We start from the raw sequence: 57671 nt of genomic DNA, 5'->3' as shown, positions 1-57671 counted from the left end.
AGCCAATTCTTCTTCGGTATATTCTGTAACTCCCCACCCCGGATCACCAATGATAAATTTACCATTAGCAAAGCCGTAACAAACCACAAAGTGCTCCAGTTTTTCTTCTTTTAAGATGTGCAAAATTACCGGTTCACCTTGTTCTTTCAGGTTCTTTATATCTGCCTCATAACCACCCGCCTCAAAACCCAGCTTAACAGCCGCCTGATACAACCCCAGCATAGACGTACCATTTAGCGTAGTTCCGCTTTCCTCGCGCAGTTTTTCCTGGGTGGTTTCGCCACCATAATATTTAACAAGCGATGCTAAGCAGGCAAGTCCGCAGTAAAACTGGCTATGTTGTTTAATGAAGGATTTTGTGATGTATTTAATCTGATGTTTGGGTCTCATAATTTTTAATCAGTTCTCTTTTTTGAATACTTTGCTCAACAGGAACTTCTTCTTGCTTGCTTCTGTCTTTGGTTTTTGTATTATTTATTAGAACTAAATTTGCCAACAACAAGCCCAAATAGAAGAATATTTTTGCTATGTTTTTCATTTATTCTCTAAAAAATAGTGTATCTGAATCACTCCCAATTTCTGCAGTAATAGCTTCGGGCTTGGTTTCACCCAAAAATTGTTTTTTCAGCTTTTGCCCTTTATCGTAAATATATACCGACGGCAAAACCGCTTTCCCAAATGATCGTTCAAACTTACTATCCCTGTCAAGCAATACCTCCAAATTATCGATCTCCTGTAAATGGTATTGTTCGCAGAATTTTTCGATACGTACTAATGAATCATCAGGAGTTATCATTACTAACTGGCAATTATTAAATTCATCAGCTCGCAGCCCAATTTCTTTGGCTTCGTATTGACAATGTTCACATTCGGGGTGGAAATAGATTAAAATCAATGACTGGTCTGAATCAAAATCCTGTAAGTTTATTGAATCGCCAAAAACAGAAGCAAAAGCAGCATCCGGCAATGTTTGTATTCTTATTTCTGCTTCTTTCTTTTCGTTGTATTTACTGATAACCTGAACAATAAGATAAGCAACTACAATTCCTATTATTACAATTACAAGGTATTTTATTATTTTTCGCATTTAGCTTAAGTTTAGTGTTAAAAACATACCCAGCACTACCCACAACAAAAGGCCACTGCCATACGATGTAACTACCAGCTTTAGAGCTCCTCCGAAATTTTGTGTTGGTTTTTCTTTTTCCTCGTTAATAAGATCTTTTAACAGCCACGCCAGTACCAGAAAATAAACAAGATTGAAAATATTAAGCATACCCAATGGATGAACAAACAAAGGATCAATTGCATTTTTATCGAAAATATTAAGAAGGGAAAAGGGTATAAACTGTAAATCGTTTAGAGTTGATAGTTCTTTGAAGAATATGAAAACAACCAATTTTGTAATACCGGATAAAACATATACAAACTCGGCTAGCAGGGCTATTTTAAATAACTTGCTGAATTTTAGATCAATTTGTACAAAAAAAATTCCGATATAAAGACATAAACTGGTAAAAACCACTCGTATAAAAAGAATTATCGGGATGAAAACATAGCCCAACCATTCCCATTTTTTCGAAAGCTCCAGCATTTTATCAATTCGGCTTAAGGCCAATTGCTCTCCGTAGGTTTGGTAATACAGTATATCACTCACAAATAAGTAATTAAACGAGAATGCCAATAATGCATTAACAAAACACAACACTAAAAACAATATCCATCCATTATAATAAGTATTCTTCATTGCAATTTGAGGAAATTAAAAATGATTAACACAATAAGACAATCACCAAGACAACTGATTGACTAACTTTTACACGCATCGGATTTTATCGCAATAACACATTGCCCATAAAATGGTATGCCCACAACAATTCAGTGAAAAATAATTAAACTTTATTGTGGTGAACTAATGAATAAATACCACCATTATTGTGTAAAAAATTACACAATAATGGTTGATTCAATTCTTATAGAAGAGAATCAAAGTATCCATATGCTAACACAGTAATCACATATAGCAATCACAAGAGACACTGACCAGGTTCTCCTTTTTTATAAACCAAAAATGCTCTTTAAATGACAATGTTTGTTTACTAAGAATTAATTAGAATAATCTCAGTTGAGATTTGTAATGAAATTCCCTCAAGTAGAACAGTTAGATACCCATGTGCTAGTTATTACAACACACCCATGCAACAATAAATCCATAGGTACTAATTAGCTGAATTACTTTTATTTCTCTTGCTCACATATGAATTTAGAAAAAAAACAATTGCTAAAACAACAAGAGCAACAACAAATGCGGTATGTAAATAATCATTCGATGTTCCAAAAATAAAAATAGAACCAAGTACTAGCACAACTGAAGAAATCAGATACATTAAAATTTTCAGCGTTCTCATTTTATTCGATTTTTTTATCTTAAACAGCCTTCCCATACAATAAAGGAAGGCCATTTGAAAGAAATTATACAATTAGCAAGAACTATATACATTCGCGATATTCCCGGCAGCAAGTGTTGCCGCACCATACCAAGTAGCTGGAACGGCCCAGATGCCTGGATTAACTATTGTTGCTCCAACAACACATACTGCAGAAAAAGCAGCCACTCCAATGGCCCAGCCACAAGAGGAACCTCCATTAACAACTTCCATTCTCTCAAAACTCAATTCTTTCATAACTATAGAATTTAAGTATTAAGGCGTTGTGCCCCACTTTAACAATTGCCAATTTGCAAAAGTGCGTCCCGGATGGTAGTTTTGTATGGGCGGTTTATCAAAACTGCCTGCCTCCCCGGGCCGGGAACAAATATTGCGAGTACTTGCCCCCGGGGAGGCTTACCCAATAAATTTGTTTTTCCCTATTAATGAGAGTTGTTGCATTTTAGTTTGTCTTGAATCCTGAATCCGGGGTATGAAATCAGGGAGTTTTCATTTCTTCAAATTTTAAAAAAAAAATGATAAAATAAAGCCGATAATTGAACTTTCACTTTCACAAATCCCAAAACAGCTGTCTTAATGACATCTACAGAGCATAATTTCAAACACATGTTTCATAACACTCAGTTTCAGGTATTACCTTTTAATCATAAAAGGAATATACATAGTTAGTCCCCAATCTCATATTGACCCAATTTTCACCCTTTATCATGTTAATTGTGAGAATGGAAAGATTTACTCCTTATCCGATGAGCTTCAAAATTGTCATCCCGAAGTCGGTACTCCTTTTTCAGTTTATCGGCATTAACCATTGTAAAATGTAAAATTTGCCATACGGCATTTTACATTACAATTGGTATTATTTTATACAGACCAAATTTCTATATATATTGCATCTTAAATTCAAAAAAATTGTGCCGTACAAAAAGCCCAAAATAGAAAAGATGTTGTACTCCATTGGCGAGGTGGCCGATATGTTTGGCGTAAACGTATCGCACATTCGTTATTGGGAGAACCAGTTTGAGGCGCTGAAACCGGTAAAAAACAAAAAGGGCAACCGCCAGTTTACGCCAAAGGATCTGGAAACCATCCGAATGATAAACCATTTGGTAAAAGAACGCGGACTTACCATTGACGGCGCCCGGAAGAAGTTGAAAGAAAACCCGGAAGACACACTAAACAATTTCGAGGTAGTGAAACGTTTACAGGACATCAGACAAGAACTAATCGCGATAAAAGAAGGACTCGGGGAAAATGAAAATTAAAGCTATTACCAATTTTTTGGAAGATCTTGCACCGTTAAAATTGCAGGAATCATACGACAATGCCGGGCTAATTCTTGGCGACAAAAACGCTGAAGTAGCGGCAGCTTTGATTACACTCGATGTCACCGAAGCCATTGTTGATGAAGCGATAAAAAGAAAGGCAGGATTAATTATTGCCCACCACCCCATTGTTTTTTCGGGATTGAAAAAAATTACGGGCAAAAACTACGTTGAACGCACGCTTATAAAAGCCATAAAACACGACATTGCCATTTACGCCGCACACACCAATCTCGACAGTGTTACAGGTGGAGTAAATGGCAAAATCTGCGAAAAACTGGGATTGGAGAACTGTAAAATTCTTCAACCCGCCGGCGGAATGCTGAAAAAACTGGTGACTTTTGTTCCGGTTGATCATGCCAACCAGGTTCGCGAAGCTGTTTTTGCGGCCGGTGCCGGACAAATCGGGAATTACGACTCGTGCAGTTTTAATGCGCACGGCCAGGGCACTTTCCGCGGAAGCGACACCACCAACCCTTTTGTTGGAAAAAAAGGCGAGCAGCATTACGAAAACGAAATCCGCATTGAAACCATCTTCCCCGATTACCTTCAGGGGAAAGTTATAAATGCCCTCGTTCAGGCGCATCCGTACGAAGAAGTAGCCTACGATATTTATTCGCTCGACAATAAATTCGACCAGATTGGCGCGGGTATGATCGGGACCTTGCCCAAAGAAAAAAGTGAAACTGCATTTCTTCGCCAGTTAAAGAAAACTTTTGAGGTAAAAATGATCAGGCACACCGCTTTACAAGATAAAAAAGTAAAGAAAATAGCCGTTTGCGGAGGCGCCGGTTCGTTCCTTCTAAACCAGGCAATTGCTTCGGGTGCCGACTTCTTTGTTACCGGCGATTTTAAATATCACCAGTTTTTTGATGCCGAAAATAAAATAGTTATCGCCGATATCGGACATTTTGAGAGCGAACAGTTCACTAAAGAACTTTTTTATGAGTTACTTACGAAAAAATTCCCTAAATTTGCAATCCATTTATCAGAGGTGAATACCAACCCGGTTTTTTACTTCTGATTTTTATGTATAAAAAAATATTACGAGCATGAATGCACCATATTCAAGGCAAGAAGACAAAGACATTTCAGTAGAAGAGAAATTACGCGCGTTGCATGAATTGCAGAGTGTTGTATCTGAAGTTGATAAAATAAAAACCCTAAGGGGTGAGCTTCCTTTGGAAGTTCAAGACTTGGAAGACGAAATTACCGGTTTAAAAACCAGGTTAGTAAACCTTGATGACGAGGTTAAAAATCTGGATACTTCAATCAACAACAAAAAAATTGCGATTAAAGATTCGCAGGCGTTGATTGTAAAATACACCGAGCAGCAAAACAACGTTCGTAACAACCGCGAATTCGACTCGCTTTCGAAAGAAATTGAATTCCAAAACCTGGAAATCGAACTTTCTGAAAAACGAATTAAGGAGTTCACTGCCGAAATGGCTCAGAAAAAAGAAGCTATTACAGCATCAAAAGAACAGTTGAAAGAGCGCGAGGAAGATCTGGACAGAAAGAAAAACGAACTTTCGGAAATTACGGAAGAAACCAAGATTGAAGAAGAAAAGCTAAGAGCGAAATCAGAAAAGATCGAGTCGTTTATCGAGCCTCGTTTGCTGGGTGCTTTTAAGCGTATTCGTAAAAATGCACGCAACGGTTTGGCCGTGGTTACTATTCAGCGTGATGCTTGTGGTGGTTGCTTTAACAAAATTCCACCTCAGCGCCAGATGGACATTGCCAGCCGCAAAAAAATTATTGTTTGCGAATATTGCGGTCGTATTTTGGTTGACCAGAATATTAACGTAATTGATGATATTGCCGAGTAAGCATTAAAATATTGATTAAAAAAAGCCGGTTCAAGATTTTTGAACCGGCTTTTTTTTTTTGACGGACGTTTTAAAAAGAATACTTTAAAATTCCGCGCATAAAAAAATCCCGGCGTCCACTCCGGGATTTTTTTTCATTGCATCTATCCTTCTTTTGATTGACTCTGTTATTAAGAGTTTGTATAAATCGGGTTTGTACAATACAAATGTAGCGGATATGATTGAGCCACAGCATTAATTTTTGCCTAATTGAAGTAAACAAAAGCAGCATTTAGGTATGATGTTTTTCGAAATTGGTTGTGCAAGCATGCTTAAAAGGAGGGTTATAAAACCCGAGTACCGACAGTGAAAAACCTTAAAAAGAAAAAAGCCGCTCCTTCCGAAACGACTTCCTCAAATTTGAACATTGTTGTTTATGTAACGAAAAATAAACTTCTTTTACCAGCTACCACCGGCGCCTCCGCCACCAAAGCTTCCGCCGCCAAAACCACCGAAGCCTCCACCTCCGAAACTTCCGCTACCCGACGAAAAGTTTCCAAACGAACCTGATGAACGCTGACTTCCCGATAGCATTCCCATGGCTAACCAAAATGGTAAACTTCTGCCCGGTGAATAAAACCGGCCTCTCCGGCTCTTACCGAACAGGGTGATCAGCAACACAAAAAAGATGATTACAAACGGAATTCCGGCACTGCCGCCGGCGTTAACCTTTTCCTGGTAATTCGCCGCGGTATATTCGCCGCGGGTGATATCCATGATTACGTTTAATCCTGCCGCCAGTCCGCCGTAATAATCATTCTGTTTGAAGCGCGGAATCATTTCTTCGTTAACGATTGTGGTATTTAAAATGGCATCAGGCAAAACACCTTCCAGCCCGTAGCCCGTGGCGATAAAAACCTCACCTCTGCTGTTGCCTGTTTTTGGCTTTACCACTACCACCAAACCATTATCATTGCCTTTTTGGCCTACACCCCAATTTTCGCCAAGGCGTTGTGCATAATCAGCGCGATCATATCCTTCCAGATCAGGAACGGTTACCACAACAATTTGTGTGGAAGTTTTTCGTGCAAACTGTGCCAGTGCACTTTCCATATTTTGCTTTTCGCCATCGCTTAAAACATGGGCAAAATCGTTTACTAAACGTTCCGGTTGCGGACGTTCGGGAATTTGTGCCAAAATGCTTGTGGCGCTTACGATCAGTGCAATTAGTAATATTATTGATTTTTTCATCATATCTGTTTATTTACCCCTCTGCCTTCGCGAGGGAAGAACGTTTCTTAGGAAGCTTTGACATCAACATGTTTTCCCTAAAAAACGAGAAAAGTTCGATTCCTATTTCCCGAACGAAATTTCGTCCGATAATTCATTCACATCATCATCCTGGTAGGGAAAATGCGTTTTTAACTGTTCGCCTGCCATTACTATTCCATCGGCCAGAGCTTCAGCGTATTTCCCTTCTTTTAATTTGGCAATCACCACTTCCTTGGTACTTTCCCAAAAATCGTCGGGCACTTTTTGGTTGATTCCGCCATCGCCCAAAATCGCAAACCGTTTATCCTCAACCGCCAGGTAAAAAAGAACACCATTACGTAATTCAGTTTTGTGCATTTCCAGTTTTTCGAAAATATACGCTGCCCGGTCTAACACATCGCCGGCACAATGTTTTTCAATATGCACCCGTATCTCGCCCGAGGTATTGGTTTCGGCCACCCGAATGGCATTGGTAATTTGCAGTTTTCCTGCTTCGTTAAAGTATTTTTGAACTCTCATAATCTCCTTCATTTTATTATTACTGCATCCCAACAGAATGCTTCTCCTCTTCCCTTGTCAGATGCTGAATCCATCAGCTGACGAACAGCATGACATCCTTTTCAAAACTATTAAAACTGTACTTCAGGAGCCTGTTCTGCACCTTGCTGCGCTTCGAAATAGGTTTTCTTTTCGAAACCAAACCAACCGGCATAGATTACCCGCGGAAATTTCCGGATATAGGCGTTGTACGATTGTGTTGTTTGATTGAATTTACGTCGTTCCACGGCAATACGGTTCTCTGTTCCTTCCAGCTGCGCCTGCAATTCCAGAAAATTCTGGTTGGCTTTTAAATCAGGGTAACGCTCAACCACCACCATTAACTTGCTTAAAGCAGAAGAAAGTCCTTCCTGTGCCTGGTTAAATTGTTGAAGCGACTGCGCATTTAATTTTGTAGGATCCACATTCACAGAGGTAGCTTTCGAGCGCGCTTCAATAACGCCGGTTAGCGTTTCCTGCTCGTGCTCGGCATAGCCTTTTACGGTGTTCACCAGGTTTGGGATCAGATCGGCACGACGCTGATACACGTTTTCAACCTGTGCCCACGATGCAGTTACCTGCTCATCCATTTCCACCATTTTGTTGTAACCACAACTCGAAAATAAAACTACACTTACTAACGCTATTAATACAATTCTAAATCTTTTCATCTATTCAATTATTAATTGTTTTCCCTTTAATTTATACAATAAGCACAAATATTTCCAAAAGGTGTGAAATATCAGAAGTAAATTCGGGGAAAGGCGATAATTTGCCGTTGTATTTCGAAATAATTAAGATTAAAGTAGAGGAACCATGGATTTAGCAGCATTTAAAACCGCCATTTTACAAGGGATACCGAACGAACTTCCAATGCCGAAACCGTATGAAACCAACATTAACCATGCCCCCAAAAGAAAGGACATATTATCGGCGAATGAAAAAAAACTGGCGTTAAAAAATGCTTTGCGTTATTTCCCTACGAAATTCCATGAAGTACTTGCCCCCGAGTTTTTGAACGAACTGGAAACTTTCGGGCGTATTTACATGTACCGCTTTCGCCCCGATTACAAAATGTATGCGCGCCCCATTGATGAATACCCGGCCAAATCGAAACAGGCAGCATCGATTATGCTGATGATTCAGAACAACCTGGATTACGCGGTGGCACAACATCCGCACGAACTGATCACCTACGGTGGAAACGGTGCGGTTTTTCAGAACTGGGCGCAGTACCTACTTACCATGAAATACCTGGCCGAAATGACCGACGAACAAACGCTGGTGATGTATTCGGGGCACCCGATGGGTTTATTCCCGTCGCATAAAAATGCACCGCGTGTTGTAGTTACCAACGGCATGGTAATTCCGAACTATTCGGGCCGCGACGATTACGAACGAATGAATGCACTTGGCGTTTCGCAATACGGACAAATGACTGCCGGATCGTACATGTACATTGGCCCGCAAGGCATTGTGCACGGCACTACCATTACGGTTATGAATGCCGCCCGCCTACACTCGCCCGGCGATTTTGGAGGCAAAATATTCGTAACCAGTGGCCTGGGAGGCATGTCGGGAGCACAACCCAAAGCAACAGTAATTGCCGGAATGGTTTGTATTGTTGCCGAAGTGAATCCGAAAGCGGTAGAAGTTCGCCACAGCCAAGGTTGGGTTGATGAAGTTTATACCGACCTGAATGAATTGATGGCTCGTGCACTAAAAGCCCGCGAAAACAAAGAAGCTGTTTCAATCGCATACCAGGGTAATATTGTTGATTTGTGGGAAAAACTGGCTGAAGAAAATATTCCAGTAGAGTTGGGCTCCGATCAAACGTCGTTACATAATCCGTTTGCAGGAGGTTACTACCCCGCCGGATTGAGTTTCGAGGAAGCGAATAAAATAATGGCCGAAAATCCGGAACAGTTTCAAGAAGAAGTTTATAAAACCCTGCGCCGACATGTAGCTGCCGTGAATAAACTTACACAAAATGGCATGTATTTTTGGGATTACGGCAATGCCTTTTTACTGGAAGCCAGTAGAGCCGGCGCCGATATTACCAAAGCCGATGGTAAGTTTAAATACCCGTCGTACGTTCAGGATATTATGGGACCGCTGTTTTTTGATTATGGTTTTGGGCCATTCCGCTGGGTGTGTACCTCAGGAAAAGCAGAGGATTTGGAAACTACGGATAAAATTGCAGCCGAAGTACTGACTGAAATAGCAGCCTCAGCACCGGAAGAAATTACCCGCCAAATGGAAGACAATATTCACTGGATAAACGAAGCCGGTAAAAACAAACTGGTTGTGGGTTCGCAAGCTCGAATTTTATATGCCGATTGCAACGGACGTACAAAAATTGCGAAAGCCTTTAACGATGCTATTGCCGACGGACGCATTTCTGCTCCCATTGTTTTGGGGCGCGATCACCACGATGTGTCGGGTACTGATTCACCTTACCGCGAAACGTCTAATATTTACGATGGTTCGTCGTTTACAGCCGACATGGCTGTGCAGAATTTCGTGGGCGACGGTTTCCGTGGCGCTACCTGGATTTCGTTGCACAACGGCGGTGGTGTTGGTTGGGGAGAAGTAATTAACGGCGGTTTTGGGATGACCATCGACGGCTCGCCCGAAGCAGAAGAACGCCTGAAAATGATGTTGCACTGGGATGTAAACAACGGCATTTCGCGCCGCAGCTGGGCACGCAATAAACCGGCACGTTTTGCCATTGAGCAGGCCATGAAAGAAAATCCGGATTTGAAAGTTACTTTACCAGAAGAAGCTGATGACGAACTGCTGGATGGGCTCTTTAAATAGGCTCACTTTATAAACAAGCATGTTCCGTAATTCATTATGAATTGGAGTAACGTACTGAGTACGATCGGTGAAAACAGTGGTAGTGATGAAACGTACTGAGTACGATCAGTGAAAACTGTGGTAGTAATGAAACGTACTGAGTACGATTGAGAAAAACTCTGAGAATGGCCCATCGTACTGAGTACGATTAGAGAAAACCGCATAACTGAAGCATCGTACTAAGTACAATAGCTAAAGATTAAAGTGGCAGAGCATCGTAGTCAGTACATTTAGAGAATTATACTTCACCGCTGAAGCTAATCAAAAAGCATGGAATAATAGCGCCCAATTTCATCCTGAAGTTCTCCAACACTAAAGGCGCGACTTTTTCGAATGGTTTCGCGGCCATCGAAAAACACCACGATTGTTGGCGCGGTAAATACGCTGTTTTGTGCAGCTATTTCAGCCAGCACATCTGATTTTACGTAAAGCAACTGCATTTTCGGAAACGCCGTTGTTACCATTTCCTCTACTTTTGGTTTTAACACTTTACACACCGAACAAGCTTCGTTTGAGAAATACGCCAATACTGCAGCATTTTCTTCCTTCTGCACTAAAAACTCGTCGAGTGATTTTATTTCCTTGAACATGGTAGATACTGGATGCTGGTTACTGTATACTAGATGCTGGATGCTGGATGCTGGATACTTCGTTCTGGTTAATGAAAAGGATCCGATCCGTATAATTTTCAGTTAAAACGGATCGGATCCCTTTGTTTTGTTAATACGCCCCGATACTTAGCAACACCAAAGTACAAGCTTCTTCGGCTTCAATTCCGTTGTTTTTCAGTTTTTCGGCAAACTCCGGATTTTCTGTTCCCGGGTTAAAAATAACACGTTGCGGTTTCATTCTTATAATATCCGAATAATACCCGGGCTGATGTTGTGGCCCCACATAAAGTGTTACAGTATGCACTCGTTCGTTTTGCGGAAAAGTTGTTTCAATGGCAACATCATCAACCTGTCCGTTGCGTTTAGCCAGCGCCACAACCTCGTGTTCGTTCCGCCGAAGTGCCAGAATTGCTTTATTGGAGTAGCGTGCCGGATTTTCGCTGGCCCCGATAACAAGTGTGCGTTTGCTCATTTACATACGTTTTAAAAGTACCACCGCATTAACCGACATGCCTTCTTCGCGGCCTTCAAAACCCAACGTTTCGGTAGTTGTTGCCTTCACCGACACGCGATCGACATCGATTTCCAAAACATCGGCCATACATTGTTCCATCGCCGGAATATGTGGTTTTAGCTTTGGTTGCTGCGCCTGAACGGTTGAGTCGATATTTACAATTTCGTAGCCCTTTTGCTTTACCAGCTCATACGACTTTTTAAGCAAAATTTTACTGTCGATATTCTTGAACTCAGCGGCAGTATCAGGGAAATGAGTCCCGATATCGCGCAATTTCAGTGCACCCAGCATGGCATCGCAAATGGCGTGTATCAGCACATCGCCGTCAGAATGTGCCACCGTTCCCTTACTGTGGGGAATAAGAATACCGCCTAACCACAAGGTTTCTCCTTCGGCCAGACGGTGCACATCATATCCTTGTCCGATTCTGAAATCCATTAGCGCTGGCTACTAAATGCGTCAATATCAAACGCTAGCGAGAAACGCAGCGTATTTTCCAATGGGTGGTTACGTTGTGTTGGCAACAGGTAGGAAAAATCGAGCGCAAAAACGTTCATTTTTAAACCGGCACCTGCAGTAATAAACTGGCGGTTACCTTTGTTTTCGTTCTCGTAGAAATAACCGGCGCGCAAAGCAAACTGTTTGTTGTACCAGTACTCAACACCTACCGACCACGTAATTTCCTGCATCTCTTCTTTTAAACCGCCAGGTGCATCGCCAAACGATTTGAAAATACCTTCGATAACACCAATATCAGAGTTAATACCCCCTGACCAAATTACATCGCCCTCGCCATAACCGGTTGAATCGACCGGAGGAGTTGGCACCAATAATTTATTGGCTTCAACTGCAAAAGCAAACGAGTTGTAATCGTCGAGCTCCATGGTGTACGAAGCACCCAGTTTCAAGGTAGTTGGGATGAAGTCTTTTACGTCTCCATCGGTATAAGATATTTTTGAACCAATATTCTGGATATTGATACCGGCAGCAAAAATATTGTCTTGCCGGCCTGCTCTGAATTCGTTGTAATAATAAAAAGCCACATCGGCTGCAAACGAAGTACCAGCACTGCTTTCCACACCGTTAACTAACTGTCCGCCGGTAAGGTCGGAACGAATATAGCGTACAGCAACTGCTCCCGAAAACTGTTCACTTAAAAGACGAGAGTAACCAAAATCGATAGCAAATTCGTTCGGACTTTGTTGCCCCATAAATTCTCCCTGATCAGAAGTAAAAGCGATATCGCCCAATGCAAAATAGCGCAACGAAGCACTAATCGCCTGCACATCATCCAGTTTCTTGTATCCAGACAAGTAAGCCAGATTTATATCGTCAACCAGGTTACGCAACCATGGCGAATACGATAAACCAACTCCCATCTCACTCTCCATAAAAACATATTTTGCGGGGTTCCAGTGTTGCGAATTCACATCGGCGGTGGTACCCACTCCGGCATCCCCCATACCTCCTGCGCGCGAATCAGGCGTAATAGCCAAAAACGGAACGGCGGTGGATATTGCATTGGCACCCGACAAGGTTCCTTGTGCCATTACAGTCTCAGTTACCGTGGCAACCAGAGCCACCACAAATAAAATTCGTATTAATTTAATCATACCTTTAAAAATTGAGCGTGCAAAGATATAACATTTGTCCTTGCAGCAATAGGTTAAAACTTTACCCTGAATACTTTTACATTACGGGTGTAGCTATCCTTTTGTTGTAGTTGTTAGCCTACAAAATTGAGAACGCAGCTTTTAAAGAAAAATTTTGCAGAGGTTGAAAAATTATCAGATCACCAATAATTTCCCTGATTTTGAAGCAATTACTCCTTCGTTGTTTTTCAGAAAAACCTGATATACATAAACACCCTGTGTTAGCGGAATTTTTGATTCTGAGATATCCCAGCGCACCGGGTTACTGGTGCTTCCGTTCGAACTGATCTCTGTTTCAAACTGATCGACCAGCTTGCCGTTGATGTTATAAATATCGAAAACCGCCGCAAAGCTTTCGCCTGCCTGGTTGTGCTCGATTACAAAATAGGTATAATCCTTTATCGGATTCGGGTAATTGCTTACCTTATTAATGATAAAGTCGCCGGTAACTTCAAACTCAATTTCCACTTCGGATGAGTTATTGGCAACATCCCAGGCTTTTAACGACAGCGTGTGCTTTCCAACCGCCAAATCGTTTAACGGATACTGCAATGAGCCACTTGTATAGTCATCCTTTTCGGCCTGATAATAATTGTTCAGCACATAAACTTTTGAATAATCGTTGTCGATTACCGCTGTAATATCGTGTCCAATTCCGGTACCAACCGTATTAATGCCGTTTTCATCTGACAAATAAGCCAGCAATGTCGGGTTCTTTCCGGTTTTATCGCCCGACTGAAAATCTTCCGAATCCAGGAAAAGCAGAATCTCAGGTCCGCTGTTATCTGTACTATTCGAGCCTTCGCCACCCATACTAAAATTTGTAAAGGCACCGTGCGCATCTTCTTCGCCATTTTGGGCGTAATACATTATTTTCCCCGAGCCAATTTTATACGAAATGTCTTTTGGCACAACAAAACTAAAGCTGAAATTTCCGTTGGTAACAGTGGTTGTTCCCGAGTAGATAATGTTATTCTGCACCTGGAAAGTCAACGGCCGGTTATCATCACCATTTCCAAGTGTTGTTATATCCATTTCCTTATCGTAAACCGTGTGCGTTATCTCGCCGTTAAAATCATCAATCCGGTTACCGAAATAATCGGCCACATAACCATCGATGGTAATTTTTTCGAGCGTGCCAATCGTATCGGGGCTACTGGTTGCATCCTGTCCATTTATTGATGTGGTTACCACCTGGTATTTCGGGTATGAAAGTTTTAATGCCGGATCGGCCAGTAACGAAAAGTTGCGTTTGTTAATTCCGTTGGACAGATTTGACTTGGCAAGGCGCATTACATCTCCCATACGGTAATGCTCACCGTTTTCGTCTTTGGCAAAAATATAGCGATAAAAACTACGGCTCAGCATAAAATTCGCTCCTGAGGTTACCACGCGTGTGGTAGAAAACAGCCCGATACCTCCGCCATTTGGATTCATCAGTACTTCCTCTCCGGCCGAGGTTTCATCAGCATCAAACCGGCTGAACTCGCAGGTAGCAGTTACAAAGATTGGTAACTGGTTTCGGTTCGACCACGAATTAATGTCTCCCTTCTCCAATACGTGCTCGTGCGCCAAAAAACTATTGTTGGCATGTCCGATATAATTCAAAATCAGCACCCCTTTTTCTACCCTTTCGTTTATTGCGGCATTTACATCCGGATATCGTTCACCCGCGGGTGTAACATCTTCGGCATAAGCATCAAAATATATTTTATCGGTAATAAATTCTCCGTGATTACTGTTTAGCGAATCGGCAATTTGCTCCGACTGACGCATATGAATTCCGGTATCGCCATCGTCTCCGATCACACACACCACATTCCGCCAGTCGCCCAAAGCTTCCGGTTCATAATAACGTTTAATTTTATCCACCACCAGCTGCGCCTGGTAAGCCGTTGATGCAGGAATTCGTCCGATCCCCAAATCGATGGAACCATTTGATAAGCTTTCCCCGGCATCGAGCATTACAAAATAATCGTCGCTTACGTATGAGTTTAACGGATCCAACGAGTTCGAAGATTGATAAGTTGGGATAAAGTTTAGTCCGCTTCCCATGATGTTTCGGTTATCGTAACTACCATCGCCAAAAAGCAATACATATTTTAAAGTATTCCCCCGATCGTAAATCATTTTTATAAAATTCCTTATTCCGGTGGCGCTTTTACTTCCCGAGCTGAACTCGTTATAAACATCATTTACATTAACCACTTCCACGCTCATTCCATCCTGCATACGATGAAAATCGGCCAGCTCTTGGGCAGAGCTCATAAAATTCGGGTGCGAGATAATCAAAAATTCCGGTGTATTTATGGCGTGTAAATTCTGGTTCTCAACTTCTTCAACAAATGCCGGCTCAGGGAAACTGCCTGTAGTATTGAATACCACATATTCCTTCAACTCCGAAGCTTCCTGTTTAAATCGCAAGCCGGTACCATTTAACACCGCATTAATTTCTTTTGTATTGTTAACATCTGAAACGTCCAGAACTTTAGTAGCATCTCCAGCATTGGCAATCTGAAACTCAACAACATTCCCGGCCCCTACAGATTTCGAATCGCGAAAAAATAAAGGTGCGTCACCCACAGTAATGTTTCGTCGGTAGTTCAGTTCCAGATAATCGAGCCAGGCTTCGGCACTGCTGTTCGATGCATTGTAGGTTACCCAAATTTCCTGCCCGCCTTCCGCTAAATCAACATCCATTGTTGTGGTTTCCGAATCGGCATAAATACCGTAAGTTTCATCGGTGTCAACGCTTCTGAATGGCACAGTTCCGGCTTCTGTTCCTTCGGCGGCAACCGAAAAATGCGACGACCGAAACGAGCGCGCAGCACCGCTAACTGTTAATTGGGCTGAAACTACTTCTGCCGGATCAGTAATTGTAAAAGTGTAGGTTTTTGATCCGCCATTTGTAAACCGGTCGCCATACCACCGTTTCCCCGAACCCAATTCCAGCAAGTTGTATTTTTCATGCTCTATCAGTTCAAGGCAATCAAACGTTGAAGTTGAATGGGTGATTTCACCAGAAAAATTATCGAGTGTTTCGGGCTGTTTAGGTATTCCCGTATTTCCCAAAAAGAAATATCCCTGGGTAGTATATTCATTCGAATGATGCGTAAACTCTCCTGAAGTGCTTACATCCCATTCGGTAATTCCGGGTGCATAAAAAAACAAACATTCTTCGCCATTATTATTGGCTGTCCACGCGGCGCACTCTTCCAAATCATCGTAATCAATCTCACCGGGGTCTTCCGACTGCATTTTTCCTCCGCTTCCAAATACGCCAACTTGCGCAGGATCTGAAAATCCCCAATCATTTAATGTCGAATATGGTATTTTATAAATCCCCTTTCCTATGGTCCGGATTTTTACCCAGTCGCCCGTTGCCAACACCGATTCTGATTTCCAATTTATAGCCTGAACCGATTTTTTATAAACATCGGGTGCAGCGCGTAATGCAAAACTTTTTAACCGGTAAATTTTACCATTCTCTTCTTTTAGCGGAATGATCTGAAGTTCTATTTTCTTTTCGTTCCCCGACTGCAAAACAGATGTAGTAACTTGCAGTTCTGAAGGAATTTCAACAGCTAATAGTTGCTTAATACTATCGCTCACCTCTTCAAAAACAAGATTATCGATATTAAACCGAAGTACTTTATTTGGATTATCGAGCGGATAAAGCCGGGTATAAACAGGCAAAGCCAGATGCGCCAGGTTGCCCGACAGATCAGTATTCTCGAAAAATTCCAACACCTCCCCATTGTGGCTACCCGGATTTTCCTGCCAGTTGAGTACAATAATCTCGTTATGCACATCGCTAACAGCAAATCCAAGCAAAAAAACAACTAACAGGAGTAGATATTTATACATAAAATTCGGTCAATAATGTAAGCATGTTAACGGCTACCGTGTACAAATATTGCAAACAAAGCAGCAAACCACCACGGATTAAGGCCTAATGATGCCAAAGATATTAACATCCTTATTAAATCAAGAATAAAATAATTGAAAAGGCTGAACAATAAGAATTGAACAAATTAGTTATATTTGTGTCGATGAGAAAATTTATACAAACAATGAATTTTAAAAGATTAAAACCATTCGTTTTTATTGCCTTGGCCGCATTCGTTTCCGGATGTGGATTATTCGGAATAGGAGGTAAAGGAGATTCATCACGAACTACTGGTTGGGAATACAATGCTGAAGAGACCGGAAATATTCCAAATATTTCGGGTTACGAGCAGGAAGCCGGACCGGGTTTAGTTTTTGTTCAGGGTGGTACGTTTACAATGGGTCGTGTTGAACAGGACGTAATGTACCGCAACGACAATTATCCCCGAAGAGTTACTGTAGCTTCATTTTACATGGACGAAACAGAAGTTTCAAATCAGGACTATCGTGAATTTACACACTGGACCGGTCGTGTTTACCCCGGTGATGTAGAAAAAATGAAGGCTATTACACCCGACTCAAGTGTTTGGCGTAAAGATTTAGCCTACAACGAGCCTTATGTAAATAACTATTTCCGTCATCCGGCCTATTCAGAATATCCGGTAGTTGGTGTAACATGGGAACAGGCAGAAGCTTATTGTGCCTGGCGTACCGACAGGGTAAACGAACAAATATTAGTAGATAAAGGCATTATTACACACGACAATACCCAATCGGGAGAAAACGTTTATACAACAGATACTTATTTAACAGGCATATACCAGGGAACAGAAGGTGACAAACCTGTTGAAAATCCTGACGGAACAACACGTCGCCCAAAATGGGAAGATGGTATTATGCTCCCGAATTACCGCCTGCCAACTGAAGCAGAGTGGGAATATGCAGCCTACGGTTTAATTGGTAATACCGATGGCGAATTACTTACCGACCGAAAACTGTATCCGTGGAACGGTTCGTACCTTCGCCAGGATAAGAAAAAAGAAAAAGGCCGTTTGAAAGCCAACTTTGTTCGCGGACGTGGTGACATGATGGGTATGGCTGGAGCACTGAATGACAACGCCGATATTGCGGCACCGGTTTTCTCATACGAACCTAACGATTACAACTTATATTGTATGTCGGGTAACGTTAATGAATGGGTAGCCGACGTTTACCGTCCAATGTCGTTAAACGATGTGGAAGAGTTTAACCCTTTCCGCGGTAACGTAATTACAGAATACCGTCGCGACCAAAACGGTCAACTTATGAGAGACCAATATGGTGAGTTAATAAAAGATACAATTGCCGGAATGGACTATCGAAATGTTTTAGACGGTGATCCTAAGTCTCAGATTGTTGAAGGTGACACCTGGATTGGTAACGACACAGAAACAGAAGGTATGTATATTCAGGATGACAGGCCAGGTGCTTTCTCATCTTTAATTACTGATGAAGTTCGCGTTTACAAAGGCGGATCGTGGCAAGATCGCCCATATTGGCTGGTTCCCGGAACACGCCGCTACCTAGAGCAAACGAAGGCTCAGAACGATCTTGGATTCCGTTGTGCAATGACAAGAGTTGGAAGCCCTGAAGGTTTCTAAATCATAAAAATATTCTCAGAAAAGCTTCGTACAACTGCGGAGCTTTTTTTATGCCAAATTGAATCGTATTTTTGCGTTATGACAAGTATTGAAACTATCTACAGTTGTTTTCTAAAATCAACACAAGTATCTACCGATAGCCGCAAAATTGAAAATGGCTGTATTTTTTTCGCCTTAAAAGGTGCCAATTTCAATGGCAATAAATATGCCCACGATGCCCTGAAAAAAGGAGCAGCATATGCCGTTGTTGATGAAGCAGAATACGCTACCAATGACAAAATTCTGCTGGTAGAAGATGTTTTAACCGCATTACAACAACTGGCTTATCATCACCGAAAACAACTAAAATTACCCATACTTGCCATTACAGGAACCAACGGAAAAACAACCACAAAAGAGTTGATCTCAACCGTGCTTGCTAAAAAATTCAGAGTTAGCTTTACCCAGGGGAATTTAAACAACCATATAGGAGTTCCGTTAACGCTGCTTTCAATGAATAAAAACACCGAATTTGGCGTGGTGGAAATGGGAGCCAATCATCCCGGTGAAATTGCCGATTTGTGTAAAATTGCCGATCCTGATTTTGGAATTATCACCAATATTGGCCGGGCACACCTCGAGGGTTTTGGTTCGTTTGAAGGTGTAATAAAAACCAAAGGCGAATTGTACGATTATCTCGGCAAAAAGAATGGAGTTGTTTTTTACAATGCCGATAATAAATTACTTGAGGAACTTGGAGCAGAACTTCCCAAACGTATTTCTTACGGCAAAGAAAATGCGTCGTTTACCGGAGAAACCATCCAGAGTCCACCGTTTATTCATGTAAAAGCCAACTTTAAAAAGGGCGTGCTTTACCTGAACAGCAATTTAATTGGCGATTTTAATTTCGAAAATATTTTGGCAGCTGCCTGCATCGCAAATTATTTTGATGTTGATCCCTTAAAAATTCAGCAAGCAATTAAAGAATACCACCCCACCAACAATCGTTCGCAGTTAATAAACAAAGGCGAAATAAAAATTATAATGGACGCCTACAATGCCAATCCCACAAGTATGGCAGCATCCATCGTAAGTTTTCTGGAGAATCTGAAAGGCGACAAATACCTTATTCTTGGCGACATGCTTGAGCTTGGAGAATATTCAGAGGAAGAACATACTAAAATCGTTGAGTTGATTCCCGAAGATTTGAAAAGCAGCACTTTTTTGGTGGGTAACGAATTCTCGAAAGTCAACACCGGGGAAAGCATAAAATCCTTTATTCATGTTGACGACTTATGTACTTACCTTAAAAATAAGCCCATAAAAAACGGGAACATTTTAATAAAAGGTTCCCGTGGTATTCAGCTTGAAAAAGTACTTGATCTTCTTAATTAGCCTGAGGTTTTTCAACTTTCAGCACGTCAGAAATTGCTTTTTCGAAAGTTTGTTTCGGAAGTGCTCCCATTGCCATTTGTGGTTGTCCGTCTTGCGGCACAAACAGTAACGACGGGATACTTTGCACACCAAACATTCCGGCTAATTCCTGTTGCTCTTCAGTGTTCACTTTGTAGATTACGATACTGTCGCCATACTCCGATTGCAACTCTTCCAAAACGGGCGCTACCATTTTACATGGGCCACACCAATCGGCGTAAAAGTCAATCAAACATGGCTTCTCGCCTTCGTATTTCCACTCTTTATTTGTTTCAAAATTGAAAACTTTCTCTTTAAATGTTTCTTTCGTTAAATGTTCCAACATGATTTTATATTTTCAGTATTTATATATCTATTTATTTCGATATTTACATGTCAAAGATAATACCAAATTTTGAAATCCCAAGTTACTACTTAATTTCAACTAAATAATTGTAATTTTGTCACGATTTTTACCAAAGTGGCAGATTTGTCCATTTTGAAATACGATTTTTGTCAGATGAATAGCAAGCTAAAAGAGAAGATTTTCAAAGATATACAGGCAGTTGCCGACCGTGCTGAAACAGAAACTTATGTAATTGGAGGATATGTACGCGATCTGTATCTCGAACGCCCATCAAAAGATATCGACATTGTCACCATTGGCAGTGGCATCGATTTCGCCAACGAAGTGGCCAAAAATTTAAAGCCGCGCCCACGAGTTAATGTATTTAAAAACTTCGGCACAGCCATGTTAAAATACAAAGACCTGGAGATTGAATTTGTAGGTGCCCGCAAGGAGTCGTACCAACGCAACTCGCGCAAACCGATTGTGGAAGACGGCACGCTGGAAGACGATCAGAACCGCCGCGATTTTACCATCAACGCCATGGCTTTTCGCTTAAACGGCGATCGTTTTGGCGAACTAGTCGATCCGTTTAACGGAATGGATGATTTGAATAACAAGATCATTCGCACTCCGCTCGATCCTGATGTGACTTTCTCCGACGATCCCTTGCGCATTATGCGTGCCATTCGTTTTGCCACTCAGCTCGATTTTGAAATTGAGAATGAAACGCTAAAAGCAATTACCAGAAATAAAGACCGTATTAAAATCGTTTCTGCCGAGCGCATAATCGAAGAGCTGAATAAAATTATTATGGCTCCGAAACCGTCAAAAGGGTTTCGATTATTGGAAGAAACCGGTTTGCTGGCAATAATTTTCCCCGAATTGCAGCATATGAAAGGCGTTGAAAGAGTAAACGGCATCGGCCATAAAGACAATTTCTACCATACCATTGAGGTGCTCGACCGTTTGGTGCCCAACTCCGATAATCTGTGGTTACGCTGGTCGGCTTTATTGCACGACATTGCCAAACCCAGAACAAAACGTTTTGTTGAAGGCCTGGGCTGGACTTTTCACGCGCATAATTTTATTGGTGTAAAGATGATTCCCAAGATTTTTAAACGCATGAAACTGCCCCTGAATGAAAAGATGAAATACGTTCAGAAAATGGTAGGCCTGCACATGCGGCCAATTGTACTGTCGGAAGATATTGTAACCGACTCGGCAGTGCGGCGCCTGCTTTTTGAGGCCGGTGATGACATTGATGATTTAATGACACTTTGCGAGGCCGATATCACATCGAAGAATCCGGAGAAGGTAAAACGCTACATGAAAAACTTCAAAGTGGTTCGGCAAAAGTTAAAGGAAATTGAAGAGAAAGATGCGGTTCGTAATTTCCAGCCTCCGGTTGACGGCGACCTTATAATGAAAACTTTCGACTTGTCGCCATGTCGCGAAGTTGGCCTGCTGAAAGATGCCATTAAAGAAGCTATTTTAGATGGCGAGATTCATAATAATTTCGAGGAAGCGTTTGCTTTTATGATGAAAAAAGCAGAAGAAATGGGGCTGAAAGCAAAAGATTAATCCACCTGCAAGTTTAACAGAACCGGCAAATGGTCGCTAAATCCGCCATTGTAGCGGTAGCCCGTGTAAGTACGATGCAACTTGCGGCCACCACGCGTCTCATCAAGCTCGAATAAAAAGGGCAATTTGCAAATTGTTGCATTTTCAGGGTAGGTTCTTAACCCATTCGTTGCGAACAGTAAACCCGGCGAAACAATAATCTGGTCGAAAACAAACCATTGTCCCTGGTACTTTAAAGTCCCCTCCTCTTGCTTTGTCCAGGGCAACGAGAGATTGAATAACCCAGCAGATTCGTGTTTTATAGGATCTTCGGCACCGAGACCCTGCGATATGCTTTCGTCGTTGGGCTGATCGTTAAAATCGCCCACAATTACCACTTTTGCCTTTTCATTTTTTTGGACAATTTTTTCGTATTTCGATAAAAGTAAACGCGCTGCTTGCTGACGTGCCGGTCGTGTTTTCAACAAACCCGAATAACGCGATGGCCAATGATTTACAAACACATGAATAGAATCTCCACCACTTACAGTTCCAAGAACATAAAGAATTTCCCGACTTCTACGAATGCCGGCATTTTTATCTTCCAGCGGATAATAGGTGTAATCGAGCGGATAAAAGGTTTCGGAATTATATACCAGCGCCACATCAATACCTCGCGGATCAGGACTCTCTTTGTGGATAATTTTGTAAGGCGTAGTTTTTAGCGGCGTATCTTTGGTAAGCTTTTCCAGCACATAACGGTTCTCGATTTCTGCCAAAGCAATTAAATCGGGCATTTGCCAACCACCTGCATTCAAAATTACTTTCGAGATATTATTGATTTTCTTTTCAAAACGTTTGCGGGTCCAGTGACGCTCGCCTGCTGGCGTAAATTCATCATCGGCAGTTAACGAATCGTTTCGCACATCAAACAGGTTTTCTACATTGTAAAAGAGTATTGAGTATTCGGCACCATTATTTTGTGCATTGCTTTTTGCAATGAGCAGAATCAGGGATAAACAAAAAAGGAAGTATTTCATTTTACTTTTCAATGCGTTCGTATGCTCCCAGGTCGGGGCCATCTTCGCCAGTTCGGCTTCTGTTCAGCAGATCAACTGGAAACTTTTCAGAATACTTTGTTGTTCCCACATCTTTTGCTGCCGATAACGTATCCAACTCGAAGTTGTAATCATCATACGGATCAACAAATCGCGGATCAAATTCTATCCCGATCATCGCATTAATGTAATGGTTTGTATTGCTCGTATCCAAGGTATCGGGTGCCTGAATAATGCAATGGTCGAACAGGTAATTGAATGTGTTTTTTTCGTTATTACCCAACTCCAGTTCGTTGCCAATATTACCATAAATAATACTGTTGCCAAAAGTTGCCTTCGTCAAATCACCATTATACGAAACTTGTTCGCCGTTTGAGTTTTCAACAACCAGCACATTCGAAACAACCAACGATGGTGTAGTACGCACAGCCTGCCCATAATTACCCCAATAGTTGGCAATAGTTGAGTGGTAAAATTCATATTCGCCCCCAACCAACAGTGCTGCTCCATAAAATCCGCAATTGGCAATCAGTGTGTTATAGGAATAAACCTTCGACTTCAATGCAAAAATTCCTGCATAAGCCATATTTTCAATTTTGGAATTGGTAAGTGCTACCGTGGCATAACCTTCGTTTTCAATGGTTCCCACCTGTAAACCAATATTGGCATTTTTAATGGTGGTAAAATTGAATACGTTATCATGACTACCGGAATACAACACTATTCCATTCCACTGGTCGGGAATATCTTCATACGATGGCTCCAAACGGTCGGCCCGGAATATAATCGGCAATTCAAATGTTCCATCGGCAACTACATTTCCCCGAACATACATTCCGGCGCCTTTGTGGAAGTATATTTTTGTTCCCGGCTCAATTGTTAGCGTCGAAGTACTGTCAACATAGGCATAATCGTAAACCAGATAAGGTTTTTCAGCCGTCCAGGTAGTTGTTTTAATCCGTTCGCTTTTTATCAGCTTAAAATCCTGCCCGTAAGCTTCCAGCTTTATACTTTGAAAATTTGTGTTGGTTGTAAATTCAATGGAATCCTGCACAACCATTGGCAAATTTTGTCCGTTCGGGTCGATGGTTACTTCAACAAAAATGTAGATACTGTCTCGTGCCGGTAATGTAACTTCGTAAAGCTCACTATACATCTCGCCATTAATGTTTAACCTGAAGTTTGAGGCATCGCCTCCTGCCAGCCTAATACGCGAAATTAAAACATCTTCGTCGTATGGATTACTAACCGTAAAACGACGTGTTGTTGAGCCAATAGATGTAAAAATGGTATCGAATGTTACCGTGTCAGCAGAAAACTTAAGCTGCGCATCGGTAGATGTCAAATATCCCTCATCCTCGCATGAGAAAAGCATGACAAGCACAAGGGCTGTAGCCAGTATTTGAAGTAAATATTTAACCAATTCGAATTAATTTATATCCTTATAACGTCCACTTTTCGCCGTTATTTTACAAATATAAAAAATCAATTCACAATTTTTAACATTTCTTTGCAATCCTTAGCCATTAACTACATTTTTTTCAGAAATAAATAATAAACCAAGCATTGTTATTGCCCCATTCAGAATAAGCAATTCGAATCCAAACTGATAACCATTAAAAAGCACCTCGGAGTAGCTGGAAATAAAATAGCACAAAACGGGTGCAAAAATGCCAATGTACGGCACCCATTTATCGTTTACTTTTCGTGTTGAATACATGCCAAAAAGGAATAACCCTAAAATAGGACCATAAGTATATCCGGCAACTGTAAACACAGCCACCACAATACTTTGATTATTAATGGCATCGAAAACAAGTATTACCACTATCAACAGCACTGAAAACATCAAGTGCGACAACATTTTTATACGGCGTTTCTTTTCTTCAGGGTATTTGTGTATTTTCAGGAAATCGACCGTAAACGAAGTTGTTAACGCGGTTAATGCCGAATCGGCGCTTGAATAGGCAGCGGCGGTAATACCCAACAAAAAGGCAATTCCCACCGGCAACCCAAAATATTTTAAAGCCAGCATCGGGTAAAGGTCGTCGGTATTCTCCGGGATGCTAATTCCATGCTCGCGGGCAAAAATGTACAACATTACTCCCAGGCTCAGAAACAACACCACGGTAAAAAGAAACGACAAACTAAACACCAGCATATTTTTCTGGGCTTCCCACTTATTTTTGCATGTCAGGTTTTTTTGCATCATATCCTGGTCCATACCAACCATAACAATGGTAATAAACATTCCGGAAACAAACTGCTTAAAAAAGTTATTTCCCGAGCGCCAGTCCCAAAAGAAAAGTTGCGAGTTACTGTCATCAGCAATGGTTTTCACCAGTCCCGACAAATTCAAATCCAGGCTTCGCGAAATGGCTACAATGGTAAAAATAACCGCACTTACCAAAAAGAGTGTTTGCAATGTATCGGTCCAAACAATGGTTTTAATACCTCCTTTAAAAGTATATACCCAAATGAGTGCGATGGTAACAATTACGGTTAACGAAAACGGTATTTTAAACGCATCGAAAAAGGCGATTTGCAGAACACCCGCCACCAAAAATAACCGGAATGCTGCCCCAATCAGTTTCGAGATCAAAAAGAAAAAGGAGCCGGTTTTGTATGATCGTGGTCCAAAGCGTTCATCAAGAAACGAATAAATGGAAACCAGGTTGAGCCGATAATACAAAGGTAGCAAAATACCCGCGACAAGCCAGTAGCCCACAAGGTTGCCAAGAACAAACTGCAGGTACGAAAAGGCCGAATTACCTACTTCTCCCGGAACAGAAATAAAAGTTACTCCCGAAAGCGTGGCTCCAACCATACCAAAGGCCACCAAATACCAAGGCGATTTTCGGTTTGCAGTAAAAAAGGCCTGAGTATCGGCTTTTCGCGCGGTTAACCACGAAATAAAAATCAGTACTAAAAAATAACCAAGTACAATTCCCAGAACTAAATATGGACTCATAATTTTTGTTTATTCGAAATCGGGGTATAATAAATATTTTTTTCTCAGTAGTTTAAATTCTTCCAGGCCGGGCTGCCAGCTTTCAATAATTTCAGCTTCGCTTTTCCCTTCTCTTATTTGTTTGATCATCGAATCGGTTCCGGCAAGCAGATTCAGCCAGCGTTCGCGCGTGAGAAAATCGGCTTCATTCTCGTATTTTTCATAGAAGTCGAGGAAGTATTTCAAAGTGAATTTTGGTGTTTCTTCCAAAGTTCGTAAATCAACACCGTAACATTTTTTGTCTTTATTCAGCGGGTTTATCGCCACTCCGGGAATGCTTCTCGGAGTAAATTCAAAGCTGCCGAGATTTTCGTTTAAACCACCCAATGCCTGGAACGGGAAATCGGTTCCGCGCCCAACACTTACGCTGGTTGCTTCAAAAAAGCACAACGACGGATATAAGCGCACCGAAAGATCGTTGGGTAAATTTGGCGACGGGCGCACCGGCAAAGAATACGCCATTTTATGATCGTAATTTTTTACCGGTATTACCGTAAGATCACATTTTTTACCGGCTGCATGCCAGCCTTCGTCATTGATCATATTTGCGAGTTCGCCAACGGTACATCCATGCACAATAGGAATAGGATCGAGACTTACAAACGACTCAAAACCTGCTTCACGGATTGGGCCGGCAACATAATCGCCATTCGGATTTGGGCGGTCGAATACAATTAGCGGAATATTGTACTCAGCACACGCCTCCATAACGTAATGCATAGTTGAAATGTAGGTGTAAAACCGGCATCCTACATCCTGAATATCGAAAATCACGACATCCAGTCCATCAAAATGTTCGGCAGTTGGTTTTTTATTTTTACCGTAAAGTGAAAAAACTGGTAAGCCCGTGCTTTTATCCACCCCGTCTTCTACTTCTCCTCCGGCAGATACATCGCCTCTAAAACCATGTTCAGGCGCAAATATTTTTTTTATGTCAACGTGTTGTTTCAATAAAAAATCAACCAGATGATCGCCGTTAGCAATAGATGTGTTGTTAACCACCAAGCCTACATTTTTGTCTTTCAATGCATCTAAATATAGCGAAGTACGCTCCGCTCCTACAATAATTTCATTATCTTGCAGTGCCATGCAACCGCTGGCTGAGATCCATAAAACAAACGCTAAAAAAATCCTGAACATAGGCTTTAAAATATTACATTTGGCGAGCGAAGATAGTTTTTAAATTTTTTAGAAAGCAACGTTTTAGTTAAAAAATTGAACCTGAAACGAAATAAAATTATCATGCGCTATTTGTACTATTTTATTTCGATGAACGTTTAACGTGTAGCACAAATTTTTAGCGAATTTTTAATGATGAAACCAACACCTGCAATATTTCTATTTTTTATCCTACTGGTAGTTTTCCAAGTAAACAGTACCTCGGCCCAGGAACCTCCGTTTTTGCAATACAAGAACGATGAATGGGTAAACCGGCAACTCGAAAACATGAGTTTAGAAGAGCGAATTGCCCAACTAATGATGATTACCGTTTATCCCAAACAAAACGATGCCGCCAAAGCTATTTTCAAGAAAAGAATACAGGATTGGAAACCTGGCGGAATTTTGGTAATGCAAGGCTCGCCAACAAAAAATGCCGATTGGATCAACCAGTTTCAGGAAGCTTCCGAAACACCACTTCTGGTAGCTATCGATGGCGAATGGGGACCAGCCATGCGAACCGACAGTACCATTGTTTATCCTTATGCGCAGTCGCTGGGAGCAGTGCAAGACACTTCCCTCCTCTACCAAATGGGACAAGATTTTGCCAGCCAGTTAAAACGTATGGGAATTCAAATGAATTTTGCTCCGGTTGCCGACATCAATACCAATCCGTTCAACCCGGTTATCGGGTATCGGTCGTATGGCGAAGACAGACACAATGTAGCTGAAAAATCGTGGATGGTGGCTAAAGGAATGCAGGATAACCATGTTATTCCGGTGGCCAAACATTTCCCGGGGCATGGCGATACCAAAACCGACTCGCACAAAACACTGCCGCTTATTCCGCATTCGAAAAGCCGCATCGACAGTATTGAAAGTTACCCGTTCCGTTATTTATCGGATAAAGGAATTGCAGGAATTATGTCGGGGCACTTAAATGTTCCTTCGCTCGACGATTCCGGAATTACCTCATCGCTTTCGAAAAAAGTAATTACCAGCTATTTAAAAGAGGAAATTGGCTACAAAGGTTTTGTGGTAACCGATGCCATAACCATGAAAGGAGTACAAACCACAGCCGGCAGAGCTGAACTGGAAGCCCTGATTGCCGGAAACGACATGATAGAATTTGTTGATGATGTAAGTAAAGCTGTTGCAACAATTAAAGAAGCAATTGCCAATGGCGAAATTACCGAAGCTCAGATTAAAGAAAAGTGCCGAACTGTTTTGGCACTAAAACGCTGGGTGGGACTAAACAACTACCAACCGGTAGATTTAAAAAATATTACCGCCGACCTTAACGCGCCCAAATACCAGGTTACCAACCGAAAACTGATTAAAAAATCGATGACGGTTGTTGTTAATAACGACAGTACACTTCCGGTGCAGAATTTGGAGAAACGCACCATAGCAACAATAATGATTGGCGGCAACCAAAAATCTGCCTTCCAAAATACCCTGGAAAAATATACTGGCATGGATCATTATTGGCTACCAAAAGATGCCACAGAGCAGGTCTGGGCAAACCTTCGCAAAAAGCTTGATAACTATAACTTTGTTATTGCCGGCATTACAGGAATTAACAAATACTCATCGAACGAATACGGTATTTCCGAAATACAAAAGCAAGCAGTTATTGATCTTATACATGAACAAAACGTGGTATTTACGCTTTTCGGAAACGCTTATGCATTGAAATACTTTGCCAACATTCATCATGCCGATGCACTGATAGTAGCGCATCAGGATAATGAACTGACTCAGGAATTGGCTGCGCAGCTTGTTTTTGGTGCATTTAAAGCCAACGGAAAACTTCCGGTTACTTCCGACAGACGCTTTAAAGCCGGCGACGGATTGGAAGTTCAGCCCAACCAAACTTTTTCGTACACCATTCCCGAAGAGGCCGGAATGAGTTCGGCTATTCTGAACCGGAAAATCGATTCGCTGGCGAATCTCGGCATTTCGGAAGGTGCATACCCCGGCTGCCAGGTGTTGGTGGCCAAAAACGGGCAGGTGGTTTTTCACCAATGCTACGGTTTTCAAACCTACGACAGTATTTACCCGGTAAACCAAAATAATATTTACGACTGGGCATCGGTTACCAAAGTTACCGGTCCGCTACCGGCAATTATGCGCCTGGTTGACGAGGGAAAAATGAACGTTGATGATAAGTTTAGTAAATACTGGCCCGATTTTATGGGCAGCAACAAAGAAAACCTGAGCTTTCGTGAGATTTTGGCGCACCAGGCGCGTTTGGCTTCGTGGATCCCTTTCTGGACAATGACTGTGCAGGAAGACGGAACACTCGATAAAAATGTGTTTAAAGATCATCCTTCGCCACTTTTTGATATTCGCGTATCAGAACGCTTGTGCATGAATCACGCTTTCAGAAAAACAATGTTCGACACCATCCGGACTTCGGAACTGTTGCACAGAAAAAAATACCTGTATTCGGGATTGAGTTTCTACCTCTACCCCGACATTATTGAAAACCTTACCGGCACTGCATACGAATCGTATGTGAAAAATACATTCTACCGGCCATTGGGGGCGCATACCATTACTTTTAATGCCTATAAACATTTTCCGCTTAGCCAGATTATTCCTACCGAAACCGATGACTTTTTCAGGATGGAGAAACTGCGCGGTTATGTGCACGACGAAGGAGCTGCAATGATGGGTGGCGTATCGGGGAATGCCGGGTTATTTGGCTCTACAAACGACCTTGCCAAAGTATTTCAAATGTATTTGCAGAAAGGATATTTTGGAGGACGGCGTTATATCTCCGACTTGACGCTAAACGAATTTACACGCATTCAATATCCCGAAAACAAAAACCGCAGAGGTTTGGGTTTCGACAAGCCCATGATCGATAATGACAAAAACGAACTGGAAGATGCCTACCCTGCCGTGTCGAGCAGCAAAAGCAGCTTTGGCCACAGCGGATACACCGGAACTTTTGCCTGGGCCGACCCCGAAAACGGACTGCTCTACATCTTTATGTCGAACCGCGTTTACCCCACCCGCGAAAACAGTAAACTCTACGAGTTGAACATCCGCACAGCCATGCATCAGGCCATTTACGACAGTATTATTTCTGAATAAATCCGGCCGGCAAACTTCCCTTAAAAAATGTTAACAAGCTCCCGAAAACAACCTGTTTTACAACATATCAGAGAAACGCACAAGCACTAATCTTCAACAACTTACAACTTGACAAACACCGAAATAATACACATAATTTAGCTCTTGTGTTATAACAATTAACAATAGCTGTTCATGACGCTTTTATTATTAAATTATTAATTATACTTTTAAAGCACGTTCTTTACAAATACAATTTTTATTAATTAAATACCACAGCGATATGGAAAAAAGAATAACATTTAACGAGCTGCGAAAAATTAAAGACAGCTTACCTGACGGTTCGATTAGACAAATAGCGCAAGAGTTTGAATTAAAAGAAGAAACTGTCAGGAATTATTTCGGAGGCGCTAACTACACCGATGGAAAAGCAGTGGGAATACACATGGAGCCGGGACCAAACGGAGGAATTGTTCTCCTGGATGATACGGCAATTTTGGAACGAGCGCAGCAATTAGCTGGCACAGCGGTTTAATAGAGAAAAAAATAAAAATATTTAAGAAACTGTCCTATATTTATGGGGCAGTTTTTTTTTTATGTCAATCATATCTAAACCTTTAACTGATGAAGAAATTTACATTTTTTATTTCAATTGCATTTCTAACGGTCTTATTTAGTTCGTGCGAAGCACCCTGGCAGCCGTTGTTTAACAGTGAAAATCTCGATGGTTGGGAAACCTACATCGGAACTCCGCTTACCGGATTCGAAGATAATCATGCGCAAGCCACTCCCGAAAAAGTTTTCCAGGTTGTTGATGTAGATGGCGAAAAGCTTATTCACATTTCCGGAGAAGTAAACGGCTCGCTGGCTACTGTTGATACGTTTGCCAACTACCACCTGGAATTGGTTTTTAAGTGGGGCGAACAGGTTTACACTTCCAGAAACAGCGGCCTGCTCTATCATAGTTTTGGTGAATTTGGCGATGCACTGGGCACCTGGATGACCAATATCGAGTGCCAGCTGATGCACGAAAACCTGGGAGATACTTACCTGATGAACAACACCTGCTGCGAAACTGAAGCCACACAAACTGATAAAGGTTTTCAATTCTCAAAAGGCGGAGAACTTACTCAATTTGGAAAGGATTTTAATGGCCCCGGCATAAAAAAGGCGGTTGATGCTGAAAAACCACTGGGCGAATGGAACACTGTTGAATTGTATAGCGTTGGCCGTACAACTGTACATGTGGTAAACGGACAAGTTACCATGGTAAATACCAACACCGGAATTAATGAAGACGGACAAATAAAACCGTTAAGCTCGGGGAAAATCCAAATCCAATCCGAAGGCGGCGATTTATTTATAAAATCAGTTCGGATAAAACCGATTAAGGAAATTCCTGCCGAAATCCTTCAATAAAAATATATTTTATACCCGTTTCTTTCCCAAACGGGTATATTTTTGCGCAAATTTTAAACAAAAACAAAAAACATGAGTGGTAAAACTTTACGTGAGCAGTTAACCTTTAAAAACACCGTTTTGGGTGTGCAGTTCTTATTTGTGGCCTTTGGAGCTACCGTTTTGGTACCCTTGCTTGTTGGCATCGACCCCGCCGTTGCACTTTTTACAGCAGGTATTGGCACACTGCTTTTTCATTTAATTACCAAAGGACAGGTACCTGTTTTTCTGGGTAGCAGCTTTGCTTTTATTGCACCAATTATTGAAGCCACAAAACTTTATGGCTGGGCCGGTACACTTTCAGGAATTATTGCTGTTGGTATAGTTTACGGCGTAGTTTCTGCACTGGTTAAATTACGTGGATTAACCTTTGTCGAGCGCCTTTTCCCATCGGTTGTTGTTGGCCCCATCATCCTGCTAATTGGATTATCGCTGGCCTCTACAGCTGTTGACATGGCAAAAACCGACTGGCTGATTGCTGTAGTTTCGCTACTTACAGCCGTTACCGTAGTTATTTTCGGCAAAAAGATGATCAAACTGATCCCTATTTTCATTGCCATAATTGTAGGTTATGTGCTTTCCATAATAATGGGGAAAGTTGATTTTACGCCAATTAAAGAAGCCGCATGGATAGGTTTGCCAGAGTTTACCACTCCTAAATTTAGCTGGCAGGCTATTTTGTATATGATACCGGTAGCCATTGCCCCGATTATTGAGCACGTAGGCGATATGTATGCCATTGGTGGTGTATGCGACAAAAACTTTATTGAAAAACCAGGTTTGCACCGTACACTGCTTGGCGATGGTATTGCCAGCGCACTGGCGGGTTTTTTCGGAGGTGTGCCTAACACCACTTACTCGGAAGTAACCGGAGCCATAACTCTTACTAAAGTTACCAATCCATTTATTTTACGCATAGCGGCCATAACCGCAATTGTTTTTGCTTTTGTTGGAAAAATCAGTGGTTTCCTGAAAACCATTCCTCAAGCCGTGTTGGGCGGAATTATGCTTCTGCTTTTTGGAATGATTGCTTCTATCGGTATTAAAACGCTGGTTGATTCAAAAACCAACATGAGTGAAACCCGTAACCAGGTTATCGTTTCAATTGTTCTTACTGTTGGAATTGGAGGCGCCGTTATTTCTTACGGAACCTTCTCGCTGGCCGGAATTGGTTTGGCTGCTGCAGTTGGTATTATCCTTAATTTGATTTTACCGGCAACTAAAAAAGAAGATTTATAAGAAGCTTCGAGTAGCTAGTCGCTAGCTTCGAGATAAAAAAGGATCGGATCTTGTACAAGATCCGATCCTTTTTCTTTGTCCCATAGGAAACTGTATCTAAACTCTATTTCTGACATTCCCTGGTGCGGACAGCTTGTCATAAATTCATTTTTAACTTTCCGCGCCTGCGGAAACTTTGTTTTGAATTCATTTCCAACTTTCCGGGCTTCCGGAAACTTTGTTTTGAATTCATTTCTAACTTTCCGCGCTTGCGGAAAGCCTGTTTGCAGTTGAGTTTGGCCTTTCCGCATACGCGGAACATCGTATAGTTTTTTTTACTTCATCTTCCAGGCAAGCAGCGCTTCTCCCTGCCGGATATAAAGCACACCATTAGCACGAAACTTAATTTCTCAGCATGCCATTAATTCGCCTCCTGCTTTTCGGGCAGATAACGCCAAAAGCGTCGTGGCATATGCTGGCGTTGCAGTTTCAGGTTTTTGCGTTCTTCAATAGTGATGTGTTTAAAGTACGATCGCCACAGCTTTTGATAAAAATCTTCGCCCTCGTGCAGCAGCTCCTCTTTCACCTGGCCGTTGTAGGCATTAAACTGTTTTTTCGTTAGAACCACCTCTTCTACCTTGTCGTTACCATACAAAATTCCGTAGTTGCGCCGCAAATCGTAGATCAGCCAGCGTTGGTCGGTAAAACGTTTTTGGTAATGATTAATAATGAGCGGAATGACATCGTATTTGGGTTCGATACCACAAAAATACATCCGGTCTTTGGTACGCTGAAACCGCACAAACTGCATCATGCGCATGGCTTCCTTTTTCACCTTTTGAGATGCTTGTGTGAGGTGCAACACATCGGGGTCGCCATAATCGGTTTCCAGATTCAGGTGCCCGCTGAACATGCGGCGTAAGAAACGGTAGATCTTCATTTCAATCCCCAACTCTTCCGACAAGTACGCATAAAAAAGCAGCTGCTTGTTTTTTCCAGACAGGTGTTTCTGAATGCCTTTCCAAACCCGCTCAGCCTTCTGGGGATTGGTTGCAATATCAATGCTTTCAACAAAAAGGTAACGCTGCTCGCCATAACGCGAACAAATATCAACCGGAAAATCCTTTCGGCTGTAACAATCGAAAACGCAGGTTAAAAACCCCTCAAAAGTACTATCATAGGTGTATATTTTCATAACCGGATGCTGGATTTTTGGATACTCGATTCTGGATGCTGCGACTGAAAACTGTGACTAATGTAACGTTGGCAACACCGGTTTAAAATCGGCAAACAGCTTCAACTGGGTATCGAGCGATTTTTTATATTTCGAGTTCATTTCACACAATAATTTATGCTTTAATCGTTGCGGCTCCCAGTCTGCTTTATGGGCAGGCAGCTCGTTGCAGGTAATAAAATATTTAGCACGCTTCATTACTATCCCCAATTTTTTCAGGTGAAGCGAATTTAACCGGCGGTGTTTACGTGCCAGAATAATCTTTTGTGCCGACTGCACCCCAACTCCGGGAACGCGAAGAATCATTTCGTAATCGGCACGGTTAATATCCACCGGAAACAGGTGCATATTTCGCAGGGCAAACCCGAGCTTCGGATCGACATCCAAATCAAGAAAAGGCTGATCTTCGCTCAAAATCTCTTCGGCTTTAAAATGATAAAAACGCATTAACCAATCGCTTTGATACAGCCGATTTTCGCGCACCAGCGGCGGCCGGTTAATCGCAGGCAAACGCTCATCATAACTATTCACCGGCAAGTAACCCGAAAAATATACACGTTTCAGGTTTTGCTTTTTGTATAAGCCCGACGACAGCAAAATAATCTGCCGGTCGGTTTCGGGTGTGGCTCCAACAATTAATTGTGTACTTTGCCCGGCCGGAGCAAAACGAGGTGCCTTTCGGTACTTTTTTCGTTCTTCCTTAGCCACAAGAATTGAGTCGCGAATTTGCCCCATGGGGGTAATAATATCGGGGTAGTTCTTTTCCGGTGCCAGTTTTTTTAGGTTCGGCTCTGTCGGGATTTCCATGTTCACACTCAGTCGGTCGGCCCAAATGCCGGCTTCTTGTATCAATTCGCTACTTGCTCCCGGAATGGCTTTCAAATGAATGTAGCCGTTAAAGTTCTCTTCATTGCGCAATTTTTTTGCCACCAACACCATTCGCTCCATAGTGTAATCAGCACTTTTTATAACCCCCGAGCTCAGAAACAAACCTTCGATATAATTCCGGCGATAGAAACCAATGGTAAGATCCACAATTTCCTGTGCCGTAAAAGTAGCCCGCTGCCGGTCGTTCGTGCGGCGGTTAATACAATAGGCACAATCGTAAATACAATTGTTGGTCATCAGTATTTTAAACAGGCTCACACAGCGGCCGTCTTCGGTAAAACTGTGGCAAATACCACAGCCCAGACTGTTGCCAATTCCTTTGCTTGTGTTGCCCCGGCTACTTCCACTCGAAGCACACGACACATCGTATTTTGCAGCGTCGGATAATATTTTCAGTTTTTCATGTACCGATTCATTCATGCTCGCTCATCTCATATTTCAGTTTTTAGTCAAAAAAATCCCCGGCGTTTCTGCCAGGGATTGGGAACCTCAGTTCTTTTTTCGGGTTTCAACATCTAGGAACATTAAGGAAATATGTTGATCTGTAACAAATACACTTTTTGATAATTATCTTATCATTTTAGACGATAATAAATTAATCATTTCTTTTTAAACTGCAAGAATATTTTTTACTTTTGAAGAAATAATTTTTCACACATGAATTACTTTGGCAAGAATATCAAGCTGTTACGAAAACGAAAAAAACGCACTCAAAACGAGGTGGCTGTAGCGCTGGAGTTAAAGCGAACGTCGGTAAATGCACTCGAAAACGAGATTAGCCAACCCACGGTTTCGCACCTACAGGCTTTTTCGAAATATTTTGGCATTGCCATCGATACACTGATTAATGTGGATATGCAACAATTATCAGAGAGTCAGTTTGCCGATCTGCAAAATGGTTTTGATGTGTTTATACGCGGCTCGAAATTGCGGGTAATTGCCACAACGGTAGATTCGGAGAACAACGACAATATTGAGTTTGTAAACGAAAAAGCCCAGGCCGGATATGTGAATTGTTTTGCCGATCCGGAATACATTGGCAAGCTTCCGGTTTTTCAGTTACCCTTTTTATCGAAAGAAAAAAAGTACAGGGCTTTTACCATCGAAGGCGACTCCATGTTGCCCATCCCCGCCGGATCGATCGTAATTGGCGAATTCATTCAGGATTTCTTCAATATAAAAAGCAACAATGCCTATATTATTGTTACACGCGACGAAGGAATTGTTTTTAAAGTGGCTCATAATAATATTGAAACCGAACACTCGCTGCACCTGGTTTCGCTGAACAAAGCATTTGAACCTTACAACCTGCCGATTGCTGAAGTTACCGAAGTATGGAAATTTGTGTGCTACCTGAACACCACTATCCCCGAGCCGGAGCCGGACATTAGTGTACTGATGAAGCAAATGAACGACATGCAACAAGCCATTAAAAAGCTCGGATCGAAAATTGAATAAGGCTAAAGAAACTACTCTCGTTCTCCTTTCGTAAGGTTAAAAAAGGTTTGATAACGAGATATGCACGAAGCTTTATTCTATAGTAAAACAACGAACGGACAAGTTGAGTGCGAACTTTGCCCGTGGAACTGTATTTTATCCGACAGCCAAACCGGAATTTGCAAGGTACGCACCAACCACGGTGGTGTATTAATTACCGAGGTGTATAATAAAGTGGCCGCACTCGGCTCCGATCCCATCGAAAAAAAACCACTTTACCATTTCTACCCCGGGAAAAACATTCTTTCGGTTGGCGAAGTGGGTTGTAACCTGCAGTGTAGCTTTTGCCAGAACCACAGGATTTCGCAATGCAAAGCTTCTGAGTTCTCCGGCTTTCATAACATCAGCAGTAAAAAAATTGTAAAAGAGGCGCTGAAAACCTGGAACAACATCGGCATTGCTTACACCTACAACGAACCTTTTACTTTTTACGAATTTTTATTGGAGACTGCACAACTGACTCATTCAAAAGGATTAAAAAATGTAGTAGTCTCCAACGGTTATATCAACGAAAAACCCTTACAAAAACTGTTACCATTTATTGATGCTTTTAACATCGATCTGAAAGCTTTCTCTAACGACTTTTATAAAAAATACACCAAAGGAAAATTACAACCGGTTTTAAACACATTAAAACAAATTGCTGAAAGTCCGGCTCATCTTGAAATTACAACGCTTGTTATTCCCGGCTTGAATGATGATATCACCGAATTTGAAAGCATGGTAAATTGGATCGCTACCGAATTGGGAGAATCCGTACCGCTGCACCTTTCGCGCTACTACCCACAATACAAATTAAATGCACCGGCCACGTCAATAGAAACTTTAATTACGTTGTACGATGTGGCAAAAACACAACTTCAGCATGTTTACCTGGGGAATGTAAGCGACAAAGAACGTTCAACCACTTACTGTGCCAACTGCAATGCGCCGCTTATCTCGCGAAACCACTACGATACAGAGATTATAACACTTGACGCAGACGGGAAATGTAAAAAATGCGGTGCGCCTGCTGCAGTAATTATTTAGCAATTAGTTCGTAAAGCACTCCCTCGCGCAAAGCAAAATCGGTTTGCACGATCTGTTTAATTCCAATCGCAGAAATCAGCGCTTCAATCAGGATTACTGCCGGCACAATTAAATCTACACGGACATAATCCATTCCTTTCATTTGCAAACGCTCGTCGCGGGTCGTTGGCAGCAGCTTTTCGTAAACCGCATAAAATTCCTCCAGCGTAACAACCTGTGTCACCCGTTGTTTCTCGCCTGGATTTACCTCATCAATCATATCGGCAATCGTATCAAAAGCTCCTGAACAGCCAATTAATGTTGCAACATTTTTTTCTTTACAATTCTGAATTGCCGTTTGATGTTCTTTAGCAAAGAACTGCTGAAGTTCGCGAATCTGCTCAACTGTTACCGGATCAGAAAGATCAAACGAATTAATGATGCGCGACATTCCGGTAGGTCGGCTTTCTTTCCAAAGAATCGTGTCGTTTTGCGTTAATATCAGCTCGTTACTTCCTCCGCCAATATCCAGAATTACAGCAGGAGACTCAATTTTTTCGAACGCCAGCAAAACACCTTTAAAAATGAGTTCAGCTTCGCGCTCGCCGGAAATAACTTCAACAGTACAATCGCAAATCTTTTCAATTGCTGCTACAAATCCGGCCTTATTATCGGCAGTGCGCACCGCCGATGTAGCCAAAACTTTTATTTCATCAACACCAAATGTGTCCATCACCTTTTTATGCGCAACAAATGCTGCCTTCGTCCGAAAAGTAGCCTCCTCACTTATCTGGTTATCCTTTATTTTTCCGTCGCCCAGTTTCACCATTTCCTTGCTTTGGTGCAGCAATTTGTAATCGGCACCATTCATTTCGGCAATAAGCAGGTTGCAGGTGTTTGTTCCTAAATCGATAACGGCAATGCGCATAAAATAATTTTGAAATGTTGAATGGCGACAAATTAAGACACCTTTGCTATAATATCCAAAGGTTTTCAGTTGAAAACATATTCCACAATTTTAAGTTTCTCGCAGATAACACAGAATAACGCAGATTCAGACCGCTTACAGCTTCTCTGTGAAAATCTGCGTTATCAGCGAGCAAATAATTTTAGTAATTATGCCGATTGTGCTATTTTGCAACCTAAATGCAACAGCAGTTAAAACAAAAAATACAATCGCTCGGATTTCTCAATCATGCCATTCTTCCCGTTTCGTTTTTGGAGGAAGAAGAACCGCGCCTGAAAACGTGGCTTGAAAACAATATGCATGGTGAAATGGGCTATATGAACCGTAATATCGACAAGCGGTTAAATCCATCGCTGCTGGTTGAAAATGCCAAAACAATTATTGTTGTGCTGCTGAACTATTTTCCGGAATCGACACAGGAAGATCCAACAGCACCGGTACTTTCGAAATACGCTTATGGCACCGATTATCATTTTGTGATGAAAGACAAACTGAAGGATTTACTTCAGTTTATTCAGGAAGAAATAGCGCCTTGCTCGGGGCGGCCATTTGTTGATTCGGCACCGGTTTTGGAGCGTTCTTGGGCAAAAAAAGCAGGCCTTGGCTGGGTAGGAAAAAACAGCAACCTTATCTCGCCCGAACATGGCAGTTTCTTTTTTATCGGCGAACTGCTTATCGATATCGAACTGCCTTATGATGATCCTAAACTGGTGCGCGACCACTGCGGGCGCTGCACAAAATGTATTGACGCCTGCCCCACAAAAGCCATTGTTGCCGAGCGCGTTGTTGATGCCCGAAGATGTATTTCGTACCAAACCATTGAAGTGCGCGGCGAAATGGATGCCGGTTTAAAAGGCCAATTTGAAAACCGGGTATTTGGCTGCGATATTTGCCAGGATGTGTGCCCGTGGAATTTAAAATCGGAACCACATAACGAAGCAGGCTTAAAACCTCATCCCAAACTTTTAACACTGCAGAAACAGGATTGGGAAACTATGGAACGCCCGCTGTTTAACGAGCTTTTTAAAAACTCCGCCGTTAAACGTACCGGTTACAAGGGATTGTTGCGGAATCTGAAATTTTTGAAGGATCCTGGTTCCTAAACATCTGGGCAAATAAGTGATAGCCTCGCTTAGAGTGAGACTATCACTAGCTACATATTAATACGGTTTAATCGTTATCGTATACTTTTTCACATCGGGGCGCACCCGGTATTTTTGCAACTGGCGGATAGCGGTTCCCCCAACTCCCGAAACTTCGTAATCCACATTTAAAATGGTATTCGGCGCCTCCTCCAACTGGTAGGTGTACATTGCACGCGACAAATTATCGGTGGTGTATTTATGCAGGCTAAAATTCAACCATTCATTTCCTTCAATAAGCAACCCATGATCGTCATTGTTATGCACTTTTAGCCAGCGCACATCGCTGCGGTTACCGTACTCCTGCGGAATAATATAAGGCACATACATCGAATCGGCCGTTGAGTGATAAAATCCCATTTTTGCTCCTGTTTTGCGGTCGGGGTAGTTTTCAAATGGTCCACGCCCATACCATTCCACCTGGTTAAAACTTTTTGGCAACTGAAACTGCAGGCCAATCTTTTGCAACATTTCGGGCATTGGTCCATGCGGAATTACTTCCTGCTCTAACCGTATGCTTCCGTCGGCAGAAAATGTCCAGATTTGTTTTTGCTCGAAAGCCGAATAAAAAAACCACTGGTCTTTTCGTCTGGCCGGATCGAGACTTGAATTGGCAAACACATCCATTTTCAAAGTCACCTCGTTATGCTTCAACTGAAACAGCTCGTATTCCTCCAATTCTGAAATCAGGTCGCGCATTCCGAGTGTTCGCAACTGGTTATCGATACTACGCCCCAGTCCCGGTGTAATATTGCCGGTGCCAAACATGTAACTTCCCCACGGATCGATATCGTTGGCAATTGGTGCGCGCCAAACCATAAATTCCGGTCCGCCTTCCAGGTACTCAGCTCCCTTGTATTTTAACGACACAAAACTTCCTGTTTTTTTATCGATCGTATAATTAAAATCATTCCCGCTTATCCGTATGTAGTTTTCATCGTCTGTAGCAGTAACTTTTTCGTTGTTTCCCTCCTCATCAACAAAATAAAAATCGGTTGGTACGGGAAACTGTTCCCAGGCAATTTCGTGGCCTTTCGGTGCCCAGCTCAAATCGTCTTTTAGCACAAAGGAAATTTCCAGCAGACATTCTGTGGTCGATTCAATTCGCGGCCTACGGTAATCAATAGTTATTTCACCAGTTTCGCCTGCCGGAATATCGCAATTGAAAAATCCGCGCTGAGTGGTCTCACCATCCACCTTAATCTGCCAGAATCCTTCCAGCTCATTTAAATTTTTGAAATGATGACGGTTGGTCACTTTCAAAACTCCGTTTTCAATGTCAACAGCTTCAATTTTTATCGGTTGCCCCGATCGTTTTATCTGGTTTATTTCAGGCTGAACCGTTCTGTCGGGCCAGATAATTCCATACGTTCTTCCGCCTAAACCAACCGCATAAAAGTCACCAGCTTTTTCGTCTTCCTCAAAGTTCAAATGCAGCACTAAGCCCGCTTTTTCCTTCTGAATATTATTGATATTCACAGCCCGGTTAAACACCCGCACATCGTCGATCACCATTTTTGACAGGCGCCCCGAATGCTCGCCCTGATCCTGCGTTTCGGCCTCGCGGCCAATACAAAACGGGAACGGTGTAGAGTTAATATTCCCGGAAAACGAAGTTGTGCCTACCCGTTTATTATCGATGTAAAGCTGCAGCTGTCTTCCGTTGTAAATGCCGGTGATACGGTGCCAGTTTTCATAAAAATCTTCGCCGACTTTTGTTTTGGCCGAAATACGTTCGTTTCCAAACACATAAAATTCCAACGTTTCGTCATCCACCATTTGAATGCCGTAGCCGTGCGCTCCTTTCGCGACAAAAACATTGGGCTGTGGAATTTCGGATGGTTTCACCCAAAAATCAATGGTCAGCTGATTTCCGGTAATATCCAGGCTTGGATCGCGGTAGAACTCCACCCAATCGTCGTGCCCCGAGAATTCCAGTCCCCAGCCATAAGCGCCCTGCTGAAACATGGGGCGCCCCATAATTTGTCCGTCGTTTTTTTGTGGCGACAGATCAGGCAAAATCCAGCGTGGCGTTTTTATTCCCGGGCTGATCCAGTCCCAAATAGCGCCGCCTGTTAATCGCGGGTATTTCCAAATGTATTCCCAATATTCGTCCATGCCGCCAAGTCCATTTCCGGTTGCGGCCAGATACTCGTCCATAAACGAGGCACGTTTGTCGTTGGCAGGCAACACTTTGTCCTGCGCCAGGTTTTTATAATCAACCGGCACCCAGTAGCGCGGCCCCACCAAATCCTCGAAAGGAATGTAAAACGCATTTCCGCCATACATCCATGCCGGGCGACTGGGATCAATCGCCTTACCGGTTTTTATCACTTCGTTGATATTTTGTCCGCTGCCCGATTCGTTTCCGGCGCTCCAAACAATTACTGCCGGATGATTCCGGTCGCGATACACCAGTTTGCGCGAACGGTCGCGGTACATTTCTGTCCACTCCGCCTTTTCCGACAATCCCATATTGTTATGCGCCTCATCGCCTACTTCATCAAAAATGTACATCCCCAGCTCATCGGCCAAAGCAATATATTCAGGCGTTGGCGGATAATGACAGGTTCGCACACAGTTAATGTTGTGCTGTTTCATCAGCAACAAATCCTGCTTCAACGTTTCCAGCGGCACCGCCTGCCCGTGTTCGGGATGATGCATGTGGCTGTTTACGCCATTCAGTTTTACCGGAACACCGTTTACTGTCAAAATTTTATCCTTGTATCCCACCTCGCGGAAACCGATTTTTTGAGTGAATGCTTCGGTTACTTTTCCGTCGGCGTTTTTTAGCTGCACCAGCATTACAAAAAGATTCGGGAACTCGGCCGACCACTGCGGCGGATCAACAACCAAAGTTGACAACTGCACCTTAACATTTCCCAGCGAATCCACTTCAAAATCTTCGCAAAGCGCTCCGTCTTTTAAAATTGACCGGCCTTCCGGATCATAAACATCAACAGTTATTTCTCCTTTTTCTACTTCCGGCAGTTGATTCTGAATATGGGTTTCCACCCTTAAAGTTGCATCCTTATAATTTTCATCAAAATCGGTTACCACGTAATGGTCGTGAATAAATGTTTTGGGTTGCGCATACAATTTTACATCGCGAAAAATGCCCGACAAACGCCACATGTCCTGGTTCTCGAGATACGAACCATCAGAAAAACGAATCACCTGAACGGCCAGATCGTTTTCCCCTTCTTCAATAAACGGTGTGATATTAAACTCGGCCGGCTCAAAACCGCCTTGATTATAACCTACACATTGTCCGTTCACCCAAACATACGAGGCCGATTTTATGCCTTCAAAACGCAGCATCAACTCTTTTCCTTCCCAACTTTCAGGAACGGTAAATTTCTTTTTGTAACATCCGGTCGGATTGTAATAATCAGGAATATTGGGCGGATCATTCTCAAAAGAAATGGCCACATTCCGGAATTTCGGATGCCCGTAGCCTTCCATTTGCCAGTTGGATGGAACGTTAATTTCCTCCCACCCTGCTGCATCAAAACCGGGTTGCCAAAAATCTTGAGGCACCTGTTTTGGCGTTTCCACCCACTTAAATTTCCACTGCCCGTTTAGCAGCTGGTAGTTGTCGCATTTTCGCGGCATGTTCTGAATGGCATCATCGGCCGATGCGAAAGGAATATGAAACGCATGAGGCGCATTTTGTCCTTTTTCGAAAACAGCCGGATTTTGCCAGTCGTTTGGAAGAAAATCAACTTGCTGAGATAAAGTACTGAGATAAAATGTGAGAATAAAGAACAAGGTTATAGCTCGTTTCATCATAATTGTTGTTTGTTCGATTGTTACCGTTAAAAATACTTTTACTTCACGAGAAATACCAGAAAGATCAAATCTTTATCAGTAAAAGTGGAAAATTTGATAATGCTGTATCCAACCGAAAAAGAACGATTTAGTAACTTTGCCTCCCAAAATATTTATCATGAAACCTATTCTGCTATTACCTGTTCTTTCGCTTGTATTTCTTTTGGCATGCGGTTCCTCAACACAAAAAAATCCTGAAACAAGTCAGCCACACTCTCCAACAATTCATACGCTTTGCGATGATGGCGCGTGGTGCTGGTTTTCCGATCCGCGAGCCATTTACACCGATGCAGATAAAATTGTTACCGGTTGGGTAAAAAAAGACGGTTCGATTGAAATGGCCTCCTTAAATCCCGAAACCGGAGATGCCAAATTCAACAACATTTATCCGCAATTTGAATTCGACGATCACGACAACCCTGCATTTACCCAGCTTCCTGATGGTACTATTTTTACCATGTATGCCTGGCACGCCACAGATAAAGGAGTTTTGAGCAATACAACAACAAACGGCACCGATATTAGTAGTTTTGGCGAGAATGAAATTTTCAAACCAAAAACAGAGGAACTGCTGAAGAATTTTCCGAGAGAAACCTACACCTACGCCAATCCGTTTGTGTTAAGCGAAGAAGACAACAAACTGTTTGTGTTTGGCCGCTGGATTGGTTTTAAACCCAACCTGATTATTTCGGAAGATCAGGGAAAAACATGGAGCCGGCAGTATGTGGTAATGAGCGACGTTCCTTTTACGCCCAACAACCGGCCATACGTAAAATATTATTCTGATGGAAAATCAAGGATTCACATGATATTTACCGACGGGCATCCGCGCGTTGAATCCACCAACTCGGTGTATTATTGCTATTACGAAAAAGGTGCATTTTGGAAATCCGACGGCACAAAAATCTGCGACCTCAGTGGACTGCCATTTCAGGTTAGCGATGCAACGGTGGTTTACAAAGCTGATGAAGAAAACGGACGCGCCTGGATTTGCGATGTGGTTGAACAGGAAGGGACACCTTACATTTTGTACACCCGCCACCCGCAGGAAACCGACCATCGATACCATTACGTCTGGTACAATGCTGAGGCAAAAACCTGGGAAGACCACGAAATTTGCCAGGCCGGAAAATGGTTTCCGCAAACGCCTGAAGGCGAAACAGAACGCGAACCGCACTACATGGGCAACATGACTTTCAACCCGAACAAACCCAACGAGATTTACTTGTCGCGAGAAATAAATGGTGTTTTTGAAATTGAAAAACGCACTACAAACGATGGTGGAAAATCGTGGAAAATTGAAGCAATTACGCAAAATTCACCCCTCGATAATGTGCGGCCCTTCATTCCTCGCTACCAACCAAAAGATGCAAAAACAGTGGTAATGTGGATGGAAAACAACAAATACATTCACTATACCGATTACGATTGTAGCATAAAATACATCGTTGAACCTTAGATAGGATTGATGCGAGATTGATGGAGATTGATCCAAGATTGATGGAGATTGATGAAGATTGATGAAGATTGATAGTAGTCGCGGATGATTTGAATGCTTCCTCTTTTACGACTTCTTTTTGCCCGTTCTCTTTCTAAACAGAATTAAAAGTATAATTTTGCGTGTACGCCAACGGAAATCTAATAACTAAAAAACCATTTCATGAAACATCTATCTACTGCGGCCGCAGCACTGGCAATTCTGTTTTCAGCATGCACAGGTGGCAGCCAAAAATCAACCAACACTGAAAAAGAAACGGATATGTTTACCGGAGCAGAAGTAAAAATTATGACCCTCGACCCGGGCCATTTCCATGCAGCTTTGGTGCAAAAATCGATGTACAACCAGGTTGATCCTGTAGTAAATGTTTACGCGCCTGATGGCGTAGATGTAGTGGATCACCTGAAACGAATTGAAGGCTACAATACACGCGCTGAAAATCCAACATCGTGGGTAGAAAAAGTATATGCCGGAGAAGATTATCTTGAAAAAATGCTGACCGAAAAACCCGGCAACGTAATGGTAACTGCCGGAAACAACGGCAAAAAAACCGATTACATTTTAAAAACTGTTGAAGCCGGAATTAATGTGCTGGCCGATAAACCGATGGTGATTACGCCGGAGAATTTTCCGAAACTGGAAAAAGCTTTTCAGGTAGCCGAAGAAAACGGCGTTTTGCTGTATGATATTATGACCGAGCGCCACGAAATTACCACCATGTTGCAGCGCGAATTATCGCAACTGCCCGAGGTTTTTGGAACCTTGCAAAAAGGAACGGCTGAAAATCCGGCCATTACCAAAGAGAGTGTGCACCACTTTTTTAAATATGTTTCGGGCAATCCGCTAAAACGTCCGGCATGGTATTTCGATACACAACAGCAGGGCGAAGGAATTGTGGATGTAAACACCCACCTGGTTGATTTAATTCAGTGGGAAGCTTTTCCCGAGGTGATGCTTTCGAAAGAAGATGTGGAAATTGTTTCGGCCAAACACTGGACCACTGATCTTACGCCAGAGATGTTTAAAAAATCGACTTCGCTCGATGAATACCCCGAATTCCTGAAAAAAGATGTTGAAGACGATATGCTGAAAGTTTACTGCAATGGCGAGATCAATTACACGCTGAAAGGCATTCACGCTAAAGCATCGGTAATCTGGAATTTTGAAGCACCTGAAGGTGGCGGCGATACCCACTACTCGATTATGCGCGGCACAAAGTGTAACCTGGAAATTATTCAGGGCGAGGCGGAAGGCTATAAACCACAACTTTACATTGAAGCAACCGGTGCCGATGCGATGGAATTTGCCGGAAGTTTGAATAATGCAGTTACCGGTTTGGCAGAAACGTACCCCGGCATTTCAGTGAAAAAGATTGGCGATAAAAAATGGGTGATGAATATTCCTGAAAAATACAAAGTGGGCCACGAAGCGCATTTCGGACAGGTAACAGAAAAATACCTGCAATACCTGATCGACGGGAAACTACCGGAATGGGAAGTTCCGAATATGATTGTAAAATACTACACGACTACTGAGGGCTTAAAGGCTGCGTTGAATAATGAATGATAATTAACGAATGACGATTGCAGATTTACGAAGTATCTGCTTGAATCAAAATTGTTAATCGATATTCTCAAATCTAATAATATTAAGTTGTAAATTTTGCACAAAAAATTGAGGGCTTCACTACTAGTGAAACCCTCAATAAATATCTGCGAGTATCCGCGTAATCTGCGAGAAATACTTAAATAAACAAGTTCAAATTCGACTGATCGGCCTCTTCCAGATAAGTAGCTACACCGCCAATTTCAACGCCTTCCATCAGTTCTTCTTTGTCAACGCCCATCACATCCATCGACATTTGGCAGGCAATCATTTGCACTCCGTTTTCCATGGCTGTTTGCAGCATATCTTCCAGCGAATCCACTTTTTTGGCCAGCATACGTTTTTTCATCATTTTGGCGCCCACTCCCATCATATTCATTTTCGAGAGCTTCAAATCACCGGCATCTTTGGCCATCATCGAACCAAACATTTTGCCCATCATATCTTTTTCAACGCGTGGCTTGTCTGATTTTTTAATCACATTCAATCCCCAGAAAGTAAAGAACAACGTTACTTTGCTTCCCATAGCTGCAGCTCCGTTGGCAATTACCAGCGATGCCAGTGCGCGATCCATATCGTCGCTAAAAACCACCATGGTTTTATTTTTGGCTGGCGTAACACTCGTTTTTGCACTACTTCCCTCTTGCTTTTTGCCCTTTTCAATCAGGGCCTTTACTTTTCCTTTCTCTGCTGAAACCGAAACCAGTTTATTGCCGGTCATGTTACACCACGACTTCACATCTTTCATAAACCCCATGTCGGTAGCAATTTGCTCCAATCGCTCGCCGGGTTCAATGTTTTCAATTTCCTGTTTCAGCTTCAAAATCGGCCCGGGGCATTGCAATCCACAAGCATCAACCTGAATGGTTTTTACCGCAGCTCCTTCAACTACCACCTGCGCGTTATCTGCCTTTCCGCGGTAAATATGGTCGTTTTTGGTAATGTAATTGGCCTCGAAAATATCTTCGTTACTCTGTTTGCAAATGGAGTGTTCGTAGGTTTTGTATCCTCCGCTGAGGTTGTAAACTTCGCCAAAACCCGATTGCGTAAGAATCCGGCAGGCAATATACCCGCGCAAACCAACGCCGCAATACACAATTATTTTTTTGTCTTTTGGAAGTTCATCCAATCGGCCACGCAAATCATCAACCGGAATATTTACCGAACCCTCAATATGCCCCAGTTCATTCTCGGCAGCTGTGCGCACATCGAGCAACACAATATTGTCTGAATGAAAGTTATGAATCTCGTCCCAGCTAACGATTTTTAGTTTGCCGCTAACGATATTTTCTGCCGCAAAACCAGCCTGGTTCACCGGATCTTTTGCCGATGAAAACGGAGGTGCATACGCGTGTTCAATATCCTGCAAATCGTAAATGCTGCCTCCTTGTTTCAGTACGGTTGCAATCAGGTCGATACGCTTGTCCACGCCTTCGTAGCCAATCATTTGCGCACCATACAATTTTCCGTTTTCCGGGTGGAAAAGAATTTTGAGCGTATATGGCAGCGCATCGGGGTAATAACCGGCATGCGACGCACCATGAATAATGTTTGCCGTGTAAGGCATCATTTCATTTTTCAGCGTTTTTTCGGGAATACCGGTTGATGCCACCGTAATATCGAACACTTTGGCAATTGCCGTTGCAATGGCACCTTTGTATTTGCGCGTATTTCCGCTAACAATATTGTCCGCTACAATTCGGCCTTGTTTGTTGGCCGGACCGGCCAGGTAAATATTGCTCAGTTTTCCGGTTATCGGATGTGGAAATGCCATCGCATCGCCCAGCACATAAATATTTTCGTCGTTACTCAGCAAATATTCGTTGGCAATAATTCCGCCGTTGGGTGCCAAATCCAAACCGGCTTCGCGTGCCAGTTTGTTCTCCGGTTTTACACCAATCGACAGAATCACAAGATCGGTTTCAATTTGTCGCCCCGATTGTAAAGTTACATTCAACACGCCATCTTCGCGTTTAAAGGAAGTTACGCCGTCTTTTAAAAAGAACTCCACCTGCTTGGTTTTCAGATGCTGGTGAACTACTGCCGCCATCTCGTAATCAAGTGGTGCCATCACCTGTTTGGCCATTTCCACAATCGACACTTTCATTCCCAGATGATGAAGGTTTTCGGCCATTTCGAGCCCGATAAAGCCGGCACCTACTACCACTGCTCTTTTGGGTTGCTGATCGTTGCAGTAGGTTTTTACTTTATCGGTATCGGCAACATTTCGCAGGGTGAAAATCGCTGGATCTTTAATCCCTGAAATCGGTGGTTTAATCGGCTCGGCACCCGGCGACAGAACCAACTTATCGTAGGTTTCGGTGTACTCTTCGCCGGTTTCCACATTTCGAACGAGTATGGCCTTATTTTCGCGATCAATTTTTACCACTTCGTTAAAAACCCGTACTTCAACATTTAAGCGGGCTTTAAAACTTTCGGGCGTTTGCAAAAGCAATTTTTCGCGTTCTTTAATAACATCTCCGATATAATAAGGCAACCCACAGTTGGCATAAGAAATATGCGCTCCGCGTTCAAAAATTATGATCTCTGCCTGCTCGTCTATACGACGCAGCCTGGCCGCTACTGTTGCACCGCCTGCAACTCCTCCAATGATTAAATATTTTGACATATTGTATTTTTATATATAAATATCTACATAACTAGAGCACGAAAATAGATAATTAACTTTTGCTCATAATTAAGACCCCGTAAAGGTTGAAAAAATTAACACAAATTTAGCAGTGGAAAGTCATAAATAATTACGAGGGATAACGCGGCAAAACAAAAACAGCTCTCTCAATATAAATTGAAAGAGCTGCTCCTCTGCCATCGGTTTACAAATTTATTCAACCGGCTTATCCACAACCAAACGCTTGCGCTGGTTAGCCAGTTTATAGGCAACAGAAAACGCATACTGCGTAACCCTTTTCATTTTATGGTAATCGATCTTGTCCAGCTCATCGGTTATTTGGTGATAATCGTCGTGCAGGCCAGTAGATAGACCCAGAATCGGCACTCCGTTTTTATAAAAATGATAATAATCGCTGCGGGTTAAAAAGGCTTTAGTCAGTTCATCGCTCGGTACAAGACCAAGATTTTTACAAACCTTATCGCTGATGTTCATTAGCTCGGTACTTCGATGGCCGGAAATAATGTGAATTTCGTTAGGACCGGCCAAACTTTTTGAATTCACATCCACTGAATCCGGTTCCTTTTCCGCCGAGCGACCAATCATATCGAGGTTAATATCAACAAGTGTATTCTCCATCGAAATTACCGGGTGTTGTGCATAATAATCAGAGCCCAACAGCCCTTTTTCTTCGGCGGTTACCCATGCAAAAACAATACTGCGTTTGGGTTTCTTTTTCATACTCTGAAAGGCCTCAGCAATTTCCAGCAAAGCCACCGTTCCTGTTCCGTTATCGTCGGCACCGTTGTAAATACCGCCTTGGCCGTCGGTTCCCAAATGATCGTAATGCGCCGTAAAAACAACACACTCTTTCTTTAATTCCGGATCGCTGCCTTCAAGCAATGCAATTACATTTTTGCCCACTATGGATTGCGTCGATTTTACCAGTTGTATTTCCGATGTAAGCTTGTTAATGGCAAATGATTTCGGGCTTTCGCTACTGTTGATCTCTTGTTGAAGTCCGGCTAAAGTTTTTTCCGATTCTTCCAGCATTTTATCGGCTAATTCATCGTTTCCAAAAATCAATCGAATTGGAATTATTAGCCCATTTTTAGCACCTTTTAACTTCAAGCTTCCACCGGTTGCATATTTTCGGATATTCTCAATGTATTCGGTATCCGGGTTCATCGGATCGTTTACCAAAATCAAAGCTTTGGCACCACCTATCATGGCTCTCGACATTTTTTTCATTTCGGTATCCATATCAGGCGCTGTACCTTCTTTTGCCTGTTCGAGGGTACGGGTCATCACCAGCACGATTTTGTCTTTTAAATCGAGGTCTTTTGTATCGTTGTACTTTGTTTCCTCGTTGTACCAGCCATAACCAGCAAACACCACCTGCCCCGAAATGGTGTCGTTTTTAGGAGGCCCTCCCAGCGAAAAAATTACCGTTGTTTCGTAGCTAACATTTCCATCGTTGTTTTTTAATCTTAAAACAGTCTGGTCAGGATCAGGTGTTACAGCCTCCATCTCAACATTTTGAAAATAGCCTTCAACTCCTGGGGTTAAACCCATTTTTGCACATTGCGCCTTGAGATAATCAGCCGCGAGATCGAGACCCGGCGTTTCGGTAAAAAAATCGCGACCACGCATATTGTCGCTGGCAATAAATTCAAGGTGTGCTTTCAGATCGTTTTCGGTAATGGTTTGCAATTCCTTTTTCTGCGCAGCTGTTGCAAGTGAAACTGCTACAAAAAACAGCGTGAATAGTAGTTTGGTTTTCATGTTTTTAGGTTTGAAGTAATGTGATTAAAATTCGATATCTATTTTGTTCGCCAAATCAAAACCTACCAAAAAGCAAAGATCGGCAACACGTTTTATTTTCTCAAAATTTATTCGTTCCACCTCATCGCCAACTTTATGATAATCGGCATGGTAACCGGTGGCATAATTCAAAATGGGCACACCGTATTTATGAAAATGGTAATGATCGCTGGCCCGCAAGAAACGCTCTTTTGGCAAACTGGAGTCGGGTACTAATCCCAACTCGGCACAGTGTGCTGCATTTATTTCGGCCAACCCGGGCCACACATCGTTTGCCAGCGTGTACAGCCCATCAAAGTCTTTTACCTTTTTAGGCGAATCTTTCCACACATCGTCGCGCGGGCCGTCGTAAACACGGCCAACCATATCGAGATTTATGGAAGCTACAGTTTTATCCAAAGGGAACACCGGGTGATCGCAATAATAACGCGACCCGAAATGCCCTTTCTCCTCGCAGGTTACCCACAGAAAAACAATACTTCGTTTTGGTTTTTCTTTTAAGCTGGCAAAAGCTTCGGCCACCTCCATAATGGCTACAGTTCCGGAACCATTGTCGTCGGCACCGTTATATACATCGCCATCTTTTCCCACTCCAATATGGTCGTAGTGCGCCATAAACACAATGTATTCGTTTTGTAAAACCGGATCTGATCCTTCAACATAAGCAACCACATTTTTTGCTTCCAACAATTCAGGTTCGACTCCTGTTTTCAGGCTTAGCGTTTCTGAAACTTCGGTAACTGCTTCTGATCCGGCGGCCACCTCTTCAAGGTATTTTATGTATTCACCTTTTTTACCCAGTAAAGCATCGGCAACCTTTGGCGTAGCCAGCAAAACGGCGGGCTGCTCAGTAAGGTCGTCAGTTTTTAGGCTGTACCCCGGACGATTCATCCAACCCTGCAATTGCTTAAAAATTTTATTTTCGGTGTCTTTCGGATTCGTAATCATCAGCATAGCCTTCGGCTGCTTTTCTATGATGGCATTCATTTTCGCACGCTCTAAGCGGTTTTGCCATTTAAAAGCCTCTTCGCCTGAAAACGATTCAGCATTTCCCTGCGCTACAATAACAAGCTTGTCTTCTATATCGAGCGATTCAATATTTTCTCCAAAACCAATAAACAGAACGGACTCTTTATCAAGACTAAAAACGCCGTGACTTTGGTTAAGTTTTACTAATTCTTCCGACCGGTAAACCGACTTTCCTTTTTTATTCTTTACTTCTATAAAATCATTTTTACTTCGTGTGGTGTGTAAAACTGGTACCGTTTGAAAATAGTTTTCCACAGCGGGCTTCAATCCAATTTCTGTTGCATAAGCGGCCAGGTAATTCGCCGTAATTTCAAGTCCGTTAACTTCGGTGCCCAGTTCGCGCCCCTGCAATTCGTCAGAAGCAATAAATGTAAGGTATTCTTTTAAATCAGGAATGTCAATCTTCGCTAATGCTTCGTTCTGTGCATTAGCCGAAAACAATAATGCCAACAGGCTAAAATAAATTAGTGCAATTTTACGTATTAACATACGGGTGATTTTAGAAAACGAAGTAAATATTATCTTTGTGTTAGAGCGAATTTAGCAATTAAAGCCCATACAGTCAAGCCGCAAATTACAATTTGACGCGAATAAATGTGAATTCTTAACCATACTTCAAAAATTCGAGAAATATGAAAACAATCAAAACATTTTCAGTAATTCTTTTAACCGTTTCGTTAGTACTGCTCATACCGTCATGCGCCATTAATCCGGTTACCGGACAGCGACAGTTGATGTTTATGTCGGAAGAGCAGGAAGTTGCCCTTGGTGCGCAGTACGACCCAACAGTAATATCAACTTTTGGGCTGTATGAAGATGAAGCACTGCTGAATTTTATTACAGAAAAGGGAACCGAAATGGGAAAAATTTCGCATCGCCCCAACCTGCAATACCACTTCAGGCTGTTGGATTCGCCGGTGGTAAATGCTTTTGCTGTGCCGGGCGGATACATTTATTTAACCCGCGGAATTTTAGCCCAGTTTAACAACGAAGCGGAACTAATGGGTGTTTTAGGGCACGAAATGGGACACGTTACCGCACGCCACACAGCGCAGCAACAAACGCGGCAGCAACTCAGCCAGGTTGCGCTTGCCGCCGGAATGATAGCTGTTCCGGAAGTGGCACAATTTGCTAACGAAGCAGCTGCTGCAATGGAACTTCTATTTTTAAGTTTTAGCCGTGCCAACGAACGAGAAGCCGACCGTTTGGGGGTTGAATATTCATCGAAGATTGGCTACGATGCACACAAAATGGCCGATTTTTTCGAAGTGCTGAATAAAATGCAAATGGCAAGCAGCCACCAGGGTGTTCCCACCTGGATGTCAACACACCCCGATCCGGGTCAGCGGAATATAGCGGTAAACCAAACAACCGAAGAGTGGCAGGCAAACCTGCCGGCACAATCGTACGCCATTAATACCAACGAATATCTCGAGATGATCAACGGGATTGTATATGGCGAAAATCCGCGTCATGGATTTGTTGAGAACAGTATGTTCTATCACCCCGACCTGGCCTTTCAATTCCCGGTACCCAAAAACTGGACACTGATAAATTCTCCGCTTCAGGTGCAACTCGTTCCTGAAGACAAGAATGCTGCTATGCTCTTTGAACTGTCGCAGCAAAAAGGTGCCGATGCCGTTGCCCAGAAAACAATTTCCGACTTAAAACTTACATTAATCGATAAAAGCAATGTTAGCCTGAATGGTTTAAATGCAGTGGCTACCGTTTCGCAACAAGTTTCGCAAAACAATGCCGGACAGGAACAGACAGTAAAAGTGCTGTCGTATTTTATTGAAAAAGATGCGACCGTTTATACCTTCCACGGCCTTTGTTTAGATGAAAATTTCAGCACTTATAAACCAGCGTTTGAGTCAACCATGAAAAACTTTGCGCGACTTACCGATGTTTCAAAACTTACGATTCAACCCGACCGGATTAAAGTAATTTCAATTAATAGTGCATCGGTTTCGTTAAAAGATGCCTTTGATTATTACAAAGTTCCGCAAGATAAATTTGAAGAAATGGCGTTACTAAACAACCGGGCACTGACTGACGAGCTGAAAAGAGGAGACAGAATAAAAATTTTAAGTAAATAATTACACAAACAGAAAACTTTAAAACATGAAAAAGAGATTACAAAAAATTGTACTGACAGTGGTGTTGGCTTTTGCCGGAATGTTCATTGGAAATGCCCAGGAACTTGGGGTGCGTTTTGGCGATGTGTCGGCCGGAAACATTGCCATTGACGGAATTTTCTCGACAGGAGATTTTAACCGCCTGCATGCCGACTTATCGTTTGGCGACGGTGTTGCAGCCGACCTGCTTTGGGATTTCCTGTACCGCCCTTTGGCCGACGAAGCTTTTAACTGGTACATGGGCGTAGGGCCTTACCTGGCCATTGTAGATGAAGATTCTTATGATGACGACACCGATTTTAACCTGGGTGCTGCGTTTGAAATCGGGCTCGAGTACCGCTTTGTAAATATCCCGGTCGCCCTTGGGCTTGACTACCGCCCATCATTGGAGGTTCTCGACGAAACCAGCTTGCACTGGGGAGGTTTTGGACTAAATGTGCGTTACGTGTTTGAATAAACGATGAATAAAATACAAAACAAAAAAGCGTGCCTTTGGCGCGCTTTTTTTCTGCAATATTCTATAAATTAAGGCTCCATAGCCATGGCCCGGATATACCCTTCATTAATTGTACATTTCGCCAGTTTCAGGTTCGCAATGTATTCCATCATCACTCTTTTAACCTGCTCCTGATTCGGGCGATTTGCCTGCACTGCCTCATACGTTTCGCGCGGGCCTTCGGCAAAATCAACAATTACATCCCAGTTTTCGGGAGTTGGAATGGTGACCATACAACGTGGGCTGCCCATTTTTTTATACGGCCAGTAATGGTAACCGATGTTGTTTTTGATCATCAGGCGGGTCCAGGCGGCAATCCACTCATCGGTATTCTCTCCGGTTTCGCCCATGTAAATTGGCAGGTTCACCGAGTCGCGGAAATTCACAAAATCCTGGATATTAGCTTGCAAGGTATCGCACCAGTATCGGTGACAGGTGTACATCATTTTATCATCGAACTTCGAATCGGTAAAAACTTTAAAATTACCATTCCATTGTGCGCCGCCCAGCAAAACAATATGGTTGTTATCCACCTCGCGAATGGCTTTAACCGCTTTCATATATAATGGCTCCAGCTGCTTGTTCAACATTTCCTCGTCTTCCGGGAAATAGGTGGCGATGGGTTCGTTCAGCAAATCGTAGCCCAAAATTATTGGTTCGTTTTTATACCGGTCGGCAATTTTTCGCCAAATCTCCACAAACAAATCCTGACTCTCTTCGCTCACCATCAACCAGGGGTAACCGTAACTATCGTCGATGTTGGCACCCGTTTGTCCGCCGGGGGCATCGTGCATATCCAGAATAATGTACAAGTCCGATTCGCGGCACCACTCCACCAAACTGTCGATACGCGCAAATCCATCCTGGTTGGAATAAAGCCCCATGTAATCTTCATCGGTAAACAGTTTATAATGAAACGGCAAACGAATAGAATTTACGCCGGTGCTCTTAATATAGCGAATGTCCTCGCGGGTGATGTAATTATCCTTGAATTGTTTCCAGAACTGGTTGGTAAAATCGGGTCCAACCATTTCGCGAAACATTTCGTCGATAAGCCGTGCCGAACTCGTTTTTTGAAACTTGAACATGTAACCTTCGGGATTCAACCAGTTCCCCAGGTTTATTCCCTGGATAAAGAATTTTTCGCCGTTGGGGGCAATCAGATCCGGTCCGTTGATGGTAATAAATTCAGGCTCCGTATTACTTACCGGTGTAGTTTTACAGGAATAAAAAGCAGCTGCCAGTACTGCCAGCAAAATGATCAGGCCAGATAGTTTTTTCATATGGTTTATATTAGTTATTTTCTGAAAATACGAACAATCTCCGCATACGAGAGAAAGACGCTGGTCTTTAGTCACAAAAATGTTAAGTATTAAAAGGTTAGTTTCTCCAATGTTTCTCCACCGGTGTTTTTTCTGGAAATTGATAAACTGTTTTCATCGGCCACCACTTCCAGTGCGGTGTTATGTTCGTTAATGATAATTGGGAAATCGTACAATCCCTGCTCCGGTTTCAAATATTCGTAGCGATGCAAATGCCCGCACAACATGGCCGTTATGCCCTGTCCGTTTAACACCGGTAAAAACTTATTCCGTATGTCGGTTGGCCCGTGCCAGGTTGATCCTGCCGGAGGAATATGAATCAACACCATTTTGTATTTTGCAGTTTTAAAATCGTCGGTTTCAATCAATTCTTTCAGCCATTGTTGCTGCTGGCTGCGGTAAGCATCAAATTGTGCCAGTCCCGAATATTCGATGTCCGAATCCGGTTTATCCTCGCCTCCGTCGAGCACAATAAAATATACCGGCCCCTGACGAAACGAATAGTATAGTTTTCCGGTATTCGTTGGGTAATACTCCGGAAAATTAACACTAAACTTTCCGCGTGTTTCATGATTTCCACGGCAATAATAAACAGGCACTTCGCCGGCAAACATCGATACCGCGTCGTCCATAAAACCACTGAAGAACTGGGTTTCATCGTTCATCGACGAAACCATATCGCCATTAAAAAATACAAGATCGGTTTTTCCGTAGGTTACATTTCCTGCAAGATTTTTTAAATCTTCAACCCGGCTGTGAATATCGTTTAACATCAGAAACGAAACCGACTTTTTGTCTTTATCGAGTGTTGAAAAACGCAAAGGCTTTTTAGAATAGACATTCGACGATGCAACGTTGCCGTACAACACGCGGTGCCCTTCGTAACTTAGCACCGCCTTCGAAAAAATGCGATAACGGTATTCCGTTCCTTTTTTCAGGCCCTGAATTTTTATTTTGTGGAGGGTTCCCACCACCCGGTTTCCATTTGCAGTCTGGTAATACCTGGGGCGTTCGCTGGCATAGAAACTATCATCGCCCGCCGGGGCCACTTCAATCCACGAAACGGCGTTGCTGTCGGTGGTCCAAACAATGGTTGCTTCATTTTCCCCTAGCGCCTGAATATACGGCCCATGCGTAATTTGTACTTCTTGTGCGTATGCTGCATGTGAAAAAATGAAAAGGATAAAAGAGAGAAGCGTGAATAGTAGTGCTCTGTTCATGATTTTTTTAGGTTATGCTTTAAACTGAAATCCTCTCATCGGTACGATTTGGATTCAATCAAGCTTAGTTGGTAAAAACAGCAGTGAATTTAGCAAAAAGTGTTAAAAGAAAAAGCATCAGCAAGGCAATCTCCGGCAGGATGAAGTTGGATCACATGAAATTTCTGGTGGAGCATAAATTATTTTCATTTTTACTTTTTAACGATAAAGGAACTTATAAGGAAGTCAATATATGGAATTAATAGGGCTTCATAACTCTTTTTACCCTTTTGTTCCCGACGTAAAGTACGGGATTTGGCAAGCTCAACTGTCGACATTTTCCCTCAAAAAGGGAAAACGGCGTTTATGCAGAGCTAAGAGCTAAATTGGACAGGGATGTCAGCTTTTCAAAAAGATGACATCCATACTGAAGGAACGCGATACAATCGCGCACCAGCGGGGACTTGTTCGACTTTTGTTTTTCGGCTCTTTTGGGAGTACTCCCAAAGCCTCACCAACACAGGGTT

At 42.5% G+C, this 57671-nt stretch carries 46 protein-coding genes (1 of these 46 running past the window's edge); 18 read left to right on the top strand and 28 right to left on the bottom strand.

The features are described 5' to 3' along the window. The 6 genes from BMW53_RS06425 to BMW53_RS06405 form a co-directional block, all read right to left on the bottom strand. Window positions 1-390, bottom strand: the 5' portion of a protein-coding gene (locus tag BMW53_RS06425; RefSeq protein WP_038556527.1) for a peptidase domain-containing ABC transporter. Its footprint begins 1800 nt before the window's first position; 390 of the gene's 2190 nt are visible here — the first part of the coding sequence; its start codon is at window positions 388-390; its stop codon lies beyond the left edge, outside the window. Continuing rightward, window positions 368-538 carry a hypothetical protein gene (locus BMW53_RS20905; protein WP_157470758.1) on the bottom strand — a complete coding sequence of 57 codons (171 nt, stop codon included), beginning with the start codon at window positions 536-538 and terminating at the stop codon, window positions 368-370. The genes BMW53_RS06425 and BMW53_RS20905 overlap by 23 nt, the downstream gene beginning before the upstream one ends. Next, window positions 539-1087 (bottom strand): TlpA family protein disulfide reductase, encoded by a 549-nt coding sequence (locus BMW53_RS06420; protein WP_038556529.1) that lies wholly within the window; start codon window positions 1085-1087, stop codon window positions 539-541. Further along, the gene (locus tag BMW53_RS06415) at window positions 1088-1747 is read right to left on the bottom strand and encodes a hypothetical protein (RefSeq protein ID WP_038556531.1); all 660 of its coding nucleotides are present in this window, start codon (window positions 1745-1747) and stop codon (window positions 1088-1090) included. A 472-nt stretch (window positions 1748-2219) separates the two neighbouring features. Then, window positions 2220-2408: a hypothetical protein gene (locus BMW53_RS06410; RefSeq protein WP_139178041.1), complete on the bottom strand. Its 189-nt coding sequence runs from the start codon at window positions 2406-2408 to the stop codon at window positions 2220-2222. A 72-nt stretch (window positions 2409-2480) separates the two neighbouring features. Then, window positions 2481-2684: a hypothetical protein gene (locus BMW53_RS06405; protein WP_139178040.1), complete on the bottom strand. Its 204-nt coding sequence runs from the start codon at window positions 2682-2684 to the stop codon at window positions 2481-2483. A gap of 674 nt (window positions 2685-3358) precedes the next feature. On the opposite strand from BMW53_RS06405, the gene BMW53_RS06400 reads away from it, so the two are divergent. From BMW53_RS06400 to BMW53_RS06390, 3 genes are read left to right on the top strand one after another with little or no spacing between them, the layout of a single operon-like run. Beyond that, on the top strand, window positions 3359-3709 hold the full coding sequence (locus BMW53_RS06400) for a MerR family transcriptional regulator (protein ID WP_051568148.1): 351 nt from the start codon (window positions 3359-3361) through the stop codon (window positions 3707-3709). Further along, window positions 3699-4793, top strand: coding sequence for a Nif3-like dinuclear metal center hexameric protein (locus BMW53_RS06395; protein ID WP_038556537.1), 1095 nt, complete (start codon window positions 3699-3701; stop codon window positions 4791-4793). Before BMW53_RS06400 ends, BMW53_RS06395 begins: the two co-directional genes overlap by 11 nt. Before the next feature lie 28 nt (window positions 4794-4821). Continuing rightward, window positions 4822-5598, top strand: coding sequence for a zinc ribbon domain-containing protein (locus BMW53_RS06390; protein ID WP_074780353.1), 777 nt, complete (start codon window positions 4822-4824; stop codon window positions 5596-5598). Between the two features lie 438 nt (window positions 5599-6036). Here BMW53_RS06390 and BMW53_RS06385 read toward each other — a convergent pair whose 3' ends face one another. The 3 genes from BMW53_RS06385 to BMW53_RS06375 all read right to left on the bottom strand — a co-directional run bounded on the left by BMW53_RS06385 (window position 6037) and on the right by BMW53_RS06375 (window position 8057). After that, window positions 6037-6831, bottom strand: a complete 795-nt coding sequence (locus BMW53_RS06385; RefSeq protein WP_038556539.1) for a TPM domain-containing protein — start codon at window positions 6829-6831, stop codon at window positions 6037-6039. 99 nt (window positions 6832-6930) lie between these two features. Next, a complete protein-coding gene (locus tag BMW53_RS06380; protein ID WP_038563996.1) occupies window positions 6931-7368 on the bottom strand; it encodes a TPM domain-containing protein in 438 nt (145 codons plus the stop codon). Between the two features lie 110 nt (window positions 7369-7478). After that, window positions 7479-8057, bottom strand: coding sequence for a LemA family protein (locus BMW53_RS06375; RefSeq protein ID WP_038556541.1), 579 nt, complete (start codon window positions 8055-8057; stop codon window positions 7479-7481). 145 nt (window positions 8058-8202) lie between these two features. Between BMW53_RS06375 and hutU the strand changes: the two genes are divergently transcribed. Then, window positions 8203-10206: a urocanate hydratase gene (gene hutU / locus BMW53_RS06370; protein WP_038556543.1), complete on the top strand. Its 2004-nt coding sequence runs from the start codon at window positions 8203-8205 to the stop codon at window positions 10204-10206. Window positions 10207-10502: 296 nt separating this feature from the next. Here hutU and BMW53_RS06365 read toward each other — a convergent pair whose 3' ends face one another. The 5 genes from BMW53_RS06365 to porU all read right to left on the bottom strand — a co-directional run bounded on the left by BMW53_RS06365 (window position 10503) and on the right by porU (window position 16889). Beyond that, complete coding sequence (locus tag BMW53_RS06365; RefSeq protein WP_051567644.1) at window positions 10503-10835, bottom strand: thioredoxin family protein; 333 nt, start codon at window positions 10833-10835, stop codon at window positions 10503-10505. 130 nt (window positions 10836-10965) lie between these two features. Then, window positions 10966-11328: a CoA-binding protein gene (locus BMW53_RS06360; RefSeq protein WP_038556545.1), complete on the bottom strand. Its 363-nt coding sequence runs from the start codon at window positions 11326-11328 to the stop codon at window positions 10966-10968. Further along, window positions 11329-11808 carry a 2-C-methyl-D-erythritol 2,4-cyclodiphosphate synthase gene (gene ispF, locus BMW53_RS06355; protein WP_038556547.1) on the bottom strand — a complete coding sequence of 160 codons (480 nt, stop codon included), beginning with the start codon at window positions 11806-11808 and terminating at the stop codon, window positions 11329-11331. After that, the gene (gene porV / locus BMW53_RS06350; protein WP_038556549.1) at window positions 11808-12983 is read right to left on the bottom strand and encodes a type IX secretion system outer membrane channel protein PorV; all 1176 of its coding nucleotides are present in this window, start codon (window positions 12981-12983) and stop codon (window positions 11808-11810) included. Before porV ends, ispF begins: the two co-directional genes overlap by 1 nt. 174 nt (window positions 12984-13157) lie before the next feature. Continuing rightward, window positions 13158-16889, bottom strand: a complete 3732-nt coding sequence (gene porU / locus BMW53_RS06345) for a type IX secretion system sortase PorU (protein WP_038556551.1) — start codon at window positions 16887-16889, stop codon at window positions 13158-13160. Window positions 16890-17095: 206 nt separating this feature from the next. On the opposite strand from porU, the gene BMW53_RS06340 reads away from it, so the two are divergent. Together BMW53_RS06340 and BMW53_RS06335 are read left to right on the top strand one after the other, a co-directional pair. Beyond that, window positions 17096-18550 (top strand): SUMF1/EgtB/PvdO family nonheme iron enzyme, encoded by a 1455-nt coding sequence (locus tag BMW53_RS06340; protein WP_051567645.1) that lies wholly within the window; start codon window positions 17096-17098, stop codon window positions 18548-18550. 78 nt (window positions 18551-18628) lie between these two features. Next, complete coding sequence (locus BMW53_RS06335) at window positions 18629-19924, top strand: UDP-N-acetylmuramoyl-tripeptide--D-alanyl-D-alanine ligase (RefSeq protein ID WP_038556553.1); 1296 nt, start codon at window positions 18629-18631, stop codon at window positions 19922-19924. Here the strand turns inward: BMW53_RS06335 and trxA are convergent. Further along, window positions 19917-20288, bottom strand: coding sequence for a thioredoxin (gene trxA / locus BMW53_RS06330; RefSeq protein WP_038556556.1), 372 nt, complete (start codon window positions 20286-20288; stop codon window positions 19917-19919). The two genes, BMW53_RS06335 and trxA, sit on opposite strands and share 8 nt — an antisense overlap. A gap of 174 nt (window positions 20289-20462) precedes the next feature. Between trxA and BMW53_RS06325 the strand changes: the two genes are divergently transcribed. Beyond that, window positions 20463-21872, top strand: a complete 1410-nt coding sequence (locus BMW53_RS06325; protein ID WP_139178038.1) for a CCA tRNA nucleotidyltransferase — start codon at window positions 20463-20465, stop codon at window positions 21870-21872. Here the strand turns inward: BMW53_RS06325 and BMW53_RS06320 are convergent. The 4 genes from BMW53_RS06320 to BMW53_RS06305 all read right to left on the bottom strand — a co-directional run bounded on the left by BMW53_RS06320 (window position 21869) and on the right by BMW53_RS06305 (window position 27008). After that, on the bottom strand, window positions 21869-22891 hold the full coding sequence (locus BMW53_RS06320; RefSeq protein WP_038556558.1) for an endonuclease/exonuclease/phosphatase family protein: 1023 nt from the start codon (window positions 22889-22891) through the stop codon (window positions 21869-21871). The genes BMW53_RS06325 and BMW53_RS06320 overlap by 4 nt on opposite strands. A 1-nt stretch (window position 22892) precedes the next feature. Further along, complete coding sequence (locus tag BMW53_RS06315; RefSeq protein ID WP_139178037.1) at window positions 22893-24332, bottom strand: hypothetical protein; 1440 nt, start codon at window positions 24330-24332, stop codon at window positions 22893-22895. A gap of 96 nt (window positions 24333-24428) precedes the next feature. Further along, window positions 24429-25880 (bottom strand): sodium:solute symporter, encoded by a 1452-nt coding sequence (locus BMW53_RS06310; protein WP_038556560.1) that lies wholly within the window; start codon window positions 25878-25880, stop codon window positions 24429-24431. A 9-nt stretch (window positions 25881-25889) separates the two neighbouring features. Beyond that, a complete protein-coding gene (locus BMW53_RS06305; protein WP_217642899.1) occupies window positions 25890-27008 on the bottom strand; it encodes an exo-beta-N-acetylmuramidase NamZ family protein in 1119 nt (372 codons plus the stop codon). A gap of 222 nt (window positions 27009-27230) precedes the next feature. Between BMW53_RS06305 and BMW53_RS06300 the strand changes: the two genes are divergently transcribed. The 4 genes from BMW53_RS06300 to BMW53_RS06285 all read left to right on the top strand — a co-directional run bounded on the left by BMW53_RS06300 (window position 27231) and on the right by BMW53_RS06285 (window position 32858). Continuing rightward, window positions 27231-30182, top strand: coding sequence for a serine hydrolase domain-containing protein (locus BMW53_RS06300; protein ID WP_038556564.1), 2952 nt, complete (start codon window positions 27231-27233; stop codon window positions 30180-30182). Window positions 30183-30444: 262 nt separating this feature from the next. Further along, window positions 30445-30696, top strand: coding sequence for a hypothetical protein (locus tag BMW53_RS06295; protein ID WP_038556566.1), 252 nt, complete (start codon window positions 30445-30447; stop codon window positions 30694-30696). Window positions 30697-30785: 89 nt separating this feature from the next. Beyond that, on the top strand, window positions 30786-31580 hold the full coding sequence (locus BMW53_RS06290; RefSeq protein WP_051567648.1) for a 3-keto-disaccharide hydrolase: 795 nt from the start codon (window positions 30786-30788) through the stop codon (window positions 31578-31580). A gap of 72 nt (window positions 31581-31652) precedes the next feature. Then, window positions 31653-32858, top strand: coding sequence for a uracil-xanthine permease family protein (locus tag BMW53_RS06285; RefSeq protein ID WP_038556568.1), 1206 nt, complete (start codon window positions 31653-31655; stop codon window positions 32856-32858). Window positions 32859-33258: 400 nt separating this feature from the next. On the opposite strand, the gene BMW53_RS06275 is transcribed toward BMW53_RS06285, so the two are convergent. Both BMW53_RS06275 and BMW53_RS06270 read right to left on the bottom strand, forming a co-directional pair. Beyond that, on the bottom strand, window positions 33259-34032 hold the full coding sequence (locus BMW53_RS06275) for a TIGR03915 family putative DNA repair protein (protein ID WP_038556571.1): 774 nt from the start codon (window positions 34030-34032) through the stop codon (window positions 33259-33261). A 57-nt stretch (window positions 34033-34089) separates the two neighbouring features. Continuing rightward, entirely contained in the window at window positions 34090-35379 is a 1290-nt protein-coding gene (locus BMW53_RS06270; RefSeq protein WP_038556574.1) for a putative DNA modification/repair radical SAM protein, read from the bottom strand. Window positions 35380-35616: 237 nt separating this feature from the next. On the opposite strand from BMW53_RS06270, the gene BMW53_RS06265 reads away from it, so the two are divergent. Together BMW53_RS06265 and amrS are read left to right on the top strand one after the other, a co-directional pair. Then, window positions 35617-36417, top strand: coding sequence for an XRE family transcriptional regulator (locus BMW53_RS06265; protein WP_038556576.1), 801 nt, complete (start codon window positions 35617-35619; stop codon window positions 36415-36417). A gap of 60 nt (window positions 36418-36477) precedes the next feature. Further along, window positions 36478-37485 (top strand): AmmeMemoRadiSam system radical SAM enzyme, encoded by a 1008-nt coding sequence (gene amrS / locus BMW53_RS06260; RefSeq protein WP_038556578.1) that lies wholly within the window; start codon window positions 36478-36480, stop codon window positions 37483-37485. Here amrS and BMW53_RS06255 read toward each other — a convergent pair. After that, a complete protein-coding gene (locus tag BMW53_RS06255) occupies window positions 37478-38392 on the bottom strand; it encodes a Ppx/GppA phosphatase family protein (protein WP_038556580.1) in 915 nt (304 codons plus the stop codon). The genes amrS and BMW53_RS06255 overlap by 8 nt on opposite strands. A gap of 218 nt (window positions 38393-38610) precedes the next feature. Between BMW53_RS06255 and queG the strand changes: the two genes are divergently transcribed. After that, window positions 38611-39534, top strand: a complete 924-nt coding sequence (gene queG / locus BMW53_RS06250) for a tRNA epoxyqueuosine(34) reductase QueG (protein WP_038556582.1) — start codon at window positions 38611-38613, stop codon at window positions 39532-39534. A 57-nt stretch (window positions 39535-39591) separates the two neighbouring features. On the opposite strand, the gene BMW53_RS06245 is transcribed toward queG, so the two are convergent. Then, window positions 39592-43365, bottom strand: coding sequence for a beta-galactosidase small subunit-related protein (locus tag BMW53_RS06245; protein WP_051567649.1), 3774 nt, complete (start codon window positions 43363-43365; stop codon window positions 39592-39594). Between the two features lie 157 nt (window positions 43366-43522). Here BMW53_RS06245 and BMW53_RS06240 point away from each other — a divergent pair, with 157 nt between their 5' ends. Together BMW53_RS06240 and BMW53_RS06235 are read left to right on the top strand one after the other, a co-directional pair. Then, window positions 43523-44863 (top strand): BNR repeat-containing protein, encoded by a 1341-nt coding sequence (locus BMW53_RS06240; protein WP_038556584.1) that lies wholly within the window; start codon window positions 43523-43525, stop codon window positions 44861-44863. 201 nt (window positions 44864-45064) lie between these two features. Then, window positions 45065-46468 carry a putative oxidoreductase C-terminal domain-containing protein gene (locus BMW53_RS06235; protein ID WP_038556586.1) on the top strand — a complete coding sequence of 468 codons (1404 nt, stop codon included), beginning with the start codon at window positions 45065-45067 and terminating at the stop codon, window positions 46466-46468. A gap of 178 nt (window positions 46469-46646) precedes the next feature. On the opposite strand, the gene BMW53_RS06230 is transcribed toward BMW53_RS06235, so the two are convergent. The 3 genes from BMW53_RS06230 to BMW53_RS06220 all read right to left on the bottom strand — a co-directional run bounded on the left by BMW53_RS06230 (window position 46647) and on the right by BMW53_RS06220 (window position 52478). Further along, window positions 46647-49136 (bottom strand): FAD-dependent oxidoreductase, encoded by a 2490-nt coding sequence (locus tag BMW53_RS06230; RefSeq protein WP_038556588.1) that lies wholly within the window; start codon window positions 49134-49136, stop codon window positions 46647-46649. 213 nt (window positions 49137-49349) lie between these two features. Continuing rightward, complete coding sequence (locus BMW53_RS06225; protein WP_038556589.1) at window positions 49350-50921, bottom strand: M20/M25/M40 family metallo-hydrolase; 1572 nt, start codon at window positions 50919-50921, stop codon at window positions 49350-49352. Between the two features lie 24 nt (window positions 50922-50945). Next, window positions 50946-52478, bottom strand: coding sequence for a M20/M25/M40 family metallo-hydrolase (locus tag BMW53_RS06220; RefSeq protein ID WP_038556591.1), 1533 nt, complete (start codon window positions 52476-52478; stop codon window positions 50946-50948). A 143-nt stretch (window positions 52479-52621) separates the two neighbouring features. Between BMW53_RS06220 and BMW53_RS06215 the strand changes: the two genes are divergently transcribed. Both BMW53_RS06215 and BMW53_RS06210 read left to right on the top strand, forming a co-directional pair. Next, window positions 52622-54088: a M48 family metalloprotease gene (locus BMW53_RS06215; protein ID WP_038556593.1), complete on the top strand. Its 1467-nt coding sequence runs from the start codon at window positions 52622-52624 to the stop codon at window positions 54086-54088. A gap of 25 nt (window positions 54089-54113) precedes the next feature. Next, window positions 54114-54584: a hypothetical protein gene (locus tag BMW53_RS06210; RefSeq protein WP_038556595.1), complete on the top strand. Its 471-nt coding sequence runs from the start codon at window positions 54114-54116 to the stop codon at window positions 54582-54584. Between the two features lie 68 nt (window positions 54585-54652). Here BMW53_RS06210 and BMW53_RS06205 read toward each other — a convergent pair whose 3' ends face one another. Continuing rightward, on the bottom strand, window positions 54653-55906 hold the full coding sequence (locus BMW53_RS06205; RefSeq protein ID WP_038556597.1) for a glycoside hydrolase family 5 protein: 1254 nt from the start codon (window positions 55904-55906) through the stop codon (window positions 54653-54655). 89 nt (window positions 55907-55995) lie between these two features. After that, window positions 55996-57165, bottom strand: a complete 1170-nt coding sequence (locus BMW53_RS06200) for a purple acid phosphatase family protein (RefSeq protein ID WP_038556599.1) — start codon at window positions 57163-57165, stop codon at window positions 55996-55998. Window positions 57166-57671: the final 506 nt, after the last annotated feature.

The organism is Draconibacterium orientale (assembly GCF_900111425.1).
Lineage (GTDB): Bacteria > Bacteroidota > Bacteroidia > Bacteroidales > Prolixibacteraceae > Draconibacterium > Draconibacterium orientale.
The sequence above is the reverse complement of the archived record's forward strand: the minus strand, read 5'-3'. Positions and strand labels throughout refer to the sequence as shown.

What these genes read in the sequence shown, in the direction of transcription:
- BMW53_RS06415 (WP_038556531.1), bottom strand. Translation starts at nt 1,747, where the DNA reads ATGAAGAATACTTATTATAATGGATGGATATTGTTTTTAGTGTTGTGT.
- BMW53_RS06390 (WP_074780353.1), top strand. Translation starts at nt 4,822, where the DNA reads ATGAATGCACCATATTCAAGGCAAGAAGACAAAGACATTTCAGTAGAA.
- BMW53_RS06285 (WP_038556568.1), top strand. Translation starts at nt 31,653, where the DNA reads ATGAGTGGTAAAACTTTACGTGAGCAGTTAACCTTTAAAAACACCGTT.
- BMW53_RS06205 (WP_038556597.1), bottom strand. Translation starts at nt 55,906, where the DNA reads ATGAAAAAACTATCTGGCCTGATCATTTTGCTGGCAGTACTGGCAGCT.
- BMW53_RS06405 (WP_139178040.1), bottom strand. Translation starts at nt 2,684, where the DNA reads ATGAAAGAATTGAGTTTTGAGAGAATGGAAGTTGTTAATGGAGGTTCC.
- BMW53_RS06270 (WP_038556574.1), bottom strand. Translation starts at nt 35,379, where the DNA reads ATGAATGAATCGGTACATGAAAAACTGAAAATATTATCCGACGCTGCA.
- BMW53_RS06395 (WP_038556537.1), top strand. Translation starts at nt 3,699, where the DNA reads ATGAAAATTAAAGCTATTACCAATTTTTTGGAAGATCTTGCACCGTTA.
- BMW53_RS06245 (WP_051567649.1), bottom strand. Translation starts at nt 43,365, where the DNA reads ATGATGAAACGAGCTATAACCTTGTTCTTTATTCTCACATTTTATCTC.
- BMW53_RS06230 (WP_038556588.1), bottom strand. Translation starts at nt 49,136, where the DNA reads ATGTCAAAATATTTAATCATTGGAGGAGTTGCAGGCGGTGCAACAGTA.
- BMW53_RS06275 (WP_038556571.1), bottom strand. Translation starts at nt 34,032, where the DNA reads ATGAAAATATACACCTATGATAGTACTTTTGAGGGGTTTTTAACCTGC.
- ispF (WP_038556547.1), bottom strand. Translation starts at nt 11,808, where the DNA reads ATGGATTTCAGAATCGGACAAGGATATGATGTGCACCGTCTGGCCGAA.
- BMW53_RS06335 (WP_038556553.1), top strand. Translation starts at nt 18,629, where the DNA reads ATGACAAGTATTGAAACTATCTACAGTTGTTTTCTAAAATCAACACAA.
- BMW53_RS06255 (WP_038556580.1), bottom strand. Translation starts at nt 38,392, where the DNA reads ATGCGCATTGCCGTTATCGATTTAGGAACAAACACCTGCAACCTGCTT.
- BMW53_RS06210 (WP_038556595.1), top strand. Translation starts at nt 54,114, where the DNA reads ATGAAAAAGAGATTACAAAAAATTGTACTGACAGTGGTGTTGGCTTTT.
- porU (WP_038556551.1), bottom strand. Translation starts at nt 16,889, where the DNA reads ATGTATAAATATCTACTCCTGTTAGTTGTTTTTTTGCTTGGATTTGCT.
- BMW53_RS06325 (WP_139178038.1), top strand. Translation starts at nt 20,463, where the DNA reads ATGAATAGCAAGCTAAAAGAGAAGATTTTCAAAGATATACAGGCAGTT.
- BMW53_RS06265 (WP_038556576.1), top strand. Translation starts at nt 35,617, where the DNA reads ATGAATTACTTTGGCAAGAATATCAAGCTGTTACGAAAACGAAAAAAA.
- BMW53_RS06310 (WP_038556560.1), bottom strand. Translation starts at nt 25,880, where the DNA reads ATGAGTCCATATTTAGTTCTGGGAATTGTACTTGGTTATTTTTTAGTA.
- BMW53_RS06300 (WP_038556564.1), top strand. Translation starts at nt 27,231, where the DNA reads ATGATGAAACCAACACCTGCAATATTTCTATTTTTTATCCTACTGGTA.
- BMW53_RS06360 (WP_038556545.1), bottom strand. Translation starts at nt 11,328, where the DNA reads ATGAGCAAACGCACACTTGTTATCGGGGCCAGCGAAAATCCGGCACGC.
- queG (WP_038556582.1), top strand. Translation starts at nt 38,611, where the DNA reads ATGCAACAGCAGTTAAAACAAAAAATACAATCGCTCGGATTTCTCAAT.
- BMW53_RS06375 (WP_038556541.1), bottom strand. Translation starts at nt 8,057, where the DNA reads ATGAAAAGATTTAGAATTGTATTAATAGCGTTAGTAAGTGTAGTTTTA.
- hutU (WP_038556543.1), top strand. Translation starts at nt 8,203, where the DNA reads ATGGATTTAGCAGCATTTAAAACCGCCATTTTACAAGGGATACCGAAC.
- BMW53_RS06365 (WP_051567644.1), bottom strand. Translation starts at nt 10,835, where the DNA reads ATGTTCAAGGAAATAAAATCACTCGACGAGTTTTTAGTGCAGAAGGAA.
- BMW53_RS06295 (WP_038556566.1), top strand. Translation starts at nt 30,445, where the DNA reads ATGGAAAAAAGAATAACATTTAACGAGCTGCGAAAAATTAAAGACAGC.
- BMW53_RS06380 (WP_038563996.1), bottom strand. Translation starts at nt 7,368, where the DNA reads ATGAGAGTTCAAAAATACTTTAACGAAGCAGGAAAACTGCAAATTACC.
- BMW53_RS06305 (WP_217642899.1), bottom strand. Translation starts at nt 27,008, where the DNA reads ATGGCACTGCAAGATAATGAAATTATTGTAGGAGCGGAGCGTACTTCG.
- BMW53_RS06215 (WP_038556593.1), top strand. Translation starts at nt 52,622, where the DNA reads ATGAAAACAATCAAAACATTTTCAGTAATTCTTTTAACCGTTTCGTTA.
- BMW53_RS20905 (WP_157470758.1), bottom strand. Translation starts at nt 538, where the DNA reads ATGAAAAACATAGCAAAAATATTCTTCTATTTGGGCTTGTTGTTGGCA.
- BMW53_RS06410 (WP_139178041.1), bottom strand. Translation starts at nt 2,408, where the DNA reads ATGAGAACGCTGAAAATTTTAATGTATCTGATTTCTTCAGTTGTGCTA.
- BMW53_RS06200 (WP_038556599.1), bottom strand. Translation starts at nt 57,165, where the DNA reads ATGAACAGAGCACTACTATTCACGCTTCTCTCTTTTATCCTTTTCATT.
- BMW53_RS06320 (WP_038556558.1), bottom strand. Translation starts at nt 22,891, where the DNA reads ATGAAATACTTCCTTTTTTGTTTATCCCTGATTCTGCTCATTGCAAAA.
- BMW53_RS06340 (WP_051567645.1), top strand. Translation starts at nt 17,096, where the DNA reads ATGAATTTTAAAAGATTAAAACCATTCGTTTTTATTGCCTTGGCCGCA.
- BMW53_RS06290 (WP_051567648.1), top strand. Translation starts at nt 30,786, where the DNA reads ATGAAGAAATTTACATTTTTTATTTCAATTGCATTTCTAACGGTCTTA.
- amrS (WP_038556578.1), top strand. Translation starts at nt 36,478, where the DNA reads ATGCACGAAGCTTTATTCTATAGTAAAACAACGAACGGACAAGTTGAG.
- BMW53_RS06420 (WP_038556529.1), bottom strand. Translation starts at nt 1,087, where the DNA reads ATGCGAAAAATAATAAAATACCTTGTAATTGTAATAATAGGAATTGTA.
- BMW53_RS06240 (WP_038556584.1), top strand. Translation starts at nt 43,523, where the DNA reads ATGAAACCTATTCTGCTATTACCTGTTCTTTCGCTTGTATTTCTTTTG.
- BMW53_RS06220 (WP_038556591.1), bottom strand. Translation starts at nt 52,478, where the DNA reads ATGTTAATACGTAAAATTGCACTAATTTATTTTAGCCTGTTGGCATTA.
- porV (WP_038556549.1), bottom strand. Translation starts at nt 12,983, where the DNA reads ATGATTAAATTAATACGAATTTTATTTGTGGTGGCTCTGGTTGCCACG.
- BMW53_RS06225 (WP_038556589.1), bottom strand. Translation starts at nt 50,921, where the DNA reads ATGAAAACCAAACTACTATTCACGCTGTTTTTTGTAGCAGTTTCACTT.
- BMW53_RS06385 (WP_038556539.1), bottom strand. Translation starts at nt 6,831, where the DNA reads ATGATGAAAAAATCAATAATATTACTAATTGCACTGATCGTAAGCGCC.
- BMW53_RS06235 (WP_038556586.1), top strand. Translation starts at nt 45,065, where the DNA reads ATGAAACATCTATCTACTGCGGCCGCAGCACTGGCAATTCTGTTTTCA.
- trxA (WP_038556556.1), bottom strand. Translation starts at nt 20,288, where the DNA reads ATGTTGGAACATTTAACGAAAGAAACATTTAAAGAGAAAGTTTTCAAT.